Here is a 57359-nt window from a genome sequence, read left to right as displayed (position 1 = left end):
CGCCAAGCGGCTAACGGCTGGTCAGAATTCCGCAGCCCTGCTGGGAAAAGGCCATCTTGCGATGACCATCGATCAGGGGCCGGACATGAGCCGCTATCAGGGGCTGGTGGCGCTCGATGGCGGCAATCTGGAAGATGCCGCGCATGAATATTTCCTGCGCTCCGAGCAAATTCCGACGCGGGTGCGGCTTGCGGTCGGTGAGGAATGGCGCGGCGGCGAAGGCCCAAAACATCACTGGCGCGCTGGCGGAATGTTGCTGCAATTTCTGCCGAAAGCACCCGAACGGGCGCGGCAGCCTGATTTGCATCCGGGCGATGCGCCGGAGGGCGTCGTCACCCACACGGTTGCGGAAGACGACGCCTGGGTCGAAGGCCAGTCGCTGATTTCGACCGTGGAAGATGTCGAACTGATCGATCCGGATCTGTCGGGCGAACGTCTGTTATATCGGCTGTTTCATGAGCGCGGAGTGCGGGTGTTTTCGCCGCTGCCGTTGCGTGCGCAATGCTCGTGCTCGCGGGATGCTGTCTCGGCGATGCTCAAGAGCTTTGCGCCTCAGGACCGCGCCGACATGGTGAAGGACGGCAAGGTGGTCGTGACCTGCGAATTCTGCAGCTCGATCTATGACTTCACGCCTGACGAAGCCGGCGTGGAGTAGGGCTTATCTCCGTCATTAATTCAGCACCCGCTTGCTGTCGGGACTGTCGAGTGAAAACGTCGGCACATCGACCTCGAAGCGCTCGCCGCTTTCGCTGACCATCTGGTAACGGCCGGCCATGAATCCCGACGCGGTCGGAAGCGGCACGCCGCTGGTGTATTCGAAGCGCTCGCCCGGCGCGAGCACGGGCTGTTCGCCGACCACGCCCTCACCACGGACCTCCTGCTTCCGGCCCGAAGCGTCGGTGATAACCCAGTGCCGCGTCCGCAATTGCACCGTCTCCGCACCGGCGTTGACGATGACGATGGTGTAAGACCAAAAATACTGAGATCTTTCGACCGACGAACGTTCCGGCATGAAGTTCGGTTCGACGGTCACTTCGATCTGATGGGTAACGGCGCGGTACATCTGGGCAAACTTTCTGGAATCTGTGGGCATCATATCGAAAAGACCCGGTGGAACCAATTGCCGTAGCGTGCGGGCGGTAATGTCGTTGTATGCAACCGTCGTTTGACCATAGTTCGGGCCTAAATCGCGCCTGCCTTAACCCCCCGTAACTTGCCTGCGATCCCGAGGCCGCTACTATCGGCCGATACGGTGTTTCGCATCGCGCGAACGTGCGAAAACCACCTTATTCCAAACGGTTCCAGATGACGTCCGTTGCCGATCGAATTGCCGGACCACCACTCGCGGACGCCGCGGATGCGGCCGCGCGAGACCTCGCGCCGGCACCGGCCGATACTGCGCCGGCCATTTCACTTCCCGCGGTCAGCGAGCGTGAGCTGCGGCTCGATCTGTTTCGCGGCCTCGCATTGTGGCTGATCTTCATCGATCATCTGCCGCCCAACCTCCTGACCTGGCTCACGATCCGCAACTACGGATTCAGCGACGCCACCGAAATATTCATTTTCATCTCCGGTTACACCGCCGCGTTCGTTTATGGCCGCGCGATGCGCGAGGCCGGCTTCGTGGTCGCGACTGCGCGTATCCTGCGGCGGGTCTGGCAGATCTATGTCGCGCATGTGTTTTTGTTCACGATCTTTCTCGCGGAGATTTCCTATGTCGCAACCAGTTTCGAGAACCCGCTCTACACCGAAGAAATGGGCATCATGGATTTTCTCAAGCAACCGGACGTCACCATCGTCCAGGCGTTGCTGTTGAGATTCCGCCCGGTCAACATGGACGTATTGCCGCTCTATATCGTGCTGATGCTTTTCCTGCCGCTGATACTGTGGCTGATGAAGTGGAGGCCTGACGTCACGCTGGCGCTGTCGGTGTTACTGTATGCGGTCACTTGGCAATACGACCTGTATCTGTCGGCCTATCCGAACGGCGTTTGGGCCTTCAATCCGTTCGCCTGGCAATTGCTGTTCGTGTTCGGTGCGTGGTGCGCGCAAGGGGGCGCCAGGCGAATGTCGCGAATCCTCGCGTCGCGGATCACGCTGTGGATCTCGCTCGCCTATCTATTCGCGGCGTTTTGCGTCACGCTGACCTGGTACCTGCCGCAGCTAAGTTTCCTGATGCCGCGCTGGCTCGAGCAATGGATGTATCCCATCAACAAGACCGACCTAGACGTGTTGAGGTTCGCACATTTTCTGGCGCTGGCGGCCGTTACCGTGCGCTTCCTGCCCAAGGATTGGGCCGGCCTGAAGTCGCCCTGGCTGCGGCCGCTGATCCTGTGCGGGCAGCATTCGCTGGAAATCTTCTGTCTCGGCGTGTTTCTTGCGTTCGCAGGACATTTCATACTGGCCGAAGTCTCCGGCGGCGCCGGAATGCATTTCGTCGTCAGCATCTCTGGAATCGTCATTATGTCGGGCGCGGCATGGCTTTTTTCGTGGTACAAACATTCGGCAGACAAGAGTGCATCACGTACAAAAAGCACCGTCGGCAACGCCGATATGGCGGGGGGGAGCTTATGAGGTTCAGCTCGGGAGCAATCCTGGGATTGATGCTGCTGGCGGGTTTTTTAACCGCAACATTCGCTCGCGCTGAGGATGCTTCCCAAGGTGCCCCACAAGGCGCTTCGCAGCCCGCTCCACAAGATGATTCCCAAGCCACTCCCGCTGTCGCTCCACAGGCTGCTCCCCCAGCCACTCCCCAAGATGCCGCCCAGGCCTGCGATGTCCCGGCCTATCTGCTTACGACCGACAGTACGCTGCCAAAAGTCGCGGATGCCGTAAAAAACAGCCGTCCACTGGATATTCTGGTGATTGGCAGCCGGTCGTCGACCATTACCGCTTCGGAAGCGAGTGCCTATCCGGCCCGGTTGCAGGCGATCCTGAAAGAGAAATTACCTTCTGTCCCGATCAACATATCCGTAGAATTACGGTCCAAGAAAACCGCCGAGGAGGTGGCCGCCGAATTCGTTAAGTTAATGGAAGACAAAAAGCCTACTTTAGTGATCTGGCAGACCGGTACCGTCGATGCTATGCGGTCTATCGATCCCGATGATTTTCGTGGCGCGGTCGACGATGGAGTTGCTGCGCTGCAAAAGGCGGGAGCCGACGTGATTTTAATGAATCTGCAATATAGCCCGCGCACGGAATCGATGATTTCTGCGCCGCCCTACCTAGATAATATGCGCGTGGTGGCACAGCAGTACAACGTTCCGCTATTCGACCGGTTCGCCATCATGCATCAATGGAATGACTCGGGAGATTTCGACTTTTTCAGCGCGTCGCATGGCCTCGAGCTTGCGAAGCGTGTTCATGATTGCCTGGGCCGTGCGTTGTCGACGTTTGTGATCGATGCAGCTCACATCAACACGGCCCAGCAGAATTGAGGATTCAGCGTTAATGAGTTTCGACCGCCCTTTTTCCGCAATGACATCGCTGGCCGCGCCCGTCGTCGCAGCGCTCGTGTTGCTGGCACCGGCGTTGATGCTGCCGACACGCGTCCAGGCCGCCCAGCAGTCTGCGTTATCCGATAGTGCGAAATCCGACATTGCCGGATCTGACGACTCCAAATCCGAAGGCGTTAAGGCGCCGGGTTCCCAAACGACCGGTGCTGGTAATGCCGGCAATATTGCGTCTGTCGATCAGGCAAATCCGGCGCAGCCCAGGAGCATCACCAGCCGGGCGATCGATAAGGTGAAGGCGGTCGCAAAATCCGCCGGTGACATTTTCAGCCGCGTGCCGTGCCTGTCTCCGAAGGGCGGTGTCAAATCGATGGGATCATTGCCGCATGTCGCGGGCAAGCTGGCTGCGGGACAGCCGGTGGTCATCGTCGCATTCGGCTCGTCTTCGACGGCGGGTTATGGATCGTCGTCGCCTGAGTTCACCTATCCCAACCGGCTGGCGGCGCAGTTGCACCGGAAATATCCGGGCGCCGACATCACCGTCCTCAACCGCGGCGTCGGCGGTGAGGACGCGCCGGAAATGATGAAGCGGATCCAGACCTCGGTGATCGATGCGAAACCGGATCTCGTGATCTGGCAGGTCGGCACCAATGCCGTGCTGCGCAATCTCGATCCTGCGGAAACTGCAAAGATGGTGGAAGATGGCGTCGCGCGCATTCAGGCTGCTGGCGCCGATCTCGTGCTGGTCGATCCGCAATATTCTCCAAAGGTCTACGAGCGGGCGGAAAGCGCAAGCCGGATGGTGAAGTTGCTGAACAAGGTCGCAGAGCTTCGCCATGTCGGCATTTTTCCGCGCTTCGAGGTGATGCGCGAATGGCATGATGAGCAGGCGCTGCCGATCGACAGCTTCGTGATCGCCGACGGCCTGCATATGAACGACTGGGGCTATGCCTGCTTCGCCCAGTTGCTCGGCGACGACATCATCATGTCGGTGGGCCAGATCAAGCTGGGCGTCAACGTGCCGTCCAGCGTGCAGAAGTACCGGCCGATGTGAGGTGCCGTCATTGCGAGAAGCGCAAGCGACGAAGCAATCCAGCTCTTATAACGGTGTAGCTTCTGAATTGCTTCGCGGAGTCTGTCATCGGGCGCGCGTGCGCGCGACCCGTTAGTTTGCAATGACGTCAGAGGCCGTCTCGCGGCGAACCGTCAGCCCCTCACGCCTTCTCCAACGCTGCCTGCAGATCCTCGATCAGGTCATCGCGATGCTCGAGGCCGACCGAGAGCCGGACAAAGCCTTCGCTGATGCCGAGTTCGGCGCGAGCCTCCGGGGTCAACCGCTGATGCGTCGTGGTCGCGGGATGGGTGACGAGGCTCTTGGCATCGCCGAGATTGTTTGAAATCCGCGACACCTTCAGCGCGTTCAGCGCACGGAAGGTCGCTGCCTTGCCGCCCTTGATCTCGAATCCGATCAGCGTCGAACCGGCGCGCATCTGCTTCTTCACCGTTGCCGCCTGCGGATGATCGTCACGGCCCGGATAGATCAGCCGCGAGATTTTCGGATGCTGCGCCAGGACGTCGGCAATGGCTGCCGCGCTTTCGGTCTGCGCGCGGACGCGGACCGCCAGCGTCTCCAGCCCCTTCAGCAATACCCAGGCATTGAACGGCGACATCGATGGGCCGGTCTGGCGCATGAAATTGTGGATGTGCTCGGCGATGAACGCTTCCGACGACAGGATGATGCCGCCGAGACAGCGGCCCTGGCCGTCGATGTGTTTGGTCGCGGAATACACCACGACGTCGGCGCCGAGCGACAGCGGGCTCTGCCAGATCGGCGTTGCAAATACATTGTCAACGATCAGCCGGGCGCCGCCCTGGTGCGCGATCTCGGCGATAGCGCCGATATCGAGCACGTCCAGCGTCGGATTGGTCGGGCTCTCCAGGAAACAGGTTTTTGTGTTCGGCCGTATCGCCTTCCGCCACTGGTCGAGATCGAGACCATCGACCAAAGTGGACGCAATGCCGTAACGCGGCAGCAGGTCTTCCACCACATAGCGACACGATCCGAACATTGCCTTGGCGGCAACGACGTGATCGCCGGCCTTCAGTGGCGCGAGAACGGCCGTCGTCACCGCGGCCATGCCGGTAGCGGTGGCGCGCGCCGCTTCCGCGCCTTCGAGCTCGATCATGCGGCGCTCGAACATCGAAATATTGGGATTGGAGAAGCGTGAATAGAGGTACCCGGGCTCCTCGCCCTTGAACCGCGCCTCGCATTGCTCGGCGCTGTCATAGATAAAACCCTGCGTCAGAAACAGCGCCTCGGACGTCTCGCCGAACTCCGAACGTATCGCGCCGGAATGGACCAGCCGGGTTTCGGGCCGATAGTGGGCGGTGGGTGACTTGGGCTTATTCGTCGTGGTTGTTGTAGTCTCAGACATGTGACCTCCGTCGTGACCACCCTGGAAAATGGTCACAAAAAACCGGCCTGGAAAATTTCCACAGGCCGGGATCACACATGTCCCCGGCCTGTTTAGCGACTTATTTAACGTGGCTGCAAGCCGGCCGGCTCAAATCACCACGGGATAAGTCATGCTCTTATTCGGTCGCGCCCTTTCCGTCAAGGCGGCCATCGGATAACCCGTAAAAAGGCTATATTTCCAGCGTCCGGCTAGCGCATGATCTGGAGAAGCAGAAACCGGTTTTCCGAAAAGATCATGCTCAAACAACGAGATGAGATCACGATCCGATGCCGTCCAATCGGGTCATGATCGAATGGGTAAGGAATTGTCGTTCACGCTTCAACCCGATGCCAATGGCATTCTGCCCGATCGCATGATCGCGGCGATGGCGGATGCCGGCCTTATTCTGCCGGCCTATCCGTTCGTCGAAAGCCAGATCCAGCCGGCGAGCCTCGATCTGCGGCTGGGCGATATCGCCTATCGGGTCCGCGCAAGCTTCCTGCCGGGGCCGGGCGCGACGGTGGCCGAGCGCATCGACGAATTGAAGCTGCACGAAATCGACCTCAGCGATGGCGCGGTGCTGGAGACCAATTGCGTCTACATCGTGCCGTTACTGGAGAGCCTGGCGCTGCCACCGAACATCGTCGCCGCGGCCAACCCCAAAAGCTCGACCGGGCGGCTCGATGTATTCACCCGCGTGATCGCCGACGGCACCCGCCGGTTCGACATGATCGGCGCCGGCTATCATGGCCCGCTCTATGCCGAGATCAGCCCGAAGACGTTTCCGGTGCTGTTGCGCGAGGGATCGCGGCTGTCGCAGGTGCGCTTCCGGGTTGGCGACGCCATCCTCAACGCCGATGAGCTTGACGCGCTGCACGATGCCGAACGGCTGGTCGATATCGACGACGCCGATCTCGCCAATGGCGTCGCGCTCAGCGTCGATCTGTCAGGCGAAAGCGCCAGCGGCTTTGTCGGCTATCGCGCCAAGCGCCACACCGGTGTGGTCGATATCGACCGCCGTGGCGGCTATGCGATCAATGAGTTCTGGGAGGCGATAGCGGCGCGGCCGGACGGCAGTCTCATTCTCGACCCCGGCGAATTCTACATCCTGGCGTCCAAGGAAGCCGTGCAGGTGCCGCCGGATTATGCCGCCGAGATGGTGCCGTTCGATCCGCTGGTCGGCGAATTCCGCGTGCATTATGCCGGCTTCTTCGATCCCGGCTTCGGCTATGCCGGGGCGGGCGGGCAGGGCTCGCGCGCGGTGCTGGAAGTGCGCTCGCGCGAAGTGCCGTTCATCCTCGAACACGGCCAGATCGTCGGCCGGCTGGTTTACGAAAAAATGCTGGCGCGGCCCGATGCCATGTACGGCCAGCGCATCGGCTCGAACTACCAGGCGCAGGGCCTGAAGCTGAGCAAGCATTTCCGGGTTTAGCTGGGCCGTTATCGCGAGGAGCGTTAGCGACGAAGCGATCCAATCCCTGTCATTCCGGGATGGTGCGTTAGCACCAGACCTCAGATGTGCAATTGCACATCGGGGAATCCTTGGATTTCGGGTTCGATGCGGAGCCTGTCATCGGGCCGGCCAGAGGCCGGACCGGTTGGCATCGCCCCGGAATGACGATTCTCGCGACGCTGACTTCGCCTGCGGCGTCACGCGCCATACCGTGTTGCCGACATCGTCAGCCACCAGCAGCGCGCCTTGCTTGTCGATCTTGACGCCGACCGGCCGCCCTTGTGCCTCGCCGCTGTCGTTGAGGAATCCGGTCAGCACGTCCTGCGGTTTTCCCGCGGGCTTGCCATCGGCGAACGGCACGAAGATCACCTTGTAGCCGGCGCGCGGTTTGCGATTCCACGAGCCGTGCTGGCCGACGAATGCGCCGCCGGCCATGTCTGGCGGAAACAGATTGCCGGTGTTGAATGTCAAGCCGAGCGAAGCGGTATGCGCGCCGAGCGCGTAATCCGGCGGGATCGCCTTGGCCACCAGATCCGGCCGCTGTGGTTCGACGCGGGTGTCGACATGCTGGCCGTAATAGCTGTAGGGCCAGCCGTAAAACGCGCCGTCCTTGACTGACGTCATGTAGTCCGGGACGAGGTCGTCACCGAGCTCGTCACGCTCGTTCACCGTCACCCACAGCGCGCCGCTCTGCGGCTGCCATGACGGCCCGTTCGGATTGCGAAGGCCCGAGGCGAACACGCGCCATTTTCCGCTGGCGCGATCCACCTCAAGCACGGCGGCGCGATTGGTCTCGGCCTCGATGCCGTTCTCGCCAACATTGCTGTTGGAGCCGACCGTTGCGTAAAGTTTGGTGCCGTCAGGACTGGCGGTGAGGTCCTTTGTCCAGTGATGGTTGATGCGACCGGCGGGAAGGTCTGCCAGCTTGACGCCGGCTGCGCTGATTTTCGTGTCGCCCTCATGATACGGAAACTTCATGATCGCATCGGAATCGGCGACATAAAAATCATTGCCGACCAGCGTCATTCCAAACGGCGAATTCAATCCTTCGATAAAAACAGTTTTGGTCTCGGCCTTGCCGTCGCCATCGGCGTCGCGCAGCAGCGTGATGCGGTTGGCTGTCGGCGTGCCGGCCCCGGCGCGGCCCATCACCAGCCGCGTCGCCCAGGCCTTGATGCCCTTGCCGTCGTCTGGCTTCGGCGGGGCATTTGTCTCCGCCACCAGCACGTCGCCATTGGGCAGCACATAGAGCGAGCGTGGGTGATCGAGCCCGGTGGCAAAAGCATTGACTGCCATGCCGTTGGCGGCAGTGGGTTTGCCGCCGGCCGGCCAGCCTATGGCAGTAGCCACGTTGACCGTCGGTATCCAGGAGTGCTGCGGGGCGGGAAGCGTGGGCGAAGGCCCAAAACTCTGCTCGGCGGTGGCGGTGTCCTGCGGGTCGTGACAGGCGGCGAGTGGAAGCGCCAACGCTCCGATGGATATCGCCAGAAGCATATTTTTGCGCATGGTTCGTTCCCCGAATGTTGCCGTTACAATGCGGCAAGCCCGTAATCGTTCAAGACGTCGGCCTTCAATTACCTGCGAGAACCACAAACCCACCTCCACAGCGGCTAAATTGCGCAGGCGGCCCATGCGCCTGACGCAACCAGGCCGCGGGCTGGATCGTGCTAGGAAGCCAACAGCGCGCGGCGGCCAGATCGCGCCAATTCCGGAGAGGAAATGTCGGATATCGCTGTCGCCCCGATTCCCGTTGACGACGGCGAACAACCGCTCCCTCCAATTGCAGCACCCGCCAGGAATGCGCTGATCGACGGTCCGATCCTGCGCACGCTGTTGTGGCTTGCCTGGCCCAACGTCATCGCGCTCAGCGCCGGCACCTGTGTTGTCATCGCCGAAACATCCTATATCGGCCGGCTCGGCGTGGAGGCGCTGGCTGCGATGGCGCTGGTATTTCCGTGCGTCATCCTGACCATGACGATGTCCGGCGGTGCGATGGGCGGCGGCGTCGCTTCCGCAATTGCGCGTGCGCTGGGCGCCGGCGATATCGACCGCGCCTCGACGCTGGCCGCGCATGCCCTGCTGATCGGGATCTGCTTTGGGCTGACCTTCATGCTCGGCATGCTGATTTTTGGGCCCAGATTGCTGGAATTGCTCGGCGGGCGCGGCGAGGTCCTGGCGAATGCCATCGCCTACGCGCAGATCTTTTTTGGCGGCGCGGTTCTGCCATGGCTGTTGAATACGATGGCGGGAATCTTGCGTGGCACCGGTAACATGAAATTGCCGTCGCTGCTGATCCTCAACTCCGCCGTCTGCCAGATCATTCTCGGCGGCACACTCGGCCTCGGCCTCGGTCCGGTGCCGCAATTCGGCATGCGCGGCGTCGCCGCGGGATCGCTGATCGCCTACAGCATCAGCGTGTCGATCATGGCGTGGTATTTGTTCTCGGGGCGGGCGCGCGTCGTTCCCAAGATTCGCGGGCTTCGCATCCGCCGTGCGATGTTCGTCGACATCCTCAAGGTCGGCCTGGTGTCCTGTTTCTCGCCGCTGCAGTCGGTGCTGACGATCAGTATCTTCACGCACATGCTGGCGGGATTCGGCACCGCGATTCTGGCCGGCTACGGCATCGGCGCCCGGCTGGAATTCATGCTGACCTCGGTTGCGTTCGCGTTCGGAATTGCGTCGGTGCCGATGGTCGGCATGGCGATCGGCGCCGGCCGCATCGCGCGGGCGCGGCAGATTGCCTGGACCGCGGGCACGCTGTCTTTCGTCTCGGTCGGGGCGATCGCGACGGTCATCGCGATTTTTCCCGACCTCTGGGTCAATATATTCACCGAGGATTCCGCGATGCGGAGCGCCAGCCGTCAGTATTTGTCGACGGCCGCTCCGATGTACGCGTTCATCGGGCTCGCGATGTCGATGTACTTCTCATCGCAGGGCGCGGCCAAGGTGATCGGGCCGGTGCTGGCGCAAAGCGCGCGGCTGGTGTTTATCGGGCTCGGCGGCTGGTGGCTGTCGACGCACGATGCGAGCGCTGAAAACTTCTTCGTGCTGGCGGCGACTTCGATGGTGGTGCTCGGCGTGTTGTCGTCCTCGAGCGTCATCCTGACGCGATGGGGACCAAAGGGCGGTGCGGTGCCAGAAGTCCGCCCTGCCTTGTCGTGAGACATCGCATTTCGGCGTCAAGAGCGGATTCTATCGCCGCCGGTGATGGCGGTGACCGCCGCCGCCAAAACTGGCCAGCCGCATCAACTGCGGGATCATGCCCATCAATTCGCTGCCACCACCGCCGGCGAGCATGCCCATGATGTCTCCGCCACCGCCCGCGCCGATTCCGATTCCCGATGCTTCGGGCGCGTAGCCACCGCCGCCGAAGCTGCTTCCCGTGCCAGCGCCACCCGGCATTCCGCCAAGGCCTCCCGGAATGCCACCACCCATTCCGCCAAGTCCGCCACCAAGTCCGCCACCAAGACCGCCGCCGCTACCGTCCATCATCTTGCTCATCATCGGTCCCATGGTCTGCATCATCATGGCGAAGCGGCGCTTGCCCATTTTTGCTTTCATCATTTCGAGCATCGGCGCCATTTGCGTCATCATGTCGCCACCACCGCCTCCGCCGCCGCCTAAGCCGGCGAACTGCGCCTTCGCCGGCGCGGACATCAGCGTAAACAGCAACAGCAGCGTTGCCGCCTGGCACAGCACCTTGTCAGCTCCTGTCATGGCTTTGCTCCTCGCGTGCGCAAGCACCGCGAAAGCAGCGCAACCGGACGCACGAGGGCGAGGCTAGGAAGAACGCGCTCCGACGACTGTGAGAAAGATCACGTAATCGGCTGAACAGCGCGACCGAAGGCCTTCTGCATGGCGAGCACGGCCTGGTCCATCTGGCCGCCGATATAGGGCGCGATATCGTTGGGCAGGAAATCGATGATCCAGAGCAGCCGGCTGCGCCCGTCGTGATCGTCGAGCACCTGCACCGAAGCGCTATAATGCTTCACGCGCTCGCTGATGATGGCGTAGACCAGCCGCCGCCGCGTCTCGTCGCAATCGACCAGCAACTCGCGCAACACCGTACCGCTGGCAAATGTGACGATGCGGGCGCCGTCGCCGTCGAGACGCGTGTCGAGCACGAAGCCCGGCGCTAGCCGCGTATGCAGCGCACCGAAGTCCCGTACCGCGTCCCACACTTCGTCCGGGCGTGCACTGAGTTGAATGTCTTTTTGAAGGGATGCCATGGTGATGGCCTTTCTTGACCGAGAACGGAATGTCATCTTGGTATTTCACCGTCATTCCGGGGCGATGCCAACGGGTCCGGCCTCTGGCCGGCCCGATGACAGGCTCCGCATCGAACCCGGAATCTCGAGATTCCGGGTCTCGTGCTGACGCACCATCCCGGAATGACGGTCTTAATGAGGACACGCATTTCGCACGAGCGGTTGGCCGCGATGAGATGGTTGGTGGCTAAGCACAAACCGCCTCGACATTGTTGCCGTCGGGATCGATCAGGAACGCAGCGAAATAGGTCGGGCTGTAATCGGCTCTTGGGCCCGCAGCGCCGTTGTCGCGGCCTCCCGCTTTTAGTCCCGCGGCATGAAACGTCTTGATCGCGGCGTGGTCGGGCGCGCGGAAGGCGATATGGGCGCCGGCCCCCGCAGACCCCTTGTGCAGATAAAGCCAGAGCGCGGGCTCACCTTTGGGTCCAAACCCGGCGCCGGTGTCGTCCCGGGAACACAGCACATATCCGAGCGGCGCCAGTGCCGCGGTGTAGAAGCGCACGCTGGCGTCGAGATTGCTGACTTTGAGTCCGATGTGGTCGTACATGATGATCTCCAAATCCGGGCGCGTTCGGTAACGCGCCGTGTGGAAATCACCCTAGTCAGTGCACCGCGAGCCGTTCTTGGAAAATCTTGCGGTCGCCCCGCGAGGCCTGGCGGAATTTCAACGGCGACACGCCCGCGGCGCGGTGGAAGGTGCGCACGAAGTTGGAGAGATCGCCGAAACCGACGTCATAGGCGATGTCGGTGATGGGCCTGTCCTCGTCGGCCAGAAGGCGCGCCGCATGACGCAGCCGCGAGCGCACCAGATACTGGTGCGGAGTGACACCAAGCACGTCGGAGAACAGCCGCAGAAAGTGAAACGGACTGATGTCGGCCTGGATGGCGGCCTGTTCGAGATCGATCGGCTGATGTGAATGCGCATCGATCCACAAGGCCGTCTCCACCGCGCGACGGCGATCCCGCGCCGCAGCCACCACCGGCTTTTGCGCCCGCCCGGAGACCATCTCGACGAACCGGCTGGCGAATATCTGCCCGATCTCGTCGAGGGCGATATCGCTGCGGCCAGCGGCCGCCGTCCGGGCAAGCTCGCCCAACACCATCAACTCGGGCAGCGGCGCGACGTACCCGGTCCGCCAGATTTCCGTCCGATCGCCGATGGCTTGCACCAGTTCAGGGGTCAGGAAAAACGACAGGCATTCGTCGCCGCAGACGTGATCATGGCTGCAGACATATTCGTCGCCGGGATAGCCGACCAGGATCGATCCCGCCACCAGTTCGAAGGAGCGGCCGCGGCTGCGACAGCCGAAGCTGCCTGTGCGGACATAGGAGATCGAGTGACAGCCATATTGCTCGACGAACGGTGCGTCACCGGGCACCGCGGTGCAGCGGAAGTCGGACACCGTGATCGAGGGGCGTTGCAGAAGCGTCGTTCTGACCATGCTGCTAATTTAGGGCATGATCCCGAAAAGGGGAGGCCGGTTTTCGGAAAAGATCATGCCCCAACAGAGATCATGCCCAAAGGGATGAGCGGCGGCTCTGCTTCAGCGAAGCGTGATCAGACCCTAGGTTTGCGGGCGCGGCGGTGCAGCGGGAAGCAGCACGTCGAACAGGGTCTTGTTGCCCAGGCTCAGCGTGCCCTCGATCGACAGCAGCCGGCGTTTGGAGATGCTGCCGCCATGGGGCGAGATCTTGTCCGCATAGCTGCCCGCTTCGAGCACGCGGTGGCACGGCACGATCAGCATGAAGGGGTTTTTCGCAATCGCCTGCGCCACCGAACGCGCGGCGCCGGATGCTCTCAGACTGGCGGCGACTTCACCATAGGTGCGGGTTTCGCCGCGCGGAATCGTGCGTGTGAAGTCATAAACACGCCGGTTGAAGGCAGGGATATCGTTCATGTCGAGGGTGGCGTCGGAGAGATCGCCGGCCTCGCCACGCAGCAAAGCAATAATCCCTTCGATCGCCATTTCGACGTCGAGGGGCGGCCGCTGCTCACGGGCGTCCGGATAAAGACGGTACAGCCGCCCCCGGGTTTCAATCTCCCGCGTTTCCGGTAGCTGGACGCCGATAATGCCGCTTGCGCTCCACGCGATGCCACACCGGCCTATCGCCGTGTCGAATAGAAAATACCCACGCCCCGCCATTACGCCACCTCAACCCCGGAACGGATCATAGCACCGTCACAAACGGCCGCACCTGGAAAGTTCGGCTGGGGTCAAGCCGCGCGGGAAATGTCGGGAACCGCTTGGCGGCGCGCGCAGTCTCGGCTAATCATGCTCAAGAAGATCGCGGGCGTAGTTCAATGGTAGAACGGCAGCTTCCCAAGCTGCATACGAGGGTTCGATTCCCTTCGCCCGCTCCAATCCCAAGAATATCGATAAGCCGGGTTCTGCTCAGCTCAGCTCAGCTCCGCGCGGCACTCGGCTGATGGATGGCTTGCCGGCTTGACGGCGCGGTATTGGGTGCCTTGATGAGCGCTGCGATCACCGCGGCCAGCACCGAACATCCCGCCATGAAGTACATCGCCCCCTGAAAGCTGCCGGTCTCGGACCGGAGCCAGCCGGCGCCGTAGGGCCCGACGATCGATCCGATTTGCGCAAAGCAGTTGATGAAGGCGATGCCGGCGGCGGCCTCCACGGGAGCCAACACGCTCGGCGAGATTGCGAAAATGCAGGGCGGGCAGGCGTAATATCCAATGCTCGCGATCGCAAGCGCGACCAGCGACCATTGCGAGCCGCCCAGCCACGCAGCGCAGGCGAGGCCAGCGGCCGCAACGATCATCGATGCCGTCAGATGCCAGCGGCGCTCCCCGGTCCGGTCGGAACTGCGTGCCCATAGCACCATGCCGATGACCGCGACGAGGTAGGACACGGAATTGACCGCGCCAATCTCGGTCGTGCTCAAGCCAAGGTCGCGAACGATTTGCGGAAGAAAGAAGGTGATCCCGAAGGCTCCGACATTGCGCAGGGCGTAGATCAATGCCAGTGCCATCACGCGCGGTTTGCAGATCGTCTGCCACATCCGCGGCTTGGGGCCGGTCTGGGTGATCTTTTCGCTGTCCAGGCGTCGCTGCAACCAGGATTTCTCATCCTCGCTCAACCACTTTGCCTCGGACGGCTTGTTCGTCATCACGAACGCGGTGACGAGGCCGAGAATGACGGCCGGCAAGGCCTCGATGATGAGCAGCCACTGCCAGCCGCCGAGACCCGCGAAACCATTCATGCCGAGCAAAGGGACCGACAGCAGCGCGCTGACGATATTGGAAACCGGTGCGGCGACCAGGAATATTGCGATCGCGCGGCCGCGCAGAACATCGGGAAACCAGTAGGTGATGTACAGCAGAACGCCCGGCACCAGCCCGGCTTCCGCCGCACCGAGCAGCATGCGCAGCACAACGAAGCTATTCGCCCCGACAACGAACGCCGTTGCCGCGGAGAGGATTCCCCAGGAGATCATGATGCGGGCGATCCATAGCCGCGCCCCAAATCGCTCCAGCGCCAGATTGCTCGGGATCTCCAGCAGCAGATAGGTCAGGGAGAAAAGACCGGCGCCGAGGCCAAATTGTTCGGCGGTCAGATGAAGGTCGTGGTTCATCTGCAGCGCGGCGTAGCTGATATTCGATCGGTCCAGATTGGCGAGAAAATACGCCGCAAGCACCAGCGGAAGCACGCGCCAGGAGACCTTTCGCAAGGTCCGTTGTTCGATTTCTGACTGCGGCATGCGGTCCGTCCTTGTCTGGCGTCCGCAGCAGTCACGTCTGACCCGCGAGAAGCCTCTCCCGTTTTATGTCGCCTGGTTGATGATCGTGCGGCGACTGTTGTTGTCTTTATCCAAACCGCACCTGAAACGGAATAGAGCAATCCCTCCTTGCCTCGGCGATTGTGATGGCCTGCACTGCTGGTTTGAACGTTGTGCCTGCGGGCGTCCTCGGATTAATCGAGCCGAACAGCAGCGTTCCTTTTTGCCGGAACGGCGGGGATTCCAGAGGATGCGGAAATGGCGGCCGGTGAAATTGCGACAGAACAGCTGAATTTTCAGCCGCCGCCGGGGCTGTGCGACACCCACATGCACATCTACGAAGCCGGTTATCCGACCGTTGCGGGCGCAACGGCCCCCGCGCGCGGCACGTTGCAGAACTATCGGGCGCTCAGAAAGGCTCTTGGAATCGAGCGCACCGTTATCGTGCAGCCCGCGGCCTATGGCTTCGACAACCGCTGCACGCTTGCAAGCATGGCGCAGCTCGGGCGCGACGCCGCGCGTGGCGTGGCCGTTGTCGACGGTGAAATCGGTGTGCAGGAGCTTCGCGATCTCACCGATGCCGGCATGCGCGGCTTGCGGCTGGCGATGATCCCCGGTGGCGCGATCGGATGGGCCGAGGCCGATGCGATCGTGCGCAAGGTCCAGGCAGTCGGCTGGCACACGCAGTTACAACTTGACGGGCTGCAACTGCCGGCGCGCGAAACCCAAATCCTGGGTTGGCCGGGAACGATCGTCATTGATCATATCGGGAGATTCTCGGGCGGGGTGACCTCAGATCATCCAGCGGTTCAGTGCTTGTCACGCTTGCTCGAAACCGGCCGGGTCTGGTTGAAGCTTTCGGCGCCGTACTGGGCATCGCGCTCAGGGCCACCCGATTACAGCGACGTCGAAGCATTGGTAAAACATTTCGTGGCGATCGCACCGGACCGCATGGTATGGGCAACCAATTGGCCTCATCCTTCGCTATCCGAACCGCCAAACGATACGCAACTTTTTAATTGCATCGCCAAATGGCTTCCGGACGCGATGCTGCGGCAACGCATTCTTGCCGACAATCCAGCGCGGCTTTACGGATTTTGACGTTGATCGAACAGCCGCGCGTGCCTGTCGAGGCAGGACCCTGGCCGGGTGCCCGCCCCGCCCTCATGGCGCGATGAATTCAATTTCATGAGACATAGGGGAAACTGGCACGATGCGTGAAGCAGCACAGGCGATGTTCGAACAAGCGCTTGCCGATGACAGGCATGAGTTCGGCTCCTTCTTCCTGTCGCGCTTTCTGGGAATGCAGATCTCCTATGCGGACGATAGCTGCACCGTATCGTTCGACGTAAAGCCGCCGATGTACAATCCGCAGGGGTCGCTTCACGGTGGGGTGTTGGCGACCGCGCTGGATATTTCGATGGGGCATCTTCTCAAGCACCGCATCGGAGCGGGATCTACCCTGGAGATGAAGGTACAGTATTTCAGCCCCGCTCGAACCGGCGTCGTGCGCTGTCAGGCAGGGTTTCTGAAGAAGGGCCGTTCGATTTTCTTCCTGCAATCCCACGCCTATGATGCGGCTGGGGAAACGGTCGCTCATGCGACGTCAACCTGGAAACTGCTGAAATAGGCGACGAGTGATTTACGAGCCGCACCGAAGCCAGCCGTTGAACCATGTTACGATGCTGCCCGAGCCATTGGGCTGAGCGCAGTCGGCGCTAGCTCCCGCGGAGCTATCATTATTGGCCAGTCTAATTTTGGGCCGAGGCCTGGGTAGTATCCCGGCGATCCGTTTTGCATTCGGATGAAGCGGTCGCAGCGAACTACGATTTGCAGTTCTCCTCAGTGCGGGCTGGAAGGTCTCAATCCGTTTCACCGGCAACGCCGCAGTGGTCTCTGTTAAAGAGCCGACATACGTAACATCGAGTTTGTCGGCCTTAGTGAGGGTGTCCTGTGAGAAGCCAGCGCCGACCGTCTGGTCAGTCACCGTTTCCTCGGCGGGAGACATCGACGCTGTTACCCTGGTGGCGAACAATCCACCGATACTTGCCAGGCAAACGGCCGCGATCCAGACTGTTCTGATCAACCTCGCCCCCAAACTTTCTGGTTGAGGAAATACAAACTTCGCAACGATCTTAGAGCGAGATCAATCAATCTTAATTTTGTGTTACGCACAATTGGAAGCGTGCATTCGCCGAGGATCCTCTTCGATCGTAGTTAACGCCGCGGGCTTTCGGATGAAATTAGCCGGAGCGGCAAAGTGACACGATCGAGCCGCGCGGAGGCGCGCCTAGCGCACGATGAAGTAGCCGCCGTCAGTTGTGTCGAGCGGTATACCGGCCCTCAGGACGGCGACCGAAGGCGATGCCGGCCCTCGTTCGAGTTTTGAGATAACGGAAACGCCAAGCAGCGTGACGATGAATATCGCGACAAAAGCCGACCCGATCGTTCTGCGGTGCGTCTGGCGATCAGCGCTGTACAGCGAGTGGTTCATTGTTGCCGCCCTAAATAGTCCGCTTGCAAAAAGCGGGACGACGTACCGATAGCGCTCAGATTTGAATAAACGAGAGTCGAATTCCGTTAAATTTTACCGGCTTGCTCAGGCTGGTTGATTGGCGACCGCTGCCGACCGGGCATGGTGAATTTTCGGTGCGCGGCAAATTCAAATGCGAATTAATACGGCGGCTGGTTCTTAGAATTAGCAGTGTATGACGTTCCGAAACAATATAGGGAGCGGTCGATGACGGCATTCGGGACGATGCAGAACTTTCTTGCGCGGGACTCTGGTATTGCTGCGACTTCGGCGACGTCAGACAGCATCTGGGCGGAAACCGCCCGGGCGGTCATTGAGCAAGCCCATAATTTCGGTGATGAAGTCACGGTCAATGCATGTCAGCGTGTGATCGATGACGATTCGTGTGGCGATCTGCCGGCTCAGTCGGACGTGAACGTCGTTCTCAGCTTTTTGGATCTGCATACACACTAGCAGCAGTTCCAGCGTGGCTCGCCGCGCCGTTCGCCGACCTTCCCGCCCTGCTCAAAGCGTAAAGGCGAAGGCGTAATCCACCACAGTGAGGCGGATTACGCTGCCTCTGTCATCGAGCACGTGCTCGCAACCTCTCAAGCGCCCGGCAGCACCTGATCCAGAAATCCGGTGATGCTGCGGATCCGTCCATCCCTGAGCACGGCGAAGTCGGTGCCCTTGATCGGGCTGTCGGCGCCATCGGGACCGAGCCCCCACGAGAAACGGACGTGGTCGCCATATCCGTTGGGCTCGCCGATCAGTTGAAATCTGAAATCCGGAAAGCGCTGCTGCACGCCGGCGATCAATGCATCGACGCCGTCACGGCCGTCGCCGCTCATCAGCGGATCGACATACTTCGCATCGTCAGTCCAGTTTGCCTTGAGAATTTCACGCCGGCGGTCGGCCGCGCGTTCGTTCCACAAATGGATGTAGCGACAGGCAACGGTCTTTGGGTCAATTGTCTTGGTGTCGCTCATTTTGCTTTCCTTCGATGGCGCCGGATTGATCGGCTGATCGACTATCGAAGGTAGGCGCGCCCAAATCGATTACCTCGGAGGTCATCCAGTGCATGATCCAAAACCATGGACGCCGGCTTTTGGTAAAGATCATGCACAGGAGAAAAGCGACGAGCCCGATTTCAGCGAAGCTGGATCAGGCTCCAGCGTGCTAGGGCATCACCACGAGCGTCGCCTTCATGTTGGGATGGAAGCGGCAATAATATTCGATTGTGCCGGCTTTCTTCAGGACGACAGTCGCGGTTTTCTTCGGCGGCATCGTCACGTTGAAATCGCCATTCCGCGCGGTTGCGGTGTGCGCGAAAATGTCCTTGTTGACCCATTCGATGGTGTCGCCGACCTTGGCCGAGGTTTCCGCCGGCGCAATGACCAGATTTTCCATCGAGATCTGTATGGTCGCCGCACGCGCCGAGACGAAGGCCCCCAGCGATAACGCTGCAATGACCGGGAGAATCCATCTCGGCGTCATGTGAAGCTCCTTATTTCAGGCTGGCGGCGACGTGTTCAGCATGTTGTTCGTGGCCCTGGAAAATCTTCAGGCCGGTCTGCAGCAGGCTCTTCAGTTCGGCATTGCCGGCGGACGGAATCAGCGTCGTCTCCAGCGCGCTATCGACCGCCTTGTGATAGGCGACCTCGTTGGCGACATAGGCCTTGTCGAATTCCGCGCCTTTCAGCTTCGCCAGTTCGGTGCGCTTGTCGGCGGCGTTCTTTGACAGCGTCTTGCTGGTGTCGTTGTCTTCGGGCGTGACGTTGAGCTTCTTGACAAGATCGAGCGCCTGCTTGTTCACCGCTTCATGGTCGCGCACCATGTCTTCGGCGAACGCCTTGACCTCCTTGTTGTTGGTTTTTTCCAAAGCCTGCTTGGCGGCGGCAACATCGATCACGCCGGCGGTGTAGGCGATATGGGCGATCTGCGGATCGGTCGGCTTTGCGCCCTGCGCAAATGCGGTGCCGCTCAACAGGCTTACCGCGGCAATCGCCGCGCTCAATCGTACGAACATGGTCTGACACTCCTGTAGCGCCGGGACCGAGGCCGCCGGGCATTGGTTGCACAGGAGTTGGATGGGTCGCGTGTAGAAAGGTTCCGAAGATTATTCGGGGAGGCCCAGTCTTTTCAGAACTGCTTCCGTCAGCCGTTCACAACGCTTGCCGGCAAATGGAAATGCTTCCATCACTACGGGGCCGATCTTCTTTTCGACGTTGTCGCGCAGCATCGCGCGGGCGCGGTGCAATCTTGTCTTCACGGTCTCCGGCTTCAATCCGAGAATATCGGCGGTTTCCTCGATATTCATTCCCTCGATCACGCGGGTGATGAAGACGACGCGGAAGGCCTCGGGTAATTCGTCGATCGCGTGCTCGACGACATGCTGGATTTCACGTTGCGCCATGGATTTTTCCGGATCTTCCGCGACAGCCGAGAGAGGAAACTGAATGATCTGCGCTTCCATTTCCCCCGGAGCCAGCGTGTCGATCTCGACGTTCGGCCGCTGGCGGCGCAAGCGGCCGAGCGCCTCGTTCATGGCGATGCGTGCAAGCCAGGTCGCGAGGCTGGACTCGCCGCGAAACTTTTCCAGATGCGTAAACGCGCGGACATAGGTTTCCTGCACGACGTCCTCCGCCTCGGAGTCATTGCGCAGAATGCCCCGGGCGAGCCGGTAAAGCCTGCGGTTGTTGGACTGCATGATCGAGCGGAAGGCGGTCTCGTCCCGCGCCAGCGCGCGCCGCACCAATTCGGCGTCGGCGGCCTCAGTGGCGACAATCCGGGGTGCCGGTGCGTAGGGCATAATGAGGTGGCTCCATCCGATCACATTGTACTGCTGATCGGTTAGATGGAGCAGCCGCAAATAGGTTCCCGCATCCGAAAAAGACCGAAAATGGCGGTGTTTGCTGTCGGGAAGCCGCGCGGCGCCGAAAAACCCGCGGTCAACGCCGCCTCTCCGCGTCGCGGATCAGGCGAAGATCGGAGCGCCGTCGAGGAACGGTAGTCCTGCAACCAGGCCCAGGGAAGCGTCGATCTGCTCCGGCGGCATCGGACGGGCGAACAGGAATCCCTGCAGCAGATCGCAGCCCAGCTCCTGGAGCAGGAGGTGGTGATTGGCGGTTTCCACGCCTTCGACCGCGACCCGGAGCCCGCATGCCTGGGCAAGGGCGATCATGCCGCCGAGAATCTCCCGCTGCTTGTCGTGCTGCATCAGAAAGCTGCGGTCGATCTTGACGACGTCGCAGGACAACCGGTGCAGATAGCCAAGGTTGGCGTAACCCGAACCGAAATCATCCAGCCATAGCTCGACGCCGAGCTGCTTCAGTCCACGCAAGCAGTTCTGAATGGTATCGGAACTTTCGAGCAGCAGGCCTTCCGTCAGTTCGAGCACGAGGCGATTGGCCGGCAGTCCGGTCTCCGCCAGAATGCGCTCGACCGTCGCCACCAAAGCGGGCTGTGACAGATTGAGCGGCGAAAGATTGACGCTGACCTGAACGGGCTCGCGCCAGCGCGCCGCCTCCCGGCAAGCGTTCAACAATACCCACTCCGTCAATGGTCCGATGAAGCCGCTTTCTTCCGCCGCGGGGATGAATTCGGCGGGAGAAACGCTGCCCCGGACCGGGTCCGTCCAGCGGGCCAGCGCTTCGAATGCGATCGGCCGGCGGGTCATCGAATCGTAGATCGGCTGGTAGCAAAGATGAAGGTGACCGTCGTGAAGGGCGGCGCGAAGATCGTTTGCGAGCGCGGCAACCTTGCGCAGTTCCTCGATGGCAGGAGACAGGCTTCGCCCTTTGCGAATCGCTGAAGATTCCTGCGGCGATCCGGAGGTGAAGCGTTCGAGCTGATCGTCATAAAGCCGGGGGATGCCAAGTCCGCTGTGCTTTGCGGCATAGAGCGCCTTGTCGGCAAGCAGCATCAAGGCGTCGGCTTCGGTCGCATGTTCGGGCGCGCAGGCAATGCCGATGCTGACGCCGATATGGGCTTCTCCGAATGCGCCAAGCGAATGGGTTCCGCTCAGCGCTGACGTGACGCGCTGCGCGGTCTTGACGGCTTCGGCGGCGGAAGCGTTTGGCAGAACGATCGCAAATTCGTCGCCGCCCAGTCGCGCCGCGGTGTCGTCCTTGCGGACGCATTTCAATAATCGCGTCGCGACCTCTTGCAGCAGTGCGTCTCCTGCCGCGTGGCCGAGCCGGTCATTCACGTCCTTGAAGCCGTCGAGATCGAGGCAGAGCAGGGCGCAGGAGACGCCATCGTTGGCTTTCTTCAGCGCATCGTCCAGGCGGGCGTTGAACAGCAGGCGATTGGGGAGTTGCGTCAAGCCATCATGCTGGGCGAGGAATTCGATCTGCGCCTCGGCGCGTCGGCGCTCGGTAATGTCTTCGTAGGTGCAGACCCATCCGCCATCATCGAGCGGCTGATGATAGATCGCGATCAACCGCCCGTCGCCGAGCTCCTGCAGGAACGTGCCTTTCTCCCGCTTGTCGATGAAAGCCTTTCGTGCGGAATAGATATCGTCAACGCTTCGCCCCGGATAATTGCCGATCGCGCAGCTGTCGGCGAGAATGTCGTACAGGCGCATGCCCGTACGAAGCCTGGACATCGGCTGATTGTAAATCTTGCAGAACTGCTCGTTGACCAGCTCGAGCCTGTCTTGCGCATCATAGAGGCAGATGCCCTGCGGCATCGTGGCGATGGCATGCTCGAAACGCTGTCGGAAGGCGCCGGGGCGCGCCAGCCGCCAGGACAGGTCGTAGCGAATAGCAGCGAGCACCTGCGCAAGCCGGCGGCGGCCGGCAGGCGAAGCAGGCAGGCGCTCCACAATGCGACGCCACAAACTCACAATTTCACTCGTAATCGAATACGCTGAAGTGCCGCAACTGGACCACAAGAGTCTGAGAACAATGTTAAGAAGCCACGGCTCCGGCCGACGACGCCCCGGGTTCTCGCATCAGCGTTAGCGTTTCGTCGACGCCGATACGGATCAAGCGGTTGCTGTTTTTTAACCTACCGCTTTCGCCGCGGCGCGCCCGGCGTTGCGTCCAGAAAACAGGCAACCGCCCAGAAAAGTGCCTTCCAGTGAACGATAGCCGTGCATGCCGCCACCGCCGAAGCCGGCCGCTTCGCCGGCAGCATAAAGCCCCGGCATGATCTTGCCGTCGCGGCCGAACACCCGCGCATCGAGATCGGTCTCGAAACCGCCGAGGGTCTTGCGGGTCAGGATATTGAGTTTTACCGCGATCAGGGGGCCGTGCGCGGGATCGAGAATCCGGTGCGGCCTCGCGGTACGGATCAGCCGGTCGCCGATATATTTTCGCGCGTTATGGATGTTCATCACCTGCGTATCCTTGACGTAAGGATTTGATATTTCGCGGTCGCGCGCCTCGATCTGGGCCTTCAGGGGTTCGAGCTGCAATAAATCGCTGCCGGCAAGCGCATTCATGCCGGCGACGAGGTCGGCGAGATTGTCACGCACCACGAAATCAATGCCGTGGGTCTTGAACGCCTCCACTGGTCCCGGCGCGCCCTTGTTGGTGGCGCGCTTGGCCGTCATCAGCCAGCTTTTGCCGGTAAGGTCGGGGTTCTGCTCCGAGCCCGACAGCGCAAACTCTTTCTTGATGATGCTTTGGGTCAGCACGAACCACGAATAATCATGGCCGGTGCGCATGATGTATTGCAGCTGGCCGAGCGTGTCGGAGCCGGGAAACAGCGGCGAGGGCAGGCGCGTACCGGTGGCGTCGAACCACATCGACGATGGTCCGGGCAGTATGCGTATGCCGTGGCCCGGCCAGATCGGATCCCAGTTCCGAATGCCCTCCACGTAGTGCCACATCCGGTCACGGTTGATGAGCCGTGCGCCGGCCGCTTCGGTGATGCCGATCATTCGGCCGTCGACATGTTCGGGCACACCAGAGATCATGTTGCCGGGCGCTTCACCCAGGCGCTTGGGCCAGTTCTGCCGGACCAGGTCATGGTTGCCGCCGATGCCGCCGGAAGCGACGATGACAGCCTGGGCGCGCAGCGCGAAATCGCCGATGGCCTTGCGCGAACTGCTTTTTCCGCGCTCGACATCGTCAGGCTCCAGGATCGAACCCGTGATGCCGTCGACGGTCCCATTGGTGATCGTGAGCGCATCGACGCGGTGGCGGAAATGGAACGTCAGGTAGCCGCTCGCTTGCGCTTCACGTGCGCGCCGTTCGAACGGTTCGACCACGCCGGGGCCGGTGCCCCAGCTCACATGAAACCTCGGCACCGAATTGCCGTGGCTCATCGCATCGTAGCCGCCGCGTTCGGCCCAACCGACCACGGGAAAGATCCGGTGGCCCATCGCCCGCAGCCACCCGCGTTTCTCGCCCGCCGCGAAGCCGACGTAAGCTTCCGCCCAGCGCTTCGGCCACAGGTCTTCATCGCGGTCGAAGCCTGCCGATCCCATCCAGTCCTGTAACGCCAGATCGTAGCTGTCTTTGATACCGAGCCGGCGCTGTTCCGGCGTGCCCACCAGAAACAATCCGCCCAGCGACCAGAAGGCTTGGCCGCCGAGGCTTTGTTCGCCCTCCTGCTCGACCACGATGACGCGTTTACCTGCGTCGGCAATTTCAGTCGCGGCGACGAGCCCCGCCAATCCGCCGCCGACCACGATTACATCTGCATCATCAGCCATCGTTGCGTTCCCCAAAGCCCTTTAAACGATTGAAGCCTGTGGTGTTATTGGCGGTCAACGATAAACGGTTGCTCGATCGGCGGTCGCGCCCGCTAACCGAACGTTTGCTTGTTCCGGTTGGGACCTTGGCGAACAATGTGCAGCCGTCGCGCAACACTTAACTTGAATTTGTTTTGAAGGAGCGTTGGCATCTGGACAAAATCACGATCTGGCAACACGCTCACGATGCATCACGCAAGACCACCGGATTTGGATTCGACAGGTTTGAATTGGGGCTGGGCATGAAGTTCACGACGGGGTTGCTCGCGGTGGTTGTGTTGCTGGCGAACATTGGGGCGAGCCATGCGGTGGTTCGGATCGGCGAGGACCGTGGCGGCCGGATCGGCACCTATGTCGACAGGTATCAAGATCTGCGCAGCTCAGGCCAGAGCGTGATCATCGATGGTCTGTGCGCCTCGGCCTGCACGATCGTTCTGGGCGCGGTTCCCCACGACAAGATTTGCGTGACGTCTCATGCCAACCTCGGGTTCCATGCGGCGTGGGACTTCGGCGCCAATGGCCGCGCGGTCACCAATGCCGAGGCGACCCAGATGCTGTATTCGATGTACCCCTCGGCGATAAGACACTGGATCGCCGCCCATGGCGGGTTGACCCCGCACATGCTTTTCCTGCGCGGCAAGCAGTTGCAGGCGCTGTATCGCCCCTGCTATCTCGACGCCCAGGCTTCCACGACAAAGGACACCGGCGTTGCGCAGGGCCCGCTGCCGAAAAGTGGAATACCGGCTTTCGGCAAAGATCGTGGCCAAACAAAACGATAAACCGGCTGGTATGATTCAGCGAAGCTGAAGCAAAGACCTCTAGCCCCGGTTTTCACCTCAGCATGACGTGATCGGCGGTGCCCCCGTGGCGCTTGCCCGGCAAGGTGGCTGGCCTTATTTGAATATGGCTTTCCGGTGGACGGCGGTAACGCCGTGTCATCCAGGCCTGTTCATCCAGACGGTCGCGCATGGCTCAGCCCGTTTCCGCCCAGCATGAAATGCCCTCGACGCTCCGGTCCCGGAAGGTGGCCTCGGCGATCGCGGTGGGCGGCGCGGTTCTCGGCGCGGTCGTCCTGTTCGGCGCGTTGGCGCTGTGGTTCCATTATGGGACAGCGGTTTTCTTCGAAATGATCGCGGCCGGCATCAACGCCTGCTTCTGATCGGCACATTAGGAATTTCAGGATGGATCGGACTACCCGCCCGCTGGTCATTGTCGGAGCATTCGCCGGAAGCCTTGTCGTCGGGCTGCTGCTGATGCTGTGGGCGCTCGGCGGATTGCGAACTGTGGCAGCCCCTGCCGCAATCGGCGGACCTTTCCAGCTCACCGACCAGGCCGGTCAAACCGTGACCGAGAAGAACATGCAGGGACGGCCGACATTGATCTTCTTCGGCTTTACCCATTGCCCCGACGTATGTCCGACCGAATTGTTCGAGATTTCGCAGGTGCTGCAGGCGATGGGCACGGACGCCGACCGCGTTAACGCCTATTTCGTCTCGGTCGACCCCGAGCGGGACACCAGGGCGGCCATGAAGGATTATTTGTCGAGTTTCGATCCGCATCTGAAGGGCTTGACAGGCGATCCCGCGGCGGTGGCGAAAATAATCTCCGATTACCGGGTTTATGCCAAGAAAGTGCCGCTCAAGGACGGCGACTACACCATGGATCATACCGCGCTGATCTATCTGATGGATCGCGAAGGCAAGTTCGTATCGCCGTTCAATCTCAAGCGGACCCCCGAGGAAGCCGCGGCGGACCTCAAACACTACCTCTGAAGCCCGGCGCTGCACGGCTGGCGCCGTCGAACGCATTCGCGTTATCGGCCGGATGGTCTATAAGGCCGTCCACTCCAAAAAACCGTCGGCGATGCCACTAAAATCAATCATTTCATCGGGCAACGACAGATTGCCAAGCGCCATCCGCACCTTGCTGGCCGCGGCCGGATTGTCGGCCGGGCTTGTGCTGGCAGCACCTTCCGGCGCCGTGGCACAGGCGCAACCCGTTGCCAAACCCGCTCCCAGTTCCTCTCCCAATTCCGCCCCCAATTCCTTGGCCAAGCCCGGGGTGGAAGCCGCGCCGCAGATGGTGCCCGGTTTTTGGGATCCGCGGCGACGGCCGGAGCGGCCGGATCTGTCCCGCCTCACGGTGATCCGGTTTCTGACCGAAACCGACTATCCGCCTTTTAATTTCACCGGCGCAGACGGCAATCCCGCCGGCTTCAATGTCGATCTGGCGCGCGCGCTTTGCGACGAGATCAAGGTCAGCTGCACGATCCAGATGCGGCGGTTCGAGACGCTGATCGATGCGATCACGAGCAACAAGGGCGATGCCATCATTGCCTCGCTGGCAGTGACGCCGCAGTTGCGGGCGCGCGTCGATTTCACCGACCCGTATTATCGGGCGCCGGCACGTTTCGTGTCCCGGCGCGACGCGGTCATGCGGGAGGTTCGCCCGGAGTTTCTCGAGGGCAAGAAGGTCGGCGTCATCGCCGGTTCGGCGCATGAGGCCTATCTCAAGGCGATGTTCACCGACGCCGAATTGCACTCCTTTCCCAACGATGACGCGCTGCGTTCGGCGCTGCGCCGTGGCGAGGTCGATTTCATTTTTGGCGACGCGATCTCGCTGGCGTTCTGGATCAATGGCACCGATTCCGACAATTGCTGCGCCTTCTCGGGCGGGCCGTTCGTCGAGAGCCGCTATTTCGGCGAGGGCGTCGGCATCGCCGTGCGCAAGGGTAACGACCTGTTGCGGCAGGCGCTGAACTGGGCGCTGTTTCGGGTCTGGGAAAAAGGCCGCTACACCGATCTTTGGCTGCACTACTTTTCGGTCAGCCCGTTTTAGGATCTCAGACTCCGTTATTCCGGGTTCGATGCTTCGCATCTTCCCGGAATGACAGCAGCAGCAATTTTGCGTTTTTGTGCGGACAGGTTAGTTTCCGCGCCCTGGAGACCCATCTAAGATGTCCACGATTGAACTAGCCGTTAGTCCGGGCGACCTGCGCGCGCTCGCCGAACAATCCAACGCCTGGCCGTTCGAACAGGCGAAGCAGATTGTCGCGCGGCTGAAGAAACAGCCAAAGGACGAGGTGCTGTTCGAGACCGGCTATGGTCCCTCGGGCCTGCCGCATATCGGCACTTTCGGCGAAGTCGCGCGCACCACCATGGTGCGCCATGCCTTTCGCGTGCTCACCGAGGACAAGATCAGGACGCGGCTGCTGGCATTTTCCGATGACATGGATGGCCTGCGCAAGGTGCCGGACAATGTGCCGAACAAGGAGATGCTGGAGCAGCATCTCGGCCAGCCGCTGACGCGCGTGCCCGATCCGTTCGGCACCCACGCAAGCTTCGGCGCGCACAACAATGCGCGGCTGCGCGCCTTTCTCGACACGTTCGGGTTCGATTACGAGTTCGCAAGCTCGACCGAGTATTACACGTCCGGAAAATTCGACGTCGCACTGCTTCGGATGCTGGAGCGGCTCGACCCGGTCATGAAGATCATGCTGCCGAGCTTGCGCGAGGAGCGCGCGGCGAGCTATTCGCCCTTCCTGCCGATCTGTCCGCGCACCGGCGTGGTGCTGTATGTGCCGGTCACGGCCCATGATGCGAAGGCCGGCACGATCTCCTATGAGGATCCGCAGACCAAGGAGAGCGTGACGCTTCCGGTGACCGGCGGGCATTGCAAGCTGCAATGGAAGCCGGACTGGGCGATGCGCTGGTTCGCGCTCGGCGTCGATTATGAAATGGCAGGCAAGGATCTGATCGATTCGGTCAAGCTCTCGGGCAAGATCTGCAGCGCGCTCGGTGGCATGCCGCCGGAAGGCTTCAATTACGAGCTGTTCCTCGACGAGCAAGGTCAGAAGATTTCCAAGTCGAAGGGCAACGGCCTCACTATCGACGAATGGCTGCGCTATGCCTCGCCGGAATCGTTGTCGCTGTTCATGTATCGCGAGCCGAAGGCGGCGAAGCGGCTGCACTTTGATGTGATCCCGCGCAACGTCGATGACTACCAGCAGTTCCTCGAAGGTTTTCCGCGGCAGGACGGCCGGCAGCGATTGGCTAATCCGGTCTGGCACATTCACGCCGGCCATCCGCCTGCGGCCGACATGCCCGTCACGTTCCAGTTGCTGCTGACGCTGGTGTCGTCGTCGAATGCGGAGAATGCCGAGACCTTGTGGGGTTTCATTGGACGCTATCGTCCCGGCGTCACGCCGCAAACCCATCCGAAGCTCGACGACATGGTCGGCTACGCCATCAACTATTATCGCGACTTCGTGGCGCCGACCAAAAAATTCCGCGAGCCGACCGACATCGAGCGCGTCGCGCTGCAGGACCTGCGCGATGCGCTGTCGCAACTGGCGGCGGGATCGTCAGCCGAGGATATCCAGAACGTGGTCTATGAGATCGGCCGTCGCGAGCCGTTTCTCGATCCCGTCAAGAAGGGCAAGGATGGCCGGCCGGGCGTCTCGCTCGACTGGTTCAACATGCTCTATCAGGTGCTGCTCGGCCAGGAGAAGGGTCCGCGCTTCGGTTCGTTCGTCGCGGTCTACGGCTTGCCGAACGCGGTAACGATGATCGACGGCGCGCTGGCGCGATCGGCGTAAATTCTCTGCGAAAGCAGGGACCCAACCACCGATATTTGTTGCGACATCGGGCTGGGGCCGCAGCCCTCGCAAGGACGCGAGTCTGTGGTTTTGGGTCCCGGCTCGAGGCCGGGACGACGCTGGAGGGAGCTTGGGTACGGCTCCGCGCCGCAAATTGGGATGGGAGGCCCGCTGCAATTTCAGCGGTGTCCATTCCAGATTACGCTACAATCCCCCTCATAACCGTCCAAGCCTCCGTCGAGGGGCAGGCAACATTGGAGGATGCTCATGCAGTTCAGGGTTTCGCCGAACACGCTTGCGGAGAGTAGCGCTGAGGAATGGCAGGCGCGGGTCGACCTGGCGGCTGCACACCGGCTGGCCTTCATGCATGGCTTCAATGAAGGCATCTTCAATCATTTGACCTTCGTGGTGCCGGGCCGCAGCGATCGCTACTACCAGATTCCGTTCGGGATGCACTGGTCCGAAGTCACGGCTTCGTCCTTCATGGAAGTCGGCATCGACGATGGCGCGGTCAAGCGTGGCGAGGGCGAAGTCGAGCGCTCCTGCTATTGCATCCATGCGCCGATCCACAAGGCGCTGCCGCAGGCCAAGGCGGTGTTTCACACCCATATGCCCTATGCGAGTGCGCTCACGCGTCTCGAAGACCCGCGCATCAAGGAGATCGGCCAGACCGAAGTCGGGATGTCGGGCCAGATCGCCTATGACGACGAATATACCGGCCCTGCGCTTGATCCCGCCGAAGGCGCGCGCCTCGCGAGGGTCATCGGCGACAAGACGGTGCTGTTCATGGCCAATCACGGCATCAGCACGGTCGGCGAAACCGTCGCCGATGCGTATGACCGGCTTTATTACATCGAGCGCGCCGCCCAGGTTCAGATCTACGCGATGTGGACGGGGCAGCCACTGAAGCAACTCCCTGATGCCGTGGTCGAGAAGACCAAGCGGGATATCGGCGGCAATCATTTGTACAACGGGCCGACCCCGGCGCAGCGGCACTTCGATGCCTTGAAGCGCATTCTCGACCGCAAGGAGCCGGACTACGCGACTTAGCTCGATCGTTGCGTTTTGCCGAATGCGTCATGCGCGGGCCTGACCCGCGCATCCATCCCGCTTCGTTAAAAGCTTTTTATTTTTGGCGTTGAAGGCAGCTCGTTTTATCTTCGCTGCGATCTGACTTTGTCGGCAAACTGGTGCCAGATTTCCGGCCGCCAGCTTCCATTGGCCGCGCCCGATGTCGAAGGCAGTATCCAGATTCGGGTCTGATCGAGCCATTCCGGCTGCTCGCCGTAATCCCGTTTGCCGCCCAGAAACGCCTGTCCTGCGGTCTTGCTGGTGAACGCGAGGAATCTGGGGCGGCTCCCGGCGATCGACGCGCGCAAACGCTCGCGCGCGACCTTCCGGAGCCTGGATAAAGGGATCTGATGATCCATTCCCGAATGTGTCTTCACCAGGTCGGTGAGGCCAATCCGATAATGGAGAAGGTCGCGGAATTGATGAGGCTGCAATTTTTTCGGAGTGAGTCCGGTCTCATGCAGAATTGTCCAGAATTTGTTCTGCGTGTGTGCATAATAGGCTGACGCTTTCGCGGACGCCGTGCTCGCTGCGGTTCCGCAGAGGACGATGTGAAGAGCTTCGCCCAACAGGTCGTGCAGAACGTCCGGCAATGGCCTGTCCTATTGTTTCGCCCACACGATCCTTGCAATCCACGCGACATCGGCGGCCGCGAGCGTGCGGTCGGCGTGGGCTGGATCCAGCGATTGCAGCTCCAGCGTTTTGGCGGTGCGGCGTTTCAGTTCGCGGATCGTGAGTTCGCCATCCCTGGTTTTCACCACCACGCGGTCGCCGCGCCGGATCGTCGTCGCGGGCGAAACCAGGATGATGTCGCCATCGCGATAGGCGGGCCGCATCGAATCGCCGGAAATTTCCAGCGCGAAGGCATGCTCGTCGTCGAGCGATGGCAGGTCCACCTCGTCCCAGTTCTTGCCAGCCGGGAAACCACGATCGTCGAAAGCGTCGTCGGCCCGCGCCTGGGCGAGACCCAGCAGCGGAACCGCTTGCGCAGTCGGTACAGTATCGCCGATCAATTGCACGAATAGATCGATGGAGTTGTCGGTAGCGGCGAGCGCCTTGGCCACCGATTCGGTCGAAGGCCAGCGTTCGCGGCCGTCGGACGTGATGCGTTTGGATTTGTTGAAGGTCGTGGGATCGAGTCCCGATTTCTTCGCAAGGCCCGAGGCAGACAGTCCGGCGCGCCCGGCCAGCCGATCGAGCGCGGTCCAGACCTGCGCGTGGGTCAGCGTTCGCGGTGCTTTTGGCGGTTTTGCCATCGCTCGAGCTGAATCAGGATTTAGGAATTATTACCTCAGTAGACCGGTTTCCACCCTTAGGCGCAAGAGCCTGAACGCGACGCTTGAGTTAAGGCAACGCCGCCGATACGGTCGCGACGGGTTCGGAATTCCCGGAAAATGCCAAGAGACTCAACGAGAAACAGGACGCTCGGCAAGTGCGCAGGATCTACAAAATCTGTCCCGCTTCGGCCTGGCGCGAGGCCGAGCTGCAAGGGATGTACCGCGGCAGCGCCGACGATATGCGTGACGGCTTCATCCATTTCTCTGCGGCATCGCAGGTCGCGGGGACGGCCAGAAAGCATTTCTTCGGCCAGACCGGGCTGCTGCTGATCCAGGTCGATGCCGATGCGCTGGGAGACGCGCTGCGGTGGGAGCGCTCGCGCAATGACGAGTTGTTTCCGCATCTCTACGGCGAGCTCGGTCTTGGTGCGGTCACCGTCGTGCTCGATATGCCCACAAGGTCCGATGGATCTCACGACATTCCGGAGCTAGCGCCGTGATCCGCGCCTTCGATACCTTCTCGTTGCCGCTGTTGCGCTGGTTCGATCCGGAAGACGCGCATCGTCTGGCGATCCAGGGCCTGCGGCTGCTGCCGCCGGTGCGGCTGCGGCCGGACGACCCGAAACTGGCGGTGCGGGCTTTTGGATTGAATTTTCCCAATCCGATCGGCATGGCGGCCGGCTTTGATAAAAGCGCTGAGGTGCCCGATGCGCTGCTGCGGCTGGGTTTCGGGTTTGTCGAGATCGGCTCGGTGACGCCGAAGCCGCAAGCCGGCAATCCGCGGCCGCGGCTGTTTCGCCTGGAGCGCGACGAGGCCGTGATCAACCGCATGGGCTTCAACAATGACGGCGCCGAAGCGGTGCTGCGGCGGCTCGCCGGTCGCGCGCATCTCGGCGGCATCGTCGGTGTCAATGTCGGCGCCAACAAGGATGCCGCAGACCGCGCCGCCGATTATGTGAAACTGATCGAGACCTTCGCGCCGGTCGCAAGCTATTTCACCGTCAACGTGTCGTCGCCGAATACGCCGGGCTTGCGCAATCTGCAGCAGGCGGCGGCGCTCGACGATCTCCTGGCGAGGGTGATCGATGCGCGCGAACGCGTGCGGGAGAAGGCCGGCGATTCGCCGGTGCTGCTCAAGATCGCGCCGGATTTGAGCCTGGCCGAACTCGACGATGTCGTTCATGTCGCGCGTTCGCGCCGCGTCGACGGCATGATCGTGGCGAACACCACGCTGGCGCGGCCCTCGACCTTGCGCGAGCAGGCCCGCGCCGCAGAGCAGGGTGGATTATCGGGACGGCCGCTGTTTCGGCTGTCGACGCGGATGGTGGCGGAAACCTATGTGCGGGCCGAGGGCGCGTTTCCATTGATTGGCGTCGGCGGCATCGATACCGGTGGCGCCGCGCTGACGAAGATCCGCGCCGGCGCCAGCCTGATCCAGCTTTATTCGTCGCTGATCTACAAGGGCCTTGGCCTCGTCGAAGACATCAAGAACGATCTGTCGTCGACCTTGCTGCGCACCGGGCGGGATTCCCTGTCCGAGATCGTCGGCGCGGATGCGGCGACAATCACGGCCGAGGATTGGCCGGTATAATGGACAGCGTGATCCCGAAAAGTGGCGACCGGTTTTCGGAAGAGATCACGCTCAAACAAAAAACTACCGGAAAGTGGCTCTGAAAAGCGCCGGATAGCGCAACGCTTCCAGGCCGCCGCGCGCGGCATAGTGCACCAACAACGCGCCCCACAGCCCGGCATTACCGAACGAGCGCAGCGCGAACCACGCAGTGAGAAAGATCACGAGCGACAGCACCATCAGATTGCGCATGTCGCGCGCCCAGGTTGCGCCGATATAAACGCCGTCAAAGGCGAAGGCGAAAACACCAAGCAGCGGGGCAAGGATCGCGAACGTCAAATAGAGGCGCGCACCATGGCGGACGTCTTCACTGGCGGTCATGATATTGATCAATGTCGGACCGAACAGCGCGAATACCGCGGTCACTCCCAGCGCAAACGCAAATCCCCAGAAGATGACGAGCCGCGTCGCGCTCGAAAATCCAACTCGGTCGCGCGCGCCATAGGCTCGGCCGCAAAGCTGCTCGGCCGCGTTGGCGAGGCCATCGAGGAAGAAGGCGCTGATCAGCAGGAAGTTGTTGAGCACGGCATTGGCGGCAAGGGTCACGTCGCCGGCGCGTGCGCCTTGCGCGGTGAAGAACAGGAACGCCGATATCAGCGCGGCGGTGCGGATCATGATATCGCGGTTGACCGCGAGCATGCGCATCAGCTTGGCGCGATCGAGCAGCGTGGCGCGCGGCACCGCCAATCGCCCAAGCGAAAGACGCCGTGCGATCAGAACGCCGATCACGAGGCCGGTCGCTTCCGCGATGACGGCGGCGATCGCCGCACCGGCAATCCCCGTGTCGAACACCAGCACGAGCAGCATCGTCGCAACCATATTGATGACGTTGATGGCAATCTGCACGCTCAGCGCCAGCGTGGCGCGGGCCTGTCCGATCAGCCAGCCCAGCACGACGTAATTGGCCAGCGCCAGCGGCGCGGACCAGATCCGGATGGTGAAGTAGGTCTTGGCGGCGCGCGTAACGCCTGCGCTGCCGCCCATGGCGCCGAACAAGATGGCCGCAAGCGGTATTTGAAGCGCGATCAGACCCGCGCCGATCAAGGCGGCAACGATAAAACCGCGCACCAGGATCGCCCGCACTTCCTGCATTTCACCCGATCCAAGCGACTGCGCCGTGAAGGCAACCGTGCTCATGCGCAGGAAGGCAAACAGCCAGAACATGCAATCGAACAGCACCGACGCCATCGCCACGCCGCCGAGCAAGGTGGCGTCGCCCAGCCGCCCGATCGCCGTGGTCGAGACGATGCCGATCAGCGGTGTCGTCAGGTTTGCAACCATGGCAGGACCGGCGATGGTGAAAACCTGCGCGGTCGTGACTTTGGAAGCAGGGCGCAAGGGGCGTAATTCCACGCTGTTCAAAGCCCCCAGCGAAATGGTTTTTGATTGAATAGGTCTGTCGGTGGGTTCGATTCACCTCTCCCCGGCGGGGAGAGGTCGATTTGCGCAGCAAATCGGGTGAGGGGGCGCTGGACTAACGATAGACCGTGCCCCCTCGGCCTAACCTTCTCCCGACGGGAGAGGGAGCACACTTTGTCGTCGCTACAGCTCGACCTCATTTCATCATGTTCAGAGTTCGACGACCATACCGTCGCTTGCGGCCGTGTAGGACAGGGAATCCAGCCGCCTCAGCATGTCGTCGCTCATATGGGTGAGAATCAGCCGCTTCGGCCTGATCTCGGCGAGATGCGACTCAAGCGTTGCCAGGCTGAGATGGTTTTTCACGATCCTGTCGTAATAATAAGCTTCCGCGATGAACAGATCGGCCTCGCGCGCCAAGGGTATCAGCGTCTCCGTCCATTCGGTGTCGGCGCTGTAGGCGATGACGCGCCCCTCGGCCTCGATACGATAGGCGAGAAATGGACCGCCGGAGTCGCCGTGGACGACCGGATAGGGCGTGACCTTCACAGCGCCAAACTCGCGCGTTTCCTCCGGCCGCAATGTGACGACCGACAGATCGAATTTCTGCTTTGTCCGGGATGAATTCTCGAACAGCGCTTCCATCACCTGCGGCAGCTTCGTCTCGATCCCTTCCGGTCCTGCGATGACGAGCGGACGGGTGCGGCGGCTGAATTGGGCGTCAAGCAGCAGGAAAGGCAGGCCCGCGAAATGATCACCATGAAAATGCGTGATCAAAACCAGATCGATCTCATCGCGCGAGATATCGTGCCGTTTCAGCGCGGGCAGCGAGGATGCGCCGCAATCGATCAGGAAATTGACGCGATCGCCGGTGACGTGAAAGCAGGTATTGTTGCGGCCGCCGGAACCGAACGCGTCGCCGCAGCCGATAAATCGCAATTGCATCGGCTGCTACTGCCTCACAAATTATCGGGCGCGCGGCGCGCCGAACAGCCGCGAGAGCAGCCAGAGCGGAATCACGATTACGGCGCCGAGCAGGAAGTAGCGCCATAGCCCGTTGATCGCATCAAAGCCCAGATCCCATATCCGCCGAAACAGCAGGCGGATGCTGTTGACGATATTCCAGGGGTCGAAACCGATCGCGGCAAGCACCACGCCGACCAGGATCGACATCAGGATCAGCCGAAATGCCACGGCGAGCGGCGAACCGCCGAAAAAGCGGTAGATCCCGTCATTGGCCGCCGGCAATTCCCTGGTGTCATTGGGCATCGATGATCTCCTGCGCGGATTCAACCGCCATCCTATAGCGTTTTCCAGCGAAGTGGATACCGGTTCGCGTGAAGAAAACGCGTCAAATCAAAGCTTGTGGCAGAAGGCAGATGGGGAACCTGTTTGTCGCCGTCAATGCCCGCTGACTGTCGCCGCGGCCGCAATCGCCAGATCCGCTTTCAGCATCCGCTCCAGCGTCTCCAGCCGGTCGGCCTCGCGTGGCGGCTTGTCCCAGCGCAGCCGGCTGATGCGCGGAAACCGCATCGCCACCCCGGATTTGTGCCGTGGCGAGCGCGCCAGTCCCTCAAACGCAACTTCCAGGACCAGTCCCTGATCCGGCTCGTGCACCACATGCCGGACGGGGCCGAATTTCTCGGTGGTGTTGCGGCGGACGAAGCGGTCGATCTGCAGCAGCTCCTCGTCCGTAAAGCCGAAATAGGCCTTGCCGACCGGCACCAGCTGTTCGCCATCCTCGCCCGATGTCCAAACCCCGAACGTATAGTCGGAATAATAGGACGAGCGCTTGCCGTGGCCGCGCTGGGCGTACATCAGCACGGCATCGATGATGTGCGGGTCGCGTTTCCACTTCCACCATTGGCCTTTCGGGCGGCCCGGCAGATAGGGCGCGTCGCGGCGCTTCAGCATCACGCCCTCAACCGCCTCGGCATCTTCGTCCGCGCCCGCGCTGGCGGGATCGGCGCGCGCGGATTTCAGCGCGTCCCAGCTATCGAAGGGAATCGTGGGCGAGAGATCGACCTTCGCGTCGTCGAGCTTCGTGACGAAGGCCTCAAGCCGCGCGCGGCGCTCGGCAAAGGGCAGTTCGCGCAGATCGGTATCGCCGTCGCTGAGCAAATCGTAGGCGCGCAGATGGATCGGATAATCCTTGATCAGTTTCGGCGATACCACTTTGCGGTTCAGGCGCTGCTGCAAGACGTTGAAGGTCTGCACCCGGCCGTCGCGCAGCACCAATAATTCGCCATCGACTGCACCTGATAGATGCAGCGACGGTAACAGATCGGGAAAGCTTTTGGTGATGTCTTCGCCGCTGCGCGAATAAAGCCGTGCCAGCATGTGGCCGCGCTCGTCGCGGCCGCTGACCGCCTGCACGCGAATGCCGTCCCATTTCCATTCCGCGACATAGTCGGAAGCGTCGAGATTGGCGAAATCCGTGTCCTCTATCGCATGCGCCAGCATCACCGGACGGAACGGTGCCGGATCGCGATTGATCGGCTTTTCCGCGCGACCCTCCAGCCATGCAAACAGATCGAGATAGGGTGGCGCGAGCCCGGGCCACATCAGCTCGATGTCGTGCGGATCCTTGTCGCCGAGGGCTGCGGCCGCGGTTTTCGCCAGCCGCGCCGAGATGCCGATCCGCATCGCTCCGGTGACGAGTTTCAACAGCGCCCAGCGGCCGGTCTCGTCGAGCTCGTCGAGCCAGCGCGCGAGCTGTTTGGGCAGCTCGGTCTTGCCGAGGGTGCGAAGCGTGGTGACGACGTCGGTGAGCGTTGGGGGCGGGGGATTGTTGTGGAGGTTTTGCGGGTGCAGGCCGTTGTTGGCACTGCCCGCATGGTATCCCCCTCCCTGACCCTCCCCCGCAAGGGGGGAGGGAACGGAGCGAATCGTTGCCGCGTCGGCTGTTGATTTTTTACGAACTGATTGCTCAGGACTCGGTCCAGCTCCCTCCCCCCTTGCGGGGGAGGGTTGGGGAGGGGGGTAGCCCGGAAAAGGCTTGTCGTGATTGACCTCCGGCTTCGGCCACATCAGCGCAACCGTCTCCGAGAGATCGCCGACATAATCATAGGAGAGCGCGAACAATACGGGATCGGTACGTGCCGCGATCAGGTCGCGGATCAGTCCGGGCTTGGCGTGCTTGAACGACAGCGCGCCGGTGAGCGCTGCCAGCGCGTAGCCGCGATCGGGATCTTCGACCTCGCGGAAATAATTTGTAATCAGCCGCAGCTTGTTGTTGCGGCCGGGCTCGTAGGCGAGGCGATCGAGCAGTTCGGCGAAGCGGTTCATGCCTCGGCGTCCTCACCGGCGGGCAGCGTTTCGCTTTCCTCCTCGTCGCCATAGCCGACGAGATCGAGCGGACGCGCGGCGAGGCCGCGGGTCTTGCACCAATGCACCAGCGCATCTTCCTGGCCATGGGTCACCCAGACTTCACCGGCGCCGGTGGCGTCGATCGTTGCGGTCAATCCGTCCCAGTCGGCATGATCGGAAATCACCAGCGGCAGTTCGACGCCACGCTGCCGGGCGCGGGCGCGCACCCGCATCCAGCCCGAGGCAAAGGCCGTGACCGGATCGGGAAACCGCCGCGTCCAGATGTCCGAGGTGGCCGAGGGCGGCGCCAGCGTGATGGTGCCGGCAAGATCGGCCTTCTTCATGCCCTTGACCGGGCGCAGATCGCCGAGCGCCACGCCGTGGCTCTCGTAATAGCGCGTGATCTTCTCCATCGCGCCGTGCAGGTAGATCGGCGCGTCGTAACCCGCCGTGCGAAGCAGCGCGATCACGCGCTGGGCTTTGCCGAGCGAATAGGCGCCGACCAGATGCGCGCGCTCGGGAAACAGCGCCACCGACGCCAGCAGCTTCTTTACTTCGTCAGCCGCGTCGCCGTGGCGAAACACCGGCAGGCCGAAGGTTGCCTCGGTGATGAAGACGTCGCAGGGCACCACTTCGAACGGCGTACAGGTCGGATCGGGCGCATCCTTGTAATCGCCGGACGCGACAACGCAGGTGTCCTTGCAGGAGACCGCGATCTGCGCCGAGCCCAGCACGTGACCGGCGGGATGGAATTTGACGGTGACGTCGCCGAGCCGGATCTCCTCGCCATAGGCGATGGCTTGCGTGCTGCTGGCGAAATTGTCGCCATAGCGCAGCCGCATCATGTCGAGGGTTTCCTGCGTCGCCAGTACCGCGCCGTGACCCGATCGGGCGTGGTCGGAATGGCCGTGCGTAATGACGGCACGTTCGACCGGCCGCACCGGATCGATGTGAAAGCCGCCAGGCTTGCAGCACAGCCCGGCAGCAACCGGCATCAGGATGTCTTGCGGGCGCATATTGGCTATATAGGCGGTGTCGCGGCGATTTATACCTGCCCCCACCGGGGAGAGGTCGCCGCGCCGAAGCGTAGCGAAGGTGTGGCGGGTGAGGGGGTCTTGCTTCATCGAGAGATCCCAGCCCTCACCCGGTGCGGCGCTTCGCGTCCCACCGACCTCTCCCCGGCGGGGAGGGGTGAACTCCGAGTCGAACATAAAGCCAATGCCCGCGCGACTGTTCCTGTCTTCCGGCGATCTCGTCGCCGACCGCCGCTTCGAATTTGCCCGCGATCTGCAATTGAAAGGCGATCTGGTTGCCGCCGCCGATCTATTCGCGCAGGCAGCCGAGCTGGCGCCGAATTTCGCATCGGCCTGGTTCACGCTCGGCGAAATCCGCGAACAGCTCGGCCAGCGCGATGAGGCGATCGCCGCGTTTCGTCGGGCGCATGTCGCCGATCCCGAGGACCGTCATGGCGCAAGCCTGCGTTTGATGCGGCTCGGCGCTGAGCAATTGTCCGACATGCCGCAGGCCTATGTGCAGGCGTTGTTCGATCAATATGCGCCACGGTTCGAGGCGGCGCTGGTCGACGACCTCGGCTACCGCGGCCCGGCGTTGTTGTTCAAGGCGGTGCTGTCGGTTCGCTCGGCCGTCCGCAAGCCCGCCTTCTTCAAGCGCGCGATCGACCTCGGTTGCGGCACGGGTCTCGCGGCCACCGCGTTCGCCAAAGAGGTCGATCATTTCATCGGCATCGATTTGTCGCCGCGCATGATCGAGCGGGCGCGCGCCACCGGCCTTTACGCCGAGTTGGAGGTTGCCGACATGGTTCAGGGTTTGCGCAGCAAGCCCGATGGCAGTGCCGATTTGATTTTGGCCGCCGATGCCATGGTCTATGTCGCCGATCTCATGCCGGTGCTGGCTGAAGCCGGGCGCGTGCTTGTTGCCGGTGGCTTATTGGCATTCACGGTCGAGACGCATGGCGGCGAGGATGTCATCATCGGCGGCGGATTGCGCTATGCGCACAGTGCGTCTTACGTCCGGGCCTCGATCGAGGCTGCCGGTCTCAGACTGTCGCAGTGCGAGGATTTGTCCGCTCGCAATGAGGACAATGTGCCGGCGCCCGGCCTCGTCGTCGTCGCCACCAGGGGCTGATCTTCAGCCACAGGCGGGTCGATTGATCTGCCGCCTCCCTCGACGAAACGGCCTTCAGGACTTACCTCTTGGAGCGTGCCAGCCCTTACTTTGACCGCACCTTCGGCCGGGACGGCCGCGCTGCTGCCGGACCGTTTTCGCCAATGGTTCGCCGCGCGCGGCTGGTCGCCGCGCGATCATCAGCTGGCGCTGCTCGCAAAAGCGCGCGACGACCGTTCCGCGCTGCTGATCGCGCCCACCGGCGCCGGCAAGACGCTGGCGGGTTTTTTATCGTCATTGGTCGAGCTCTCGGCTCCCGTCCAGGGACGTGGCGCAGGCAGCGTCATCTCCACCGGCCGCGGCGTGCAGCGCAGCCGTGGCCTCCACACCCTCTATATTTCGCCGCTGAAGGCACTCGCGGTCGACATCGCGCGCAACCTGGAGGCGCCAATCGCCGAGATGGGGCTGTCGATCAAGGTCGAGACCCGCACCGGCGACACCCCGGTGTCGCGGCGGCAGCGCCAGCGGCGCTATCCGCCGGACATCCTGCTCACCACGCCCGAGCAACTGGCGCTGTTGCTGTCGTCCGACGACGCGCCGTTTCTGTTTTCCTCGCTCAAGCGCATCGTGCTCGACGAATTGCATGCGCTGGTGACCTCGAAGCGCGGCGATCTGCTGTCGCTTGGCCTCGCACGGCTATGGCGGCTGGCGCCGGAAATGACAGCGATCGGCCTGTCGGCGACCGTCGCCGAGCCGGAATCGCTGGCGCGGTTCCTGGTGCCGCAACGCGACGGCCACAGCGAAGCGGCCGACATCGTCGTCGCCGGCGGTGCGGCGGCGCCCGTTGTCGAGATGCTCGACACCCGCGAGCGGCTGCCATGGGCCGGCCACACCGCGCGTCATGCGCTCGGCGAAATCTATAATCTGATCAAGCGCAACAAGACCACGCTGGTGTTCGTCAATACCCGCAGCCAGGCCGAAATGCTGTTTCAGGACCTGTGGCGCATGAACGATGATGGCCTCGCCATCGCGTTGCATCACGGTTCGCTCGATGTCGCGCAGCGCCGCAAGGTCGAGGATGCGATGGCGGCAGGAAAACTTCGCGGCGTGGTCTGCACCTCGTCGCTCGATCTCGGTGTCGACTGGGGCGATGTCGATCTCGTCATCAATATCGGCGCGCCGAAAGGTTCGTCGCGGCTGATGCAGCGGATCGGCCGCGCCAATCACCGGATCGACGAAGCCTCGCGCGCGGTATTGGTGCCGGCCAATCGCTTCGAGGTGCTGGAGTGCCGGGTCGCGATCGATGCGATCGCCGAAAATGCGCAGGACACTCCGCCGTTGCGAATCGGCGCGCTGGATGTGCTGGCGCAGCACGTGCTCGGTTGCGCCTGCGGCGAGCCGTTTCTGTCAGACGAACTCTACAGCGAGGTGCTGACGGCCGCGCCCTATTCGGGCCTGACGCGAAGCGATTTCGACGACGTGGTCGATTTCGTCGCGACCGGCGGCTACGCGCTGAAGACCTATGAACGCTTCGCCCGCATCAAGCAGGACAAGGCAAATAATCCAGACTCGCGCTGGCGCGTCGCCAATCCGCGGGTGCGGCAAAGCTACCGGCTCAATGTCGGCACCATCGTCGAAGACACCATGTTGAAGGTGCGACTGGTGCGCTCGCGCGGCGGGGGCTCGGGATCAACCGGCGCGCTGGGCCGCGGCGGGCGGATGCTCGGCGAGATCGAGGAGGCCTTCATCGAAGGTCTGGTGATCGGCGACACGTTTGTCTTTGGCGGGGAGGTGGTGCGTTACGAAGCGCTGGCCGAGGATCAGGTCTACGTGTCGCGCGCCAACGACAAGGATGCCAAAGTGCCGTCCTATATGGGCGGCAAGTTTCCGCTCTCGACCTATCTGGCCGAACGCGTCCGTAAATTGCTGGACGACAAGCGCGCCTGGGGCGGCTTGCCGGATCAGGTGCGCGACTGGCTGTCGCTGCAAAAGGATTTTTCGCGCGTGCCCGGCGTCCGCGAGCTGCTGGTGGAGACCTTTCCGCGCGGCAACAAGCATTACCTCGTCTGCTATCCCTTCGAGGGGCGGTTGGCGCATCAGACGCTGGGCATGCTGCTGACGCGGCGGATGGAACGGGCGCGGGTGCGGCCGCTCGGTTTCGTCGCCAATGAATATGCGCTGGCGGTGTGGGGGCTGGGCGACATGTCGTTCATGATCCGCCAGGGCAAGCTCGACCTCAATGCGCTGTTCGATCCGGACATGCTGGGCGATGATCTCGAAGCCTGGCTCGCGGAATCCGCGCTGATGAAGCGCACCTTTCGCACCTGCGCGGTGATTTCCGGCCTGATCGCGCGGCGCTTTACCGGCGAGGAAAAAAGCCGCCGTCAGGTGCTGTTCTCGACCGACCTGATCTATGACGTGCTGCGCAAGCATCAGGCCGATCACGTGCTGCTGCGCGCGGCGCGGGCCGATGCCGCGACCGGGCTGCTCGATCTTCGACGGCTTGGTGATATGCTGGCCCGCATTCAAGGGAGAATCACCCATCGGGAACTCGAACATGTTTCGCCGCTCGCGGTGCCGGTGATGCTGGAAATCGGCCGCGAGTCGGTTTATGGCGAAGCATCCGACGAGTTGCTGGCGGAAGCCGCCGATGAACTCGTCAAGGAGGCGACAGGATAGACTGTGACAGCACGCGCGCAAATTCAGCAAGAAAAGCTCTCCGCCGCGCGCATTTCCACCGTTGATGTTGCCGGCGTAACGCTGATCGCCGATCTCTCCGGCGCGCTGTTCTGGGAAGAGCAGCGCCTGCTCGTGGTCTCCGACCTGCATCTGGAAAAAGGCTCCAGCTTCGCCGCCCGCGGCGTGTTGCTGCCGCCTTATGATACGGTGGCCACGCTCAGTCGCCTTTCGGCGGTGGTTGCGCGGCACGATCCACGCATGGTGATCGCGCTCGGCGACAGCTTTCATGACCGCAGCGCCCATGAGCGGCTGTCCGCGCCGGATCGCGAGGCCATCGCGGCGCTCCAGCTGCGGCGCGACTGGATCTGGATTTCGGGCAATCACGATCCCGCGCTGCCGTCCGATCTCGGCGGCGTGGTCGCGAGCGAAGTGGCGATCGGCGGAATCGCATTTCGCCATGAGCCGACCGGCGCCAGCGGCGAAATCGCCGGTCATCTGCATCCGAAGGCGCGGGTCTCTACCCGCGGACGCTCGATGGAGCGGCGCTGTTTTGCCTGCGACGGTGAGCGCGCGGTGATGCCGGCATTCGGCGCCTATGCCGGGGGCCTGAGCATTCGCGACGCGGCCTTTGCAAAGATATTTGGAACGCCGGGTTTTATGGCCCACGTGCTCGGCGACGTCAGGCTGCACACCATCGCTGCGGCGCGCTGCTATTGAGCTTTCAATAGCGAGCCGGCTCTCCGCTTGAACAGCGTCGTAGGGTGGGCAAAGCGTTAGCGTGCCCACCGTTCAGGATGCCGTTGTCGATAGATGGTGGGCACGGCGCAAGTGCGCCTTTGCCCACCCTACGGGCTGTTATTGAGCGGAGTTTCACCTCTCCCAGAGGGAGAGGTCGGATCGCGTGAGCGATCCGGGTGAGGGGTTCTGCTCGATCGATAGACCGTAACCCCTCAGCCCAACCCTCTCCCGGTGGGAGAGGGAGCCTATCGTTTCTGTTGCAAGCTACGCCGCCTTGGCCTGCACATCGTTGCAGAATTCGGCCAGACAATCGGCGAGCCGCAGCGTCGCGGGGCTCGCTTCCGGTGCGGCGACCAGCGCCACTTCGGTCTTGTCGATCGGTGCGAAACCGTCCTTTGCCGTCAGCACGCGATGGTCAGCCTGAATAGCCATCTCGGAAAGGATGCTCAGGCCCAGTCCCGCGGCGACCGCGGCCTGGATGCCGGACAGGCTCGAACTGGTATAGGCCATGTGCCAGGTGCGCCCGGCGCTTTCGATCGCATGAATCGCACGCGTCCGGTACAGGCAGCCGGCGGGAAAGCCGATCAAAGGCACGGAAGCAACCTTGGCATCGATCGGATGCGCCTTGCTGGTGACCCAGTGCACGCGTTCGGGCCACACCGCGATGCCGTCCTTTTCCCCGGCGGGGCGCTTGAGCAACGCCAGATTGAGTTCGCCGCGCTCGAGATCGCGCCGCAGATACACGCTCTGATCGGCGCGCACGTCGAGCCGCAGGCCGGGATGCGAACGCGAAAACGCCGCGAGCAGTTTGGTCAGCCGGTAGGCGGCAAAATCCTCGGGGATGCCGAGCCGCACGGCGCCTTCATTGCCGGGCCGCGCCAGCACGTCGCGGGCCTCCTCGGCCAGCGACAACAGCCGCCGCGCATAGGACAATAGCCGCTCGCCGGCCTCCGTCGGCGTCACGTCCTTGCCGGTGCGATTCAGCAGCGGCTGGCCGACATCATCTTCCAGACGCTTGATCTGCTGACTGACGGTCGACTGGGTGCGGTGAACGCGCTCGCCGGCGCGGGTAAAGCCGCCGGCATCGACCACCGAGACGAAGCTGCGCAGCAGTTCGAGATCGAGCATGGGATCACCTATTTATAAATCCACTGATGCCTAGTTTATCATTTAATTTCCAAATAGCAACGCGCGGGCCTACGTCAAGGGAAAGGAGAAATCCCATGTCGCTCGCCCCCTCCGTTGCGGTTCCCCGCGCCACCTTCAATCCGCTGCCGTTCTATATCGGCGTGTTCTGCCTGCTGTGGAGCTTTGCCTTCGTCGCCGGCAAGATCGGCGTCACCTATTGCCCGCCGCTGATCCTGCTCACCGCGCGGTTTTCGCTTGCGGGTGTCCTGATCCTCGGTATTTCCGCAGTTCGCGGCGAGCGATGGCAGCTCACCTGGCGCGATGCCGCGATCTTTGCGATCCTCGGCGTCGCCAACAACGCGCTCTATCTCGGGCTCGGCTATACCGGACTGAAGACCGTATCCGCCGGCCTCGGTGGCCTGATCGTCAGCGCCAATCCGGTGTTCACGGCGATGCTTGCCGCGCTGTTTCTTGGGGAGACGCTGACCTCGCGCAAGGTCATGGGGTTGTTGCTCGGCATCATCGGCGTCAGCTTCATCGTCTGGCACCGGATGTCGGTTGGCACCGACGATTGGCACGGCATCCTGTTCACGCTGGCGTCGCTGATGTCGATCGTGATGGGCACCATCCTGTTCAAGCTGCTGGCGCCAAAGGGCAGCCTGTGGATCGGCAATGGCATCCAAAATCTCGCCGGCGGGATTGCGCTGTTGCCCTTCGCGCTCACCTTCGCCAGCGTCGGCGACATCGTGCCGAATGCGCGCTTGCTGGGTGCCTTCGCCTTCCTCGTGCTCGGCGGATCGATCCTGGCGTATCTGTTGTGGTTTCATCTGTTGAAGGTGTGCGGAGCCACCGCGGCCAGTGCCTATCATTTCCTGATGCCGCCGCTCGGCATGCTGTTCGCCTGGATCGTGCTTGGCGAGCATGTGGAAGTCAGGGATTTGATCGGCATCGTTCCGGTGGCGTTGGGTATCTATCTGGTCACGCGTCCCGCCCGATCCGCCGTTGGCGCATCGTCACATCCCGGCACCGCGCTGGCGCATCGGAAATAAAAGCCGTGCTATCGTTTCAGGCGAAGTGATCGTTATTCGAGCTTGGCGCGCTTTCCTATTTAGTGTACGAATTGTCCACTTATTTCACGATGCCCTGTTCGCGGGGCTGGCGTGAAAACAGGAGGACTTCATCCGTGACGATGGAAACGCATGCCGATCGCTTGATCGAAGGCCGGGCTCTCACGCCGGTCCAGCTCAAGGAGCTCTCGGTGCGCTCGAACGCGCCCGGGCTGGTCCGTTCCATCACGCATTATGCCGCGATTGCGGTGATCGGAACCTCGATCTGGCTGACGATGGCGACTGACGGCCGATGGCTCGCGGTCCCCTTGATTGCCATCCAGGGATATCTGGTCGCGTTTCTGTTCATGCCGATGCACGAAGCGGCTCACAAGACCGTCTTCAGGAGCCGGTTTCTCAATGTCGGGCTCGGCCATCTGTCGGCGCTCATCATTGGGTACCCTTACGAATATTACACGCTGTTTCATTGGGACCATCATCGCTTCACCCAGGATCCGACGCGGGATCCCGAGCTCCTGAACGGCACGATTCCGACCTCGGATACGCGGCTCGCGATTGCCTATACCGGCATCCAGCAACTGGCGAAGCGGACCGTGCTGATGTTGCGGCACGCCATCACAGGCAACGTGGTGGTGCCGTGGATTCCGGAGAACAAGCGCAGCCTCGTGGTTCGGGAGGCCCGCGCCTATGCGCTCATCTATCTGTGGCTGCTGATCGCCTCGATCGCCTGGCCAACGACTTTGTTGCTCTGGATCTGGCTGGTCCCGCTGGTGCTGGGCCAGATGATCCTGCGCCCGTATCTCTTTGCGGAGCACACCGGTTGCGAACGCACCCGAAGCGCCTTTGAGAATACCCGGACCACCTATACCGGCGCGCTGACAAAATGGTTTGCCTGGAACATGCCATTCCACGCCGAGCACCATGCCTATCCATCGGTCCCGTTCCACGCATTGCCGAAGCTGAACGCGATGGTCGCCGACCGAATTGTGCATCAGGGGCCGGGATATCGAAAGGTCACGCGACAGACCTGGGCGTGGTTTCGCCGGGCCCGCGAGAGCGCAGCGGCGACAACCCCGTAAGCGTGTTATTTTTTCGCCAGCACCGAAGTAACCAGTTTCTCCGCGTAATCTTTTGTCAAACTGCGGAATCCAAAGACGTATTGATAAAACAACGTGCCGTAGATCCGGTCGTACAGGTCGCCGGCGGAGTCCGATGCGAGGATGCTTCGGTCTTTTTGGCCTGCCTTGATGATCCCGACGGCGATGTTCCGTCGAATCGCAAGATAGCGTTCGGAGAAGATCTTCGCCGACCCCGTGCCGGCGATGCATTCGGAAATGACCGCGAGCTGCACCTTGCCGAAATCACCGTTGAGGGCGTCGACATAGGCCGACGCATGCTTTTTCAACCGGGCCAGCGGATCGCCCTGGTCCGGCAATGGCAGCATCGAGGAAGCCTGCCGCAGAAATGCGTCGATCAGGAGGGCTTCCCTGGTCGGCCACCATTTGTAGATCGTCATTTTGGAAACGCCGGAATAGCGCGCGACAGCATCGATGCTGGCCGCAGCGAGGCCTTCCGACGCCATGATGCGATAGGCGCTCTCGAGGATCGCCTGTTCGGTTTCGCTGGAGCGGGGACGGCCCCGGCGAACCGGTTTGGCTTCGACGCTGGTCACACCAACTCTCCGGGATCATGGGCAGGATAAAACATACATCAGTGATGTGCGTTGGGAGAATCGCAATGCCTGTCTCGGCCGCCTGGAACTATCATCAATCCTTGCGGAAGACGATCGACGCCATCCAGCCGGTCATCAGCGCCATGAAGGCGGTAAACAGCCCGTAGACAAGGCCGTTCTGGCGGGCGCTGTTCGCGACGAACTGCTCGAAACCAACCTTGACGATTTCGAAGGCGGTCTCGGTATGGGTCACCAGCGCGCCGTCCGAAAACAGCTTGATCTCGACGTCGTAGGTGCCGATCGGTACTTCCGCCGGAAGCGGAATACCGGTGCGAAACAGCGTCGGCGTCAGGAAGGTCACCGCGGAAGTCGCCTCGCGATAGAGGCCATGTTCGGAGCGCAGCCGCACGAATGCGCTGCGGAACGCATCGTTCGGCACCACGTCGGCGTAGTCGGGCCCGACCCGCTGCGTGAGCAGCACGTTGTTGAGGCCGAGCTGCTGCCGGCGCTGCACTTCAGGCGAGGCGATGGCATCGAAGGGCCGGTTTGAAAACAGCGCGAGATAGGTCGGCACCTCGAGAAATTGCCGATAGTCGGTATTGATCCAGATGCCGAATTTACGTTCCTTGCGCCGCGTCACCATGTCGGCGCGCGGACCGCTGACGGTCACCACGAGATCATAGGCGGTGCGGCTGGCCGGCGTGGAGGCGTCCTTCTCGACCGAGCCGAACAGCACCAGCTCCTCGCCGGAATAATTCGGCGTCACCGTCACCCGGTGATTGGAGACTGACACGATCAATCGCTCCGCGCGCGCGACCGGTATCGCGCCAGCGGCGCTCAGCACCAGGACCGCGCCAAAGGCTGCGAGCGACCTGCGCGCGATCATCCGGCGCCCCCCTCGCGGATGGTGAAGAGATCGTCGGGCCGGATCACCAGTTCGACCGCGAAACGAATTCCGACCGCGAGAATCAACAGTCCGAGCAGCAGCCGCAAATGTTCGCCGCGGATCTTCTGGCCGGCGCGGGCACCGAATTGCGCGCCAGTCACGCCGCCGATCATCAGGATCAGCGCCAGCACGGCATCGACGAGATGGTTGGTGACGGCGTGCATCATGGTGGCGAACAGCATGGTGACGAGCGTCAGCACCATCGAGGTGCCGACCACGGTAGCGGTCGGCACCCGCAGCAGATAGATCATGATCGGAACCAGGATGAAGCCGCCGCCAATGCCCATCACCGCGCCGATAAAGCCGATGATGGCGCCTACGGTGACAACCGGAATCACCGACAGGTAAATCTTGGAGCGCTTGAAGCGCATCTTCAGCGGCAATCCGTGGATCCAGCCGTGGCTGCCCGGGCGGCGCAGCGAAACCTTGACGCCGCGCCTGGCCCGCATGATTGCGCGCAGCCCTTCCCAGAACATCAGCCCGCCCACGGTGGTCAGCAGGATGACGTAAGACAGCGCGATCAGCAGATCGAGCTGACCGAGCGCGCGCAATTGCGTGAAGGTCCAGACCCCCAATGCGGTGCCGATGATACCGCCGCTCAAAAGCACCAATGCCAGGACGGGATCGATGGCGCGGCGGCGCCAATAGGATATCGCGCCGGAAAATGACGAAGCGGCGATATGGCTCGCAACGGAGGCAACCGCGACCGCAGGTGTGATGCCGATGAAGATCAACAGCGGCGTCATCAGAAAACCGCCGCCGATGCCGAACATGCCCGACACGAAACCAACCGCCGCGCCCATCGCGAGGATGAGGAAAATATTGACCGGAAGGTCGGCTATCGGCAGGAAAAGTTGCACGCGCGTTTGCTTCGGAATGAGCCCTGAGGCTGGCCGAAACCGCTCACGGCGTGGTTTCTAAGCGCAATGGCCATCGCGCTCTATTCTAATTATCGAGCATGACGTCCGGGCAAACACTTCACGTTTATCCCGAGGCAAAACTGGATCATGCTTCCAGGGAAGCGTGGATCAATTTCCGCGTCTCTGCATAGCCGAAATTGTAGGGCTGAGGGACTCAAGAATCCGCAGGGTGCGGCCTTTTGGCCGCCCGCCATCGAGGCAACTTCCGACGTGGTGAATAATTCAGATTAACGCGCGGCGCGCTTGATCGAAGCCGGCTTGGCGGGCTTTGCCGCGCCGGCCTGCACGGGCGCGCTGTCCCATCCGCCTGTCGGGGTTGCCACGTTGATGGCGTCGCTGGGCTGCTGTTCTGGCGTGAAGGTCTGGATCGCAAGCTTTGCGGCGGCGAGCGACTGGGCATCAAGACGCTTGGCGATATCGTCGCGCTTGCGGGCCGAGTCGGCGTCGCCCTGCGCCGCCGCCAGGCTGAACCATTTGAAGGATTCGGCGAGATTCTGTTCGACGCCGATGCCGCGGGCATAGAGAATGCCGAGGTTGAACTGGCTGTCCGCTACGCCGCGATCGGCCGCCTTGCGGAACCATTGCGCCGCGCTCTTGTAGTTGGCGCCGTTGCCGCCGCCATCGGCATCCAGCACGGCGAGATTGTGCATCGCCTTGGCGTTGCCGCGCTCGGCCGCCTGCATGTAGTAGCGGCGCGCGATAGCGGCGTCCTTTTGCACGCCGGTGCCTTTTTCATAGAGCGTGCCGAGCCTGAAGACGGCGGGGATCACACCGGCTTGCGCCGCGCGATCATACCATTTCGCCGCTTCGTCGAAATTCGCTGTAACACCTTTGCCTTCGGCGTAGCGCACGCCGATCTCATAGGCCGCGGTGGGATCGCCCTTGAGCGCAGCACTGCGCAGCACCGGTCCGCCAATCGCGTCCGGCAATCTTTCCGTCGGCGGGACCTGCACCATGCCGAGCTTGGGGCTGGCCGCGCCCGGCGCTACGGCCGGAATCGTGCCTGTGATGTCGCTGGGCGAGCCGGAAGGTGCGGCCGCGGAGGACGGAATCGTCGCCGAGGCAACGCTGTCGGCGTTGTCAGGCGTGTAGCCGTTGAAGGATTGCCGGTTGATCGGGGTGGGCGCCGTCATCGAAGGCATGGCCGGTGCCGGCGGCGCCGGTGTGGCGTTTTGATCGGGGGGTGATTGAGCCGGAGTCGGCGGCTCGCTCGAATTCTCAACGGCGGCCGGCTGCGGCGCGCCGGCACTGTCGAGCAGGTTCATTGCCATCTTGAACGAGCCGAGCACGATGACGACCACGCTCGCCCCGACCAGCAGCGAGCGAATCTTGGAGGTGATCGTCGAGGCTTCCTTGGGCTTGTCGCCGGCGGCAGCGTTCTGAGCTGTACGTGCCGCCGCCTTGGCCGGCTTGGCGGCCTTGCCGTTAGGGGGCGCGGCCGCGGCGGCCTGGGCCGCGCGGCGCGCGGCGGCAATGAAATTGGTGGCAGTGGCCGGCGCGGGTGCCGCGGCCGAAATTTCGCTGATGGCGTTTTCCGAAGCGGCGATGCGCTCTGACGGGGAAGCCGGCCGCCCTGTCGGCCGTGTTCCCGGCTCGAGCGGGTGATCGGGCGGCAGCTCCGGCGCGAGCGTAGCGCGAGCTGGGGCGGCGTGTGGTTCAAGAATTTCGCTGATCGCTTTCGGCAGCACGGCGGCGGCGGTCGGAACAGCCGGCTGAACGGCGTGAAATTCGCGCGGCGCGGCGGCGAAATGCGCCTCGGCCGCGGCAGGGTTGGGTAATTCCGGTTTTGGCTGAGCCGGCACCGCCGCGCGCGGCGCATCTACCTCTGGCGGGGCAGGGCGGGGAGCGGCAGGTGCTTCCGGTGGCGGCGTCACTGGCGCGGAACGTACGGTGCGCAGATCGCCTTCGATCATCGCCAGCCGGTCGACCACATGGCCGAGCGTGTTGTGAACGGCTTCGAGCGAATCCTGGGTGTGGCGGTCGCGTTCCGTCTGGCTGAAACGGATATCGGACAGTTCGCGCTTGAAGATGTCGGCAAGGCCGGCGTCCAGCGGCGCTGCCGTGTTTCGGCTGTTCTCGGTCAGCGTGGCAAAGCTCGCATGCTGGTTTTCGAGATGACGCAGAATATCCTGCAGCCCGTCCTCGACGCGACCGAGATTGCCGGAGCGGTGATCGGCTGAGGATTCGAGGCGTTCGAGCAAATACGATACGCGCTGTTCGAGATGCGCAAACGCGGATGCGCTGTCGTTGCCGACCGGCATACGGTCGAGGCGGTCGGACAGCGCCCGCACCGCATTTTCCAATTGCTGCGAATTGTCGCTTGCGACCGGCCGTTCGCGGCTTTCGAGCGACGAAGTCAGCGCGACGAGGCGCTGCTCGAGGATTGCGAAGGAATCATTGTTGTTGCCGGCGTCGGCGAGCTGGTCGACCTTGGCCGATAGCGTGCGCACGTCGTCGGTCAGCCGCGCCAGGGCGTCGTTGGACGCGACATTGGAGACGATGGAACGAAGTGCTGCGATCGCGCTTTCGAGCTGATGCACCGTCGAGGGGTCCTCGTTGGTGCGCAGGATCAGATCGAGCTTGGCGCCCAGATTGCGGATCGCGTCGTCATAGCCGGTCAGTTGTTCCGCCGGCGTGAGCGAGCGCAGCGCCTCGCGAATTTCGCCGAGCGCGCGTTCGATGCCGGCCAGGGCCTGCCCGTCGCTGCCGCTCTGGCGGGTGTCGTCGATGCGACGGGACAGCGAGCGGATTTCGTTCTCGATCGATTCGATCGCCCGGCGCGGCATCGCTTCGGTGATGGCGGCACGAATCTCCGCCAGTTCGCTGCGGAACGCCGATATCGATTGCTCGATTCCGTCGGGGCGCTGCAAAGCTTCGATCTGGCTCGTGATCTTGAAGAGATGGCGCTCCAGCGACGAGAAGTCCGGTCCCGCCGGCACGGCAGGCGTCGGCGGGATGGGCGCCGACATGGCGGGAGCGATGGGCGGAGCGTTGCGTGACGGCATCGGCCGCGGCGCGGCGCCATCCAGTTCGCTCTGGCGCGCGGTAATTTCCGCGATCGCCGAGTCGAGCGACGGGCTGAGCGGCGGCGACGGACGATAGATCTGGGCCGCCGCACGCTCGACCAGATCGGTCTGGCGCTGCTTGTCCTGAAGCTGGATATTTCTCGCCGGCGCGGGATTCGAGATTTGCGACAGACGGGCGTCGAGGCGCGAGATGGCGTCGTTCAATTGCCGCGCGACGGCCGGCTCGCCGCGAAGCGCGTCGTTGCGCGGCGCATCGGTTCGCGGAGCTGGCCGCGAGATCTGTTCGATCTGGCGGGTGATGGAATCCAGCCGCTGATGAATGTCGGCAACATCACGGGTCTCGCGGCTCGGCATCGCCGGCCGTTGATCCGCCATCGCACGAAAATCCGGCGGGGTGGAATCGCCGATCGTGGAATTGAGCCAGTCGCTCAACGACATGCCGGCGCGGCGCGCGGCCGCCTCGGCCCTTTCGCGCACGGATGGATCGATGCCGTCAACACTCCACGATACGCGCGAATTCATGCTCTGATCCGGTTCCGACCCCGACGCTAACCTTGCGCCTTCAGTCTCCCCGCGCGTCCCAATTGAAGAGACAATCGAATTTCGCGCAGGTCGTCTGCCTCACATCCCGACTTTTTCGCGTCACGGTAAATAACGGGTTAAGGAATTGGGCCGAGGCGCCTTAAAGTTACCTTTCGAGGATAACTGACCAGGTTGGGGCCGGGCGACAGCCGGCTTTAGTGGCCACGTTGTCGCAATGACTGCCGTTCGCGCCCGGAACCGGCTAGGGTCGGTTTCCGGAACTCAATGATTGCTGCGCTGCAAAATCTCCCTTAAAGGGGCGCCAGCCAGCCGGGAGGATACAATGCCGATCTACAAAGCCCCGTTGGAAGACGTCAATTTCCTGCTCAACGACGTTTTCCAGATTGACCGCTACGACAATCTCCCCGGCTTCAGCGATGCCTCGGCCGATGTGCGGGAGGCGATATTGGGCGAGGCCGCGAAACTCAGCGAAGAAGTGTTGCAGCCGCTCAACCGGGTCGGCGATCTCGAAGGCTGCGTCAGGCACGACGATGCCAGCGTCACCACCCCGAAAGGTTTCAAGGAAGCGTTCAAGCAGGTCGCCGAAGGCGGCTGGCTCGGCTTGTCCGCGCCGACCGAATTTGGCGGCCAGGGATTGCCGGTCACGCTCAGCCAGGTCGTCACTGAATTCCAGAGTGCGGCGAATATGGCGTTTTCGATGTATGGCGGCCTGACCATGGGCGCGACCGCGGCGCTGATCGTGCATGGCAAGCCCGAACAGAAAAAGATGTTCGTGCCCAAGATGGTGGCGGGCGAGTGGACCGGCACCATGAACCTCACCGAGCCGCAATGCGGCACCGATCTCGGCCTGCTGCGCACCAAGGCCGCCAAGCAGGCCGACGGCAGCTACAAGATCACGGGCACGAAGATCTTTATCTCCGCCGGCGAGCACGATCTCGCTGACAACATCATCCATCTGGTGCTGGCGCGCATCGAAGGCGCGCCCGCCGGCATCAAGGGCGTGTCACTGTTCGTGGTGCCGAAGATTCTGGTCAATGCCGATGGATCGCTCGGCGCGCGCAACGGCGTCTCCTGCGGCTCGATCGAGCACAAGATGGGAATTCACGGCAATTCCACCTGCGTGATGAACTATGACGGCGCCACCGGCTGGCTGATCGGCGAAGAGAACAAGGGCATGCAGGGCATGTTCGTGATGATGAACGAGGCGCGGCTTGGCGTCGCGGTGCAGGGGTTGGCGCAATCCGAGGTCGCCTATCAGAACGCCGTCGCCTATGCCCGCGATCGGCTGCAGGGCCGCGCGCTCTCCGGGCCGCAGGCGCCGGACAAGCCGGCCGATCCGATCATCGTGCATCCCGACGTGCGCCGCACGCTGCTTACGATTCGCGCCTTCAACGAAGCGGCGCGCGCGATGGTGGTATGGACGTCGCTGAAAAGCGACGTTGCGCACCGATCCAGCGACCCCAAGGATCGCGACGCCGCCGACGATCACATGGGTTTGATGACGCCGGTCATGAAAGGCGTTCTGACCGACGTGGGATTTTCCAATGCCGTGCTGGCGCAGCAGATGTATGGCGGCCACGGCTACATCGCCGAAAACGGCATGGAGCAGTTCGTGCGCGATGCGCGTATCGCCATGATCTATGAGGGCGCCAACGGCATTCAGGCACTTGATCTCGTCGGCCGCAAATTGCCGCGTAATGGTGGCCGCGCGGTGATGTCGTTCTTCGGCGAGGTCGCAGCGTTCGCCAAGGAGCACGGCGCCGATGAGGCCATGAAGCCCTTTGTCGCGCCGCTCTCAACCGCGCTCGGCCATTTGCAGCAAGCCACGACCTGGCTGATGCAGAATGCGATGGCCAAGCCCGATAATGCCGGCGCCGGCGCCACCGATTACATGCAATTGTTCGGCCGCGTCACCTTTGCCTATATGTGGGCGCGGATGGCGAAAGTCGCGCAGGACAAGATTGCGGGCAGCGGCGCGACGTCCTATCTCACCACCAAGCTGGTGACCGGCCGTTTCTTCATGGAACGGATGCTGCCGGAAACGGCGCTGCATCTTGCGCGCATCCAGACCGGAAGCGCGACCACCATGGAATTGCCGGCCGAAGCGTTCTGATTGGAGAAACCCTTTCGCGGCCGCCAAGAAAACTGCCAAGAAATCCGCCAAGAAATCCGCGACATCCCGCAATTCGCCTATATATTATGATCCTCATACCAGGAGGGCGTCATGCCTGAGGCATATATCTACGATCACGTTCGCACGCCGCGCGGCCGCGGCAAGGCCGATGGCGCGCTGCATGAGGTGACCGCGCTGGCGCTGGCGACAGTGCCGCTGAAAGCGCTGAAGGAGCGCAACAATCTCGGCGAGGATATCGTCGACGACGTCATTCTCGGCGTGGTCGATCCGGTCGGCGAGGCCGGCTCGGATATCGCGCGTTTCGCAGCGCTGCAGGCGGGCCTCGGCGAATCCGTTCCCGGCGTCCAGATCAGTCGCTTCTGTGCCTCCGGTCTCGATGCCGTGAATTTTGCCGCTGCCCAGATCATGAGCGGTCAGCATGAACTCACCATCGGCGGTGGCGCCGAATCGATGAGCCGCGTCGGCATCGGCGCCTCCGGCGGCGCCTGGCCGATGGATCCCTCGATCGCGGTGCCGTCCTATTTCATGCCGCAGGGCGTCTCCGCCGATCTGATCGCGACCAAATACGGCTTTTCGCGCGACGACGTCGATGCCTATGCGGTGCAGAGCCAGCAGCGCGCGGCGAAAGCGTGGGACGAAGGCCGCTTCAAGAATTCGGTGGTTCCGGTCAAGGACGTCAACGGGCTGACCATTCTGGCCAAGGACGAGCATATGCGGCCCTCGACGACGATGCAGTCGCTGGGTCAATTGCAGCCGTCATTCGCGACCGTCGGCCAGATGGGCGGCTTCGATGCGGTGGCGATCCAGTCGCATCCGGAAATCGAGCGCGTCAATTACGTTCATCACGCCGGCAATTCGTCGGGGATCGTCGATGGCGCCGGCGCTGTCCTGCTCGGCAGCAAGGAAGCCGGCAGCAAGCATGGCCTGAAGCCGCGGGCGAAAATCCGCGCCTTCGCCAATATCGGCTCGGAGCCTGCGATGATGCTGACCGGGCCGGTCGACGTCACCAGAAAACTGTTCGAACGCTCGGGCATGAAGAAATCGGACATCGATCTGTTCGAACTCAACGAGGCGTTCGCCTCGGTGGTATTGCGCTACATCCAGGCCTTCGACATCGACACCGCCAAGATCAACGTCAATGGCGGTGCGATTGCGCTCGGCCATCCGCTCGGCGCTACCGGTGCGATGATCCTGGGCACCGTGCTCGACGAACTCGAGCGCACGGACAAGTCGACCGCGCTGGTCACGCTGTGCATCGGTGGCGGCATGGGCACAGCGACGATCATCGAGCGGGTTTGAATTCTTACCCTCTCCCCTTGCGGGAGAGGGTGCCCTCGCGGAGCGAGGGCGGGTGAGGGGTCTCTATCCGCGGAGACAAACCCCTCATCCGGCTCGAACGCGCTTCGCTTGTTCTCGCCACCTTCTCCCACAAGGGGAGAAGGGAAAACCAATTGGGAGCGACCAACATGGCCTACAAAAATTTCAAGATCGAGACCGACGCCGACGGCATCGCGCTGGTGACATGGGACACGCCGGGCCGTTCGATGAACGTGCTCGATGAGACCTCGATCAACGAACTCGAAGCGATCGTGAAGCAGACCTCGGCCGATGCCGCTGTGAAGGGCGTCGTCATCACCTCGGGCAAGGAAGCGTTGTCGGCCGGCGCCGACCTGTCGATGCTCGAAGGCATGGCCCGTACTTATGCCGACGTGCTCAAGGCCAGGGGCGAAGAAGCCGCCAACCAGATGCTGTTCGACCAGAGCCGCCGCTTCTCCCTGGTGTTCCGTGGCATCGAGACCTCCGGCAAGCCGTGGGTTGCCGCCATCAACGGGCTGGCGCTCGGCGGCGGCTTCGAACTGACGCTGTCGTGCCATTACCGGGTCGCTGCCGAAAATCCCAAGACCCGTCTCGGCCTGCCGGAAGTGAAGGTCGGGCTTTTCCCCGGCGCTGGCGGCACCCAGCGCGTGCCACGCATCGTGCCGCCGCAGGATGCGATGCAGTTGCTGTTGAAGGGCGAGGCGATCACGCTCGACAAGGCCAAGGCGCTGAAGCTGGTCGATGCCGTGGTTCCCGCGGCCGATCTGATCAAGACCGCAAAGGACTGGATCAAGGGCGGCGGCAAGGCGGTCGCGCCCTGGGATGAAAAGGGTTTCAAGCTGCCGGGCGGACCGGTTTACTCCAAAGCCGGCATGATGATGTTCCCGGCCGGCAACGCGATCTTCCGCCGCGAGACCTACGACAATTATCCGGCCGCGCGCGCCATCATGCAGTGCGTGTATGAAGGCCTGCAGTTGCCGATCGACGCTGCCTTGCGGGTTGAGTCGCGCCACTTTGCGCAAATCCTGCGCAGCAAGGAAGCCGCGGCGATGATCCGCAGCCTGTTCCTGTCGATGCAGGAATTGAACAAGGGCGCCCGCCGCCCGCAGAACGTGCCGCCGACCAAGGTCAAGAAGCTCGCCGTGATCGGGGCAGGTTTCATGGGCGCCAGCGTCGGTTACGTTTCGGCGCGTGCCGGCATCGACGTGGTGCTGATCGACCGCGACCAAGAGAGCGC

At 62.4% G+C, this 57359-nt stretch carries 53 protein-coding genes, 1 tRNA gene and 1 riboswitch (2 of these 55 cut by a window edge); of the genes, 26 read left to right on the top strand and 28 right to left on the bottom strand.

All coding sequences use genetic code 11. From position 1 onward, the window contains the following. Positions 1-655: the 3' portion of an Hsp33 family molecular chaperone gene (locus tag BLV09_RS22680; protein WP_100384551.1), read on the top strand. The gene continues 353 nt to the left of window position 1, outside the view; only the last 655 of its 1008 coding nucleotides appear in the window; its start codon lies off the left edge, out of view; it ends in the stop codon at positions 653-655. Positions 656-670: 15 nt separating this feature from the next. Here BLV09_RS22680 and apaG read toward each other — a convergent pair whose 3' ends face one another. Next, positions 671-1063 carry a Co2+/Mg2+ efflux protein ApaG gene (gene apaG, locus BLV09_RS22675; protein ID WP_146691249.1) on the bottom strand — a complete coding sequence of 131 codons (393 nt, stop codon included), beginning with the start codon at positions 1061-1063 and terminating at the stop codon, positions 671-673. 242 nt (positions 1064-1305) lie between these two features. Here apaG and BLV09_RS22670 point away from each other — a divergent pair, with 242 nt between their 5' ends. Genes BLV09_RS22670 through BLV09_RS22660 form a run of 3 tightly spaced genes read left to right on the top strand, consistent with a single transcriptional unit; the run spans position 1306 to position 4506 of the window. Next, positions 1306-2574: an OpgC domain-containing protein gene (locus tag BLV09_RS22670; RefSeq protein WP_146688971.1), complete on the top strand. Its 1269-nt coding sequence runs from the start codon at positions 1306-1308 to the stop codon at positions 2572-2574. Further along, positions 2571-3437: an SGNH/GDSL hydrolase family protein gene (locus BLV09_RS22665; protein ID WP_433994352.1), complete on the top strand. Its 867-nt coding sequence runs from the start codon at positions 2571-2573 to the stop codon at positions 3435-3437. The genes BLV09_RS22670 and BLV09_RS22665 overlap by 4 nt, the downstream gene beginning before the upstream one ends. Positions 3438-3450: 13 nt before the next feature. Beyond that, on the top strand, positions 3451-4506 hold the full coding sequence (locus BLV09_RS22660; RefSeq protein WP_146688970.1) for an SGNH/GDSL hydrolase family protein: 1056 nt from the start codon (positions 3451-3453) through the stop codon (positions 4504-4506). A gap of 160 nt (positions 4507-4666) precedes the next feature. Here BLV09_RS22660 and BLV09_RS22655 read toward each other — a convergent pair whose 3' ends face one another. After that, positions 4667-5887 carry an O-succinylhomoserine sulfhydrylase gene (locus BLV09_RS22655; protein WP_146688969.1) on the bottom strand — a complete coding sequence of 407 codons (1221 nt, stop codon included), beginning with the start codon at positions 5885-5887 and terminating at the stop codon, positions 4667-4669. Positions 5888-5958: 71 nt separating this feature from the next. Continuing rightward, a riboswitch (SAM riboswitch) is annotated at positions 5959-6038 on the bottom strand. 183 nt (positions 6039-6221) lie between these two features. Between BLV09_RS22655 and BLV09_RS22650 the strand changes: the two genes are divergently transcribed. Beyond that, a complete protein-coding gene (locus BLV09_RS22650; protein WP_100384545.1) occupies positions 6222-7340 on the top strand; it encodes a 2'-deoxycytidine 5'-triphosphate deaminase in 1119 nt (372 codons plus the stop codon). Between the two features lie 138 nt (positions 7341-7478). Here BLV09_RS22650 and BLV09_RS22645 read toward each other — a convergent pair whose 3' ends face one another. After that, positions 7479-8867, bottom strand: a complete 1389-nt coding sequence (locus tag BLV09_RS22645; RefSeq protein WP_146688968.1) for a PQQ-dependent sugar dehydrogenase — start codon at positions 8865-8867, stop codon at positions 7479-7481. A gap of 213 nt (positions 8868-9080) precedes the next feature. On the opposite strand from BLV09_RS22645, the gene BLV09_RS22640 reads away from it, so the two are divergent. Next, positions 9081-10523, top strand: coding sequence for an MATE family efflux transporter (locus BLV09_RS22640; protein WP_146688967.1), 1443 nt, complete (start codon positions 9081-9083; stop codon positions 10521-10523). 30 nt (positions 10524-10553) lie between these two features. Here the strand turns inward: BLV09_RS22640 and BLV09_RS22635 are convergent, their stop codons facing one another. The 5 genes from BLV09_RS22635 to BLV09_RS22615 all read right to left on the bottom strand — a co-directional run bounded on the left by BLV09_RS22635 (position 10554) and on the right by BLV09_RS22615 (position 13773). After that, positions 10554-11078, bottom strand: coding sequence for a hypothetical protein (locus BLV09_RS22635; RefSeq protein ID WP_146688966.1), 525 nt, complete (start codon positions 11076-11078; stop codon positions 10554-10556). Positions 11079-11176: 98 nt separating this feature from the next. Then, entirely contained in the window at positions 11177-11590 is a 414-nt protein-coding gene (locus BLV09_RS22630) for an SRPBCC family protein (RefSeq protein ID WP_146688965.1), read from the bottom strand. 226 nt (positions 11591-11816) lie between these two features. Then, on the bottom strand, positions 11817-12176 hold the full coding sequence (locus tag BLV09_RS22625) for a VOC family protein (RefSeq protein ID WP_146688964.1): 360 nt from the start codon (positions 12174-12176) through the stop codon (positions 11817-11819). A gap of 55 nt (positions 12177-12231) precedes the next feature. Beyond that, positions 12232-13071: a helix-turn-helix transcriptional regulator gene (locus BLV09_RS22620; RefSeq protein ID WP_146688963.1), complete on the bottom strand. Its 840-nt coding sequence runs from the start codon at positions 13069-13071 to the stop codon at positions 12232-12234. 123 nt (positions 13072-13194) lie between these two features. Next, positions 13195-13773 carry a methylated-DNA--[protein]-cysteine S-methyltransferase gene (locus tag BLV09_RS22615; RefSeq protein ID WP_146688962.1) on the bottom strand — a complete coding sequence of 193 codons (579 nt, stop codon included), beginning with the start codon at positions 13771-13773 and terminating at the stop codon, positions 13195-13197. Between the two features lie 144 nt (positions 13774-13917). Between BLV09_RS22615 and BLV09_RS22610 the strand changes: the two genes are divergently transcribed. Beyond that, positions 13918-13991, top strand: a tRNA-Gly gene (locus tag BLV09_RS22610). A 41-nt stretch (positions 13992-14032) separates the two neighbouring features. Here the strand turns inward: BLV09_RS22610 and BLV09_RS22605 are convergent. After that, complete coding sequence (locus tag BLV09_RS22605) at positions 14033-15349, bottom strand: MFS transporter (RefSeq protein WP_146688961.1); 1317 nt, start codon at positions 15347-15349, stop codon at positions 14033-14035. Positions 15350-15625: 276 nt separating this feature from the next. Between BLV09_RS22605 and BLV09_RS22600 the strand changes: the two genes are divergently transcribed. Together BLV09_RS22600 and BLV09_RS22595 are read left to right on the top strand one after the other, a co-directional pair. Next, entirely contained in the window at positions 15626-16468 is an 843-nt protein-coding gene (locus tag BLV09_RS22600) for an amidohydrolase family protein (protein WP_146688960.1), read from the top strand. 112 nt (positions 16469-16580) lie between these two features. Further along, positions 16581-16997, top strand: a complete 417-nt coding sequence (locus BLV09_RS22595) for a PaaI family thioesterase (RefSeq protein WP_146688959.1) — start codon at positions 16581-16583, stop codon at positions 16995-16997. Between the two features lie 660 nt (positions 16998-17657). Here the strand turns inward: BLV09_RS22595 and BLV09_RS22590 are convergent. Beyond that, a complete protein-coding gene (locus tag BLV09_RS22590) occupies positions 17658-17861 on the bottom strand; it encodes a hypothetical protein (protein WP_146688958.1) in 204 nt (67 codons plus the stop codon). Between the two features lie 246 nt (positions 17862-18107). Here BLV09_RS22590 and BLV09_RS22585 point away from each other — a divergent pair, with 246 nt between their 5' ends. Beyond that, entirely contained in the window at positions 18108-18353 is a 246-nt protein-coding gene (locus BLV09_RS22585; protein WP_244548792.1) for a hypothetical protein, read from the top strand. A gap of 134 nt (positions 18354-18487) precedes the next feature. Here the strand turns inward: BLV09_RS22585 and BLV09_RS22580 are convergent, their stop codons facing one another. The 6 genes from BLV09_RS22580 to BLV09_RS22555 all read right to left on the bottom strand — a co-directional run bounded on the left by BLV09_RS22580 (position 18488) and on the right by BLV09_RS22555 (position 24546). Then, complete coding sequence (locus BLV09_RS22580; RefSeq protein WP_146688957.1) at positions 18488-18868, bottom strand: nuclear transport factor 2 family protein; 381 nt, start codon at positions 18866-18868, stop codon at positions 18488-18490. Between the two features lie 190 nt (positions 18869-19058). Then, positions 19059-19376: a cupredoxin domain-containing protein gene (locus tag BLV09_RS22575; protein WP_146688956.1), complete on the bottom strand. Its 318-nt coding sequence runs from the start codon at positions 19374-19376 to the stop codon at positions 19059-19061. Positions 19377-19386: 10 nt separating this feature from the next. After that, positions 19387-19908, bottom strand: a complete 522-nt coding sequence (locus BLV09_RS22570) for a DUF4142 domain-containing protein (RefSeq protein ID WP_146688955.1) — start codon at positions 19906-19908, stop codon at positions 19387-19389. Between the two features lie 90 nt (positions 19909-19998). After that, positions 19999-20691, bottom strand: coding sequence for an RNA polymerase sigma factor (locus BLV09_RS22565; protein ID WP_146688954.1), 693 nt, complete (start codon positions 20689-20691; stop codon positions 19999-20001). A gap of 165 nt (positions 20692-20856) precedes the next feature. Further along, on the bottom strand, positions 20857-22728 hold the full coding sequence (locus BLV09_RS22560; RefSeq protein ID WP_146688953.1) for a putative bifunctional diguanylate cyclase/phosphodiesterase: 1872 nt from the start codon (positions 22726-22728) through the stop codon (positions 20857-20859). A gap of 159 nt (positions 22729-22887) precedes the next feature. After that, the gene (locus BLV09_RS22555; protein WP_146688952.1) at positions 22888-24546 is read right to left on the bottom strand and encodes an FAD-binding dehydrogenase; all 1659 of its coding nucleotides are present in this window, start codon (positions 24544-24546) and stop codon (positions 22888-22890) included. A gap of 281 nt (positions 24547-24827) precedes the next feature. Here BLV09_RS22555 and BLV09_RS22550 point away from each other — a divergent pair, with 281 nt between their 5' ends. The 6 genes from BLV09_RS22550 (at position 24828) to BLV09_RS22525 (ending at position 30232) form a co-directional block, all read left to right on the top strand. Next, positions 24828-25364 (top strand): hypothetical protein, encoded by a 537-nt coding sequence (locus BLV09_RS22550; protein ID WP_146688951.1) that lies wholly within the window; start codon positions 24828-24830, stop codon positions 25362-25364. Between the two features lie 188 nt (positions 25365-25552). Next, entirely contained in the window at positions 25553-25744 is a 192-nt protein-coding gene (locus BLV09_RS22545) for a hypothetical protein (RefSeq protein WP_146688950.1), read from the top strand. A 22-nt stretch (positions 25745-25766) separates the two neighbouring features. Next, the gene (locus BLV09_RS22540; protein ID WP_146688949.1) at positions 25767-26357 is read left to right on the top strand and encodes an SCO family protein; all 591 of its coding nucleotides are present in this window, start codon (positions 25767-25769) and stop codon (positions 26355-26357) included. 91 nt (positions 26358-26448) lie between these two features. Then, positions 26449-27423: a transporter substrate-binding domain-containing protein gene (locus BLV09_RS22535; protein ID WP_167558854.1), complete on the top strand. Its 975-nt coding sequence runs from the start codon at positions 26449-26451 to the stop codon at positions 27421-27423. A 118-nt stretch (positions 27424-27541) separates the two neighbouring features. Next, complete coding sequence (locus tag BLV09_RS22530) at positions 27542-29182, top strand: lysine--tRNA ligase (RefSeq protein WP_146688948.1); 1641 nt, start codon at positions 27542-27544, stop codon at positions 29180-29182. A gap of 267 nt (positions 29183-29449) precedes the next feature. Continuing rightward, positions 29450-30232, top strand: coding sequence for a class II aldolase/adducin family protein (locus BLV09_RS22525; protein ID WP_244548791.1), 783 nt, complete (start codon positions 29450-29452; stop codon positions 30230-30232). 104 nt (positions 30233-30336) lie between these two features. On the opposite strand, the gene BLV09_RS22520 is transcribed toward BLV09_RS22525, so the two are convergent. After that, positions 30337-30846 carry a mismatch-specific DNA-glycosylase gene (locus BLV09_RS22520; RefSeq protein WP_146688946.1) on the bottom strand — a complete coding sequence of 170 codons (510 nt, stop codon included), beginning with the start codon at positions 30844-30846 and terminating at the stop codon, positions 30337-30339. Between the two features lie 9 nt (positions 30847-30855). Further along, positions 30856-31509: a S24 family peptidase gene (locus BLV09_RS22515; protein ID WP_146688945.1), complete on the bottom strand. Its 654-nt coding sequence runs from the start codon at positions 31507-31509 to the stop codon at positions 30856-30858. Positions 31510-31685: 176 nt separating this feature from the next. Here BLV09_RS22515 and BLV09_RS22510 point away from each other — a divergent pair, with 176 nt between their 5' ends. Next, on the top strand, positions 31686-32030 hold the full coding sequence (locus BLV09_RS22510; RefSeq protein ID WP_146688944.1) for a DUF952 domain-containing protein: 345 nt from the start codon (positions 31686-31688) through the stop codon (positions 32028-32030). Continuing rightward, on the top strand, positions 32027-33121 hold the full coding sequence (locus BLV09_RS22505; protein ID WP_100384521.1) for a quinone-dependent dihydroorotate dehydrogenase: 1095 nt from the start codon (positions 32027-32029) through the stop codon (positions 33119-33121). Before BLV09_RS22510 ends, BLV09_RS22505 begins: the two co-directional genes overlap by 4 nt. A 63-nt stretch (positions 33122-33184) precedes the next feature. Here BLV09_RS22505 and BLV09_RS22500 read toward each other — a convergent pair whose 3' ends face one another. The 5 genes from BLV09_RS22500 to BLV09_RS22480 form a co-directional block, all read right to left on the bottom strand. Then, on the bottom strand, positions 33185-34441 hold the full coding sequence (locus BLV09_RS22500) for an MATE family efflux transporter (protein WP_146691246.1): 1257 nt from the start codon (positions 34439-34441) through the stop codon (positions 33185-33187). Between the two features lie 288 nt (positions 34442-34729). Then, complete coding sequence (locus BLV09_RS22495; RefSeq protein WP_146688943.1) at positions 34730-35464, bottom strand: MBL fold metallo-hydrolase; 735 nt, start codon at positions 35462-35464, stop codon at positions 34730-34732. A gap of 21 nt (positions 35465-35485) precedes the next feature. Continuing rightward, positions 35486-35788 (bottom strand): DUF6460 domain-containing protein, encoded by a 303-nt coding sequence (locus BLV09_RS22490; protein WP_146688942.1) that lies wholly within the window; start codon positions 35786-35788, stop codon positions 35486-35488. A 132-nt stretch (positions 35789-35920) separates the two neighbouring features. After that, positions 35921-37807, bottom strand: coding sequence for an ATP-dependent DNA ligase (locus BLV09_RS22485; RefSeq protein ID WP_146688941.1), 1887 nt, complete (start codon positions 37805-37807; stop codon positions 35921-35923). Further along, entirely contained in the window at positions 37804-38844 is a 1041-nt protein-coding gene (locus BLV09_RS22480; RefSeq protein ID WP_146691245.1) for a ligase-associated DNA damage response exonuclease, read from the bottom strand. The genes BLV09_RS22485 and BLV09_RS22480 overlap by 4 nt, the downstream gene beginning before the upstream one ends. Positions 38845-39046: 202 nt before the next feature. Between BLV09_RS22480 and BLV09_RS22475 the strand changes: the two genes are divergently transcribed. The 3 genes from BLV09_RS22475 (at position 39047) to pdeM (ending at position 43348) form a co-directional block, all read left to right on the top strand. Then, positions 39047-39973: a class I SAM-dependent DNA methyltransferase gene (locus tag BLV09_RS22475; RefSeq protein WP_146688940.1), complete on the top strand. Its 927-nt coding sequence runs from the start codon at positions 39047-39049 to the stop codon at positions 39971-39973. Positions 39974-40063: 90 nt separating this feature from the next. Then, positions 40064-42631 carry a ligase-associated DNA damage response DEXH box helicase gene (locus tag BLV09_RS22470; protein WP_146688939.1) on the top strand — a complete coding sequence of 856 codons (2568 nt, stop codon included), beginning with the start codon at positions 40064-40066 and terminating at the stop codon, positions 42629-42631. Between the two features lie 21 nt (positions 42632-42652). Then, on the top strand, positions 42653-43348 hold the full coding sequence (gene pdeM, locus BLV09_RS22465) for a ligase-associated DNA damage response endonuclease PdeM (protein ID WP_146691244.1): 696 nt from the start codon (positions 42653-42655) through the stop codon (positions 43346-43348). Between the two features lie 285 nt (positions 43349-43633). Here the strand turns inward: pdeM and BLV09_RS22460 are convergent, their stop codons facing one another. Then, positions 43634-44497, bottom strand: a complete 864-nt coding sequence (locus BLV09_RS22460) for a LysR family transcriptional regulator (RefSeq protein WP_146688938.1) — start codon at positions 44495-44497, stop codon at positions 43634-43636. A gap of 95 nt (positions 44498-44592) precedes the next feature. Between BLV09_RS22460 and BLV09_RS22455 the strand changes: the two genes are divergently transcribed. Next, on the top strand, positions 44593-45546 hold the full coding sequence (locus BLV09_RS22455) for a DMT family transporter (protein WP_146688937.1): 954 nt from the start codon (positions 44593-44595) through the stop codon (positions 45544-45546). 140 nt (positions 45547-45686) lie between these two features. Then, complete coding sequence (locus BLV09_RS22450; RefSeq protein ID WP_146691243.1) at positions 45687-46643, top strand: fatty acid desaturase; 957 nt, start codon at positions 45687-45689, stop codon at positions 46641-46643. A 5-nt stretch (positions 46644-46648) separates the two neighbouring features. Here BLV09_RS22450 and BLV09_RS22445 read toward each other — a convergent pair whose 3' ends face one another. From BLV09_RS22445 to BLV09_RS22430, 4 genes are all read right to left on the bottom strand, one after another. Next, positions 46649-47236 (bottom strand): TetR/AcrR family transcriptional regulator, encoded by a 588-nt coding sequence (locus BLV09_RS22445; protein WP_244548789.1) that lies wholly within the window; start codon positions 47234-47236, stop codon positions 46649-46651. 94 nt (positions 47237-47330) lie between these two features. Next, on the bottom strand, positions 47331-48122 hold the full coding sequence (locus BLV09_RS22440) for a TIGR02186 family protein (RefSeq protein WP_146688936.1): 792 nt from the start codon (positions 48120-48122) through the stop codon (positions 47331-47333). After that, on the bottom strand, positions 48119-49042 hold the full coding sequence (locus tag BLV09_RS22435; protein ID WP_100384510.1) for a sulfite exporter TauE/SafE family protein: 924 nt from the start codon (positions 49040-49042) through the stop codon (positions 48119-48121). Before BLV09_RS22435 ends, BLV09_RS22440 begins: the two co-directional genes overlap by 4 nt. A 287-nt stretch (positions 49043-49329) precedes the next feature. After that, the gene (locus tag BLV09_RS22430) at positions 49330-52650 is read right to left on the bottom strand and encodes a tetratricopeptide repeat protein (RefSeq protein WP_146688935.1); all 3321 of its coding nucleotides are present in this window, start codon (positions 52648-52650) and stop codon (positions 49330-49332) included. Positions 52651-52993: 343 nt separating this feature from the next. Between BLV09_RS22430 and BLV09_RS22425 the strand changes: the two genes are divergently transcribed. From BLV09_RS22425 to BLV09_RS22415, 3 genes are all read left to right on the top strand, one after another. Next, positions 52994-54784 (top strand): acyl-CoA dehydrogenase C-terminal domain-containing protein, encoded by a 1791-nt coding sequence (locus BLV09_RS22425; protein ID WP_100384508.1) that lies wholly within the window; start codon positions 52994-52996, stop codon positions 54782-54784. Between the two features lie 111 nt (positions 54785-54895). Further along, positions 54896-56104 carry an acetyl-CoA C-acetyltransferase gene (locus BLV09_RS22420; RefSeq protein ID WP_100384507.1) on the top strand — a complete coding sequence of 403 codons (1209 nt, stop codon included), beginning with the start codon at positions 54896-54898 and terminating at the stop codon, positions 56102-56104. A 167-nt stretch (positions 56105-56271) separates the two neighbouring features. After that, on the top strand, positions 56272-57359 hold the 5' portion of the coding sequence (locus BLV09_RS22415; RefSeq protein ID WP_146688934.1) for an FAD-dependent oxidoreductase. 1129 nt of this gene lie beyond the right edge of the window; only the first 1088 of its 2217 coding nucleotides appear in the window; its start codon is at positions 56272-56274; its stop codon lies beyond the right edge, outside the window.

This window comes from Bradyrhizobium canariense, assembly GCF_900105125.1.
GTDB classification, from domain to species: Bacteria; Pseudomonadota; Alphaproteobacteria; order Rhizobiales; family Xanthobacteraceae; genus Bradyrhizobium; species Bradyrhizobium canariense_A.
The sequence above is the reverse complement of the archived record's forward strand: the minus strand, read 5'-3'. Positions and strand labels throughout refer to the sequence as shown.

Bases quoted from the DNA above. Each gene is read 5' to 3' on its own strand.
- BLV09_RS22495 (WP_146688943.1), bottom strand. From the start codon at position 35,464: ATGCAATTGCGATTTATCGGCTGCGGCGACGCGTTCGGTTCCGGCGGC.
- BLV09_RS22455 (WP_146688937.1), top strand. From the start codon at position 44,593: ATGTCGCTCGCCCCCTCCGTTGCGGTTCCCCGCGCCACCTTCAATCCG.
- BLV09_RS22545 (WP_146688950.1), top strand. From the start codon at position 25,553: ATGGCTCAGCCCGTTTCCGCCCAGCATGAAATGCCCTCGACGCTCCGG.
- BLV09_RS22615 (WP_146688962.1), bottom strand. From the start codon at position 13,773: ATGGCGGGGCGTGGGTATTTTCTATTCGACACGGCGATAGGCCGGTGT.
- BLV09_RS22595 (WP_146688959.1), top strand. From the start codon at position 16,581: ATGCGTGAAGCAGCACAGGCGATGTTCGAACAAGCGCTTGCCGATGAC.
- BLV09_RS22645 (WP_146688968.1), bottom strand. From the start codon at position 8,867: ATGCGCAAAAATATGCTTCTGGCGATATCCATCGGAGCGTTGGCGCTT.
- BLV09_RS22640 (WP_146688967.1), top strand. From the start codon at position 9,081: ATGTCGGATATCGCTGTCGCCCCGATTCCCGTTGACGACGGCGAACAA.
- BLV09_RS22630 (WP_146688965.1), bottom strand. From the start codon at position 11,590: ATGGCATCCCTTCAAAAAGACATTCAACTCAGTGCACGCCCGGACGAA.
- BLV09_RS22660 (WP_146688970.1), top strand. From the start codon at position 3,451: ATGAGTTTCGACCGCCCTTTTTCCGCAATGACATCGCTGGCCGCGCCC.
- BLV09_RS22425 (WP_100384508.1), top strand. From the start codon at position 52,994: ATGCCGATCTACAAAGCCCCGTTGGAAGACGTCAATTTCCTGCTCAAC.
- BLV09_RS22585 (WP_244548792.1), top strand. From the start codon at position 18,108: ATGACGGCATTCGGGACGATGCAGAACTTTCTTGCGCGGGACTCTGGT.
- BLV09_RS22625 (WP_146688964.1), bottom strand. From the start codon at position 12,176: ATGTACGACCACATCGGACTCAAAGTCAGCAATCTCGACGCCAGCGTG.
- BLV09_RS22670 (WP_146688971.1), top strand. From the start codon at position 1,306: ATGACGTCCGTTGCCGATCGAATTGCCGGACCACCACTCGCGGACGCC.
- BLV09_RS22665 (WP_433994352.1), top strand. From the start codon at position 2,571: ATGAGGTTCAGCTCGGGAGCAATCCTGGGATTGATGCTGCTGGCGGGT.
- apaG (WP_146691249.1), bottom strand. From the start codon at position 1,063: ATGTACCGCGCCGTTACCCATCAGATCGAAGTGACCGTCGAACCGAAC.
- BLV09_RS22600 (WP_146688960.1), top strand. From the start codon at position 15,626: ATGGCGGCCGGTGAAATTGCGACAGAACAGCTGAATTTTCAGCCGCCG.
- BLV09_RS22450 (WP_146691243.1), top strand. From the start codon at position 45,687: ATGGAAACGCATGCCGATCGCTTGATCGAAGGCCGGGCTCTCACGCCG.
- BLV09_RS22570 (WP_146688955.1), bottom strand. From the start codon at position 19,908: ATGTTCGTACGATTGAGCGCGGCGATTGCCGCGGTAAGCCTGTTGAGC.
- BLV09_RS22525 (WP_244548791.1), top strand. From the start codon at position 29,450: ATGCAGTTCAGGGTTTCGCCGAACACGCTTGCGGAGAGTAGCGCTGAG.
- BLV09_RS22555 (WP_146688952.1), bottom strand. From the start codon at position 24,546: ATGGCTGATGATGCAGATGTAATCGTGGTCGGCGGCGGATTGGCGGGG.
- BLV09_RS22580 (WP_146688957.1), bottom strand. From the start codon at position 18,868: ATGAGCGACACCAAGACAATTGACCCAAAGACCGTTGCCTGTCGCTAC.
- BLV09_RS22550 (WP_146688951.1), top strand. From the start codon at position 24,828: ATGAAGTTCACGACGGGGTTGCTCGCGGTGGTTGTGTTGCTGGCGAAC.
- BLV09_RS22475 (WP_146688940.1), top strand. From the start codon at position 39,047: ATGCCCGCGCGACTGTTCCTGTCTTCCGGCGATCTCGTCGCCGACCGC.
- BLV09_RS22485 (WP_146688941.1), bottom strand. From the start codon at position 37,807: ATGAACCGCTTCGCCGAACTGCTCGATCGCCTCGCCTACGAGCCCGGC.
- BLV09_RS22655 (WP_146688969.1), bottom strand. From the start codon at position 5,887: ATGTCTGAGACTACAACAACCACGACGAATAAGCCCAAGTCACCCACC.
- BLV09_RS22535 (WP_167558854.1), top strand. From the start codon at position 26,449: ATGCCACTAAAATCAATCATTTCATCGGGCAACGACAGATTGCCAAGC.
- BLV09_RS22635 (WP_146688966.1), bottom strand. From the start codon at position 11,078: ATGACAGGAGCTGACAAGGTGCTGTGCCAGGCGGCAACGCTGCTGTTG.
- BLV09_RS22540 (WP_146688949.1), top strand. From the start codon at position 25,767: ATGGATCGGACTACCCGCCCGCTGGTCATTGTCGGAGCATTCGCCGGA.
- BLV09_RS22420 (WP_100384507.1), top strand. From the start codon at position 54,896: ATGCCTGAGGCATATATCTACGATCACGTTCGCACGCCGCGCGGCCGC.
- BLV09_RS22620 (WP_146688963.1), bottom strand. From the start codon at position 13,071: ATGGTCAGAACGACGCTTCTGCAACGCCCCTCGATCACGGTGTCCGAC.
- BLV09_RS22605 (WP_146688961.1), bottom strand. From the start codon at position 15,349: ATGCCGCAGTCAGAAATCGAACAACGGACCTTGCGAAAGGTCTCCTGG.
- BLV09_RS22480 (WP_146691245.1), bottom strand. From the start codon at position 38,844: ATGCGCCCGCAAGACATCCTGATGCCGGTTGCTGCCGGGCTGTGCTGC.
- BLV09_RS22490 (WP_146688942.1), bottom strand. From the start codon at position 35,788: ATGCCCAATGACACCAGGGAATTGCCGGCGGCCAATGACGGGATCTAC.
- BLV09_RS22650 (WP_100384545.1), top strand. From the start codon at position 6,222: ATGGGTAAGGAATTGTCGTTCACGCTTCAACCCGATGCCAATGGCATT.
- BLV09_RS22590 (WP_146688958.1), bottom strand. From the start codon at position 17,861: ATGAACCACTCGCTGTACAGCGCTGATCGCCAGACGCACCGCAGAACG.
- BLV09_RS22575 (WP_146688956.1), bottom strand. From the start codon at position 19,376: ATGACGCCGAGATGGATTCTCCCGGTCATTGCAGCGTTATCGCTGGGG.
- BLV09_RS22460 (WP_146688938.1), bottom strand. From the start codon at position 44,497: ATGCTCGATCTCGAACTGCTGCGCAGCTTCGTCTCGGTGGTCGATGCC.
- BLV09_RS22440 (WP_146688936.1), bottom strand. From the start codon at position 48,122: ATGATCGCGCGCAGGTCGCTCGCAGCCTTTGGCGCGGTCCTGGTGCTG.
- BLV09_RS22500 (WP_146691246.1), bottom strand. From the start codon at position 34,441: ATGGTTGCAAACCTGACGACACCGCTGATCGGCATCGTCTCGACCACG.
- BLV09_RS22530 (WP_146688948.1), top strand. From the start codon at position 27,542: ATGTCCACGATTGAACTAGCCGTTAGTCCGGGCGACCTGCGCGCGCTC.
- BLV09_RS22565 (WP_146688954.1), bottom strand. From the start codon at position 20,691: ATGCCCTACGCACCGGCACCCCGGATTGTCGCCACTGAGGCCGCCGAC.
- BLV09_RS22430 (WP_146688935.1), bottom strand. From the start codon at position 52,650: ATGAATTCGCGCGTATCGTGGAGTGTTGACGGCATCGATCCATCCGTG.
- BLV09_RS22515 (WP_146688945.1), bottom strand. From the start codon at position 31,509: ATGGCAAAACCGCCAAAAGCACCGCGAACGCTGACCCACGCGCAGGTC.